The organism is Vibrio sp. 10N.286.49.E11, from assembly GCF_041469505.1.
Lineage (GTDB): Bacteria > Pseudomonadota > Gammaproteobacteria > Enterobacterales > Vibrionaceae > Vibrio > Vibrio crassostreae_C.
The window spans coordinates 1-57,671 of sequence record NZ_JBFRKQ010000032.1 but is presented as its reverse complement, the minus strand read 5'-3'; the positions used below and the strand labels follow the sequence as shown (position 1 = coordinate 57,671).

General features: G+C 44.6%; 51 protein-coding genes and 1 pseudogene (1 of these 52 running past the window's edge). 23 read left to right on the top strand and 29 right to left on the bottom strand.

The window, feature by feature from the left end; translation table 11 throughout:
- From recC to recD, 3 genes are all read left to right on the top strand, one after another.
- Positions 1–302 carry the 3' portion of an exodeoxyribonuclease V subunit gamma gene (gene recC / locus AB4167_RS06500; protein WP_372136310.1) on the top strand. The gene continues 3,175 nt to the left of window position 1, outside the view, so 302 of the gene's 3,477 nt are visible here — the last part of the coding sequence; the start codon falls outside the window, past its left edge; the stop codon is at positions 300–302.
- A gap of 409 nt (positions 303–711) precedes the next feature.
- Entirely contained in the window at positions 712–4,386 is a 3,675-nt protein-coding gene (gene recB / locus AB4167_RS06495) for an exodeoxyribonuclease V subunit beta (RefSeq protein WP_372136309.1), read from the top strand.
- Positions 4,386–6,611, top strand: a complete 2,226-nt coding sequence (gene recD, locus AB4167_RS06490; protein ID WP_372136308.1) for an exodeoxyribonuclease V subunit alpha — start codon at positions 4,386–4,388, stop codon at positions 6,609–6,611. Before recB ends, recD begins: the two co-directional genes overlap by 1 nt.
- An 81-nt stretch (positions 6,612–6,692) precedes the next feature.
- Here recD and AB4167_RS06485 read toward each other — a convergent pair whose 3' ends face one another.
- Both AB4167_RS06485 and argA read right to left on the bottom strand, forming a co-directional pair.
- Complete coding sequence (locus AB4167_RS06485; RefSeq protein WP_004735192.1) at positions 6,693–6,884, bottom strand: hypothetical protein; 192 nt, start codon at positions 6,882–6,884, stop codon at positions 6,693–6,695.
- Positions 6,885–7,168: 284 nt separating this feature from the next.
- Complete coding sequence (argA, locus tag AB4167_RS06480) at positions 7,169–8,506, bottom strand: amino-acid N-acetyltransferase (protein WP_102394083.1); 1,338 nt, start codon at positions 8,504–8,506, stop codon at positions 7,169–7,171.
- A gap of 161 nt (positions 8,507–8,667) precedes the next feature.
- On the opposite strand from argA, the gene AB4167_RS06475 reads away from it, so the two are divergent.
- From AB4167_RS06475 to csdE, 4 genes are all read left to right on the top strand, one after another.
- Positions 8,668–9,141, top strand: a complete 474-nt coding sequence (locus AB4167_RS06475) for a DUF2850 domain-containing protein (protein ID WP_017064193.1) — start codon at positions 8,668–8,670, stop codon at positions 9,139–9,141.
- 81 nt (positions 9,142–9,222) lie between these two features.
- Positions 9,223–10,335, top strand: coding sequence for a murein transglycosylase A (mltA, locus tag AB4167_RS06470; protein WP_372136307.1), 1,113 nt, complete (start codon positions 9,223–9,225; stop codon positions 10,333–10,335).
- A gap of 113 nt (positions 10,336–10,448) precedes the next feature.
- Positions 10,449–11,258: a tRNA cyclic N6-threonylcarbamoyladenosine(37) synthase TcdA gene (gene tcdA, locus AB4167_RS06465; RefSeq protein ID WP_017059899.1), complete on the top strand. Its 810-nt coding sequence runs from the start codon at positions 10,449–10,451 to the stop codon at positions 11,256–11,258.
- A gap of 37 nt (positions 11,259–11,295) precedes the next feature.
- Positions 11,296–11,724, top strand: a complete 429-nt coding sequence (gene csdE / locus AB4167_RS06460) for a cysteine desulfurase sulfur acceptor subunit CsdE (protein ID WP_017059900.1) — start codon at positions 11,296–11,298, stop codon at positions 11,722–11,724.
- Between the two features lie 69 nt (positions 11,725–11,793).
- On the opposite strand, the gene csdA is transcribed toward csdE, so the two are convergent.
- The 3 genes from csdA to AB4167_RS06445 form a co-directional block, all read right to left on the bottom strand.
- On the bottom strand, positions 11,794–13,005 hold the full coding sequence (gene csdA, locus AB4167_RS06455; RefSeq protein WP_372136306.1) for a cysteine desulfurase CsdA: 1,212 nt from the start codon (positions 13,003–13,005) through the stop codon (positions 11,794–11,796).
- 59 nt (positions 13,006–13,064) lie between these two features.
- Positions 13,065–13,985, bottom strand: coding sequence for a 2-dehydropantoate 2-reductase (gene panE / locus AB4167_RS06450; protein WP_372136305.1), 921 nt, complete (start codon positions 13,983–13,985; stop codon positions 13,065–13,067).
- A gap of 110 nt (positions 13,986–14,095) precedes the next feature.
- The gene (locus AB4167_RS06445) at positions 14,096–14,920 is read right to left on the bottom strand and encodes an outer membrane protein OmpK (protein WP_372131416.1); all 825 of its coding nucleotides are present in this window, start codon (positions 14,918–14,920) and stop codon (positions 14,096–14,098) included.
- Between the two features lie 360 nt (positions 14,921–15,280).
- Here AB4167_RS06445 and AB4167_RS06440 point away from each other — a divergent pair.
- A pseudogene (locus AB4167_RS06440) lies at positions 15,281–15,500 on the top strand (2-dehydropantoate 2-reductase); the annotation flags it as partial.
- Positions 15,501–15,562: 62 nt separating this feature from the next.
- Here the strand turns inward: AB4167_RS06440 and AB4167_RS06435 are convergent.
- The 4 genes from AB4167_RS06435 to AB4167_RS06420 all read right to left on the bottom strand — a co-directional run bounded on the left by AB4167_RS06435 (position 15,563) and on the right by AB4167_RS06420 (position 19,310).
- Positions 15,563–16,921, bottom strand: coding sequence for an AmpG family muropeptide MFS transporter (locus tag AB4167_RS06435; RefSeq protein ID WP_372136304.1), 1,359 nt, complete (start codon positions 16,919–16,921; stop codon positions 15,563–15,565).
- Positions 16,922–16,974: 53 nt separating this feature from the next.
- Positions 16,975–17,523: a peptidylprolyl isomerase gene (locus AB4167_RS06430; RefSeq protein ID WP_372084249.1), complete on the bottom strand. Its 549-nt coding sequence runs from the start codon at positions 17,521–17,523 to the stop codon at positions 16,975–16,977.
- Positions 17,523–18,092, bottom strand: a complete 570-nt coding sequence (locus tag AB4167_RS06425) for a YajG family lipoprotein (protein ID WP_017059907.1) — start codon at positions 18,090–18,092, stop codon at positions 17,523–17,525. The genes AB4167_RS06430 and AB4167_RS06425 overlap by 1 nt, the downstream gene beginning before the upstream one ends.
- Positions 18,093–18,158: 66 nt before the next feature.
- Entirely contained in the window at positions 18,159–19,310 is a 1,152-nt protein-coding gene (locus AB4167_RS06420; RefSeq protein ID WP_372084251.1) for a methyltransferase, read from the bottom strand.
- A gap of 174 nt (positions 19,311–19,484) precedes the next feature.
- Between AB4167_RS06420 and bolA the strand changes: the two genes are divergently transcribed.
- The 9 genes from bolA to nqrM all read left to right on the top strand — a co-directional run bounded on the left by bolA (position 19,485) and on the right by nqrM (position 27,602).
- Positions 19,485–19,793: a transcriptional regulator BolA gene (gene bolA, locus AB4167_RS06415; protein WP_017059909.1), complete on the top strand. Its 309-nt coding sequence runs from the start codon at positions 19,485–19,487 to the stop codon at positions 19,791–19,793.
- A 519-nt stretch (positions 19,794–20,312) separates the two neighbouring features.
- On the top strand, positions 20,313–21,653 hold the full coding sequence (locus tag AB4167_RS06410) for a Na(+)-translocating NADH-quinone reductase subunit A (protein WP_017080319.1): 1,341 nt from the start codon (positions 20,313–20,315) through the stop codon (positions 21,651–21,653).
- 5 nt (positions 21,654–21,658) lie between these two features.
- Positions 21,659–22,903, top strand: a complete 1,245-nt coding sequence (locus AB4167_RS06405; RefSeq protein ID WP_010439046.1) for an NADH:ubiquinone reductase (Na(+)-transporting) subunit B — start codon at positions 21,659–21,661, stop codon at positions 22,901–22,903.
- Positions 22,893–23,660 carry a Na(+)-translocating NADH-quinone reductase subunit C gene (locus AB4167_RS06400; protein ID WP_017059911.1) on the top strand — a complete coding sequence of 256 codons (768 nt, stop codon included), beginning with the start codon at positions 22,893–22,895 and terminating at the stop codon, positions 23,658–23,660. Before AB4167_RS06405 ends, AB4167_RS06400 begins: the two co-directional genes overlap by 11 nt.
- Entirely contained in the window at positions 23,660–24,292 is a 633-nt protein-coding gene (locus tag AB4167_RS06395) for an NADH:ubiquinone reductase (Na(+)-transporting) subunit D (RefSeq protein ID WP_008223083.1), read from the top strand. The genes AB4167_RS06400 and AB4167_RS06395 overlap by 1 nt, the downstream gene beginning before the upstream one ends.
- A 7-nt stretch (positions 24,293–24,299) precedes the next feature.
- Positions 24,300–24,896, top strand: coding sequence for an NADH:ubiquinone reductase (Na(+)-transporting) subunit E (gene nqrE, locus AB4167_RS06390; RefSeq protein ID WP_009848375.1), 597 nt, complete (start codon positions 24,300–24,302; stop codon positions 24,894–24,896).
- 29 nt (positions 24,897–24,925) lie between these two features.
- The gene (gene nqrF, locus AB4167_RS06385) at positions 24,926–26,152 is read left to right on the top strand and encodes an NADH:ubiquinone reductase (Na(+)-transporting) subunit F (protein ID WP_017059912.1); all 1,227 of its coding nucleotides are present in this window, start codon (positions 24,926–24,928) and stop codon (positions 26,150–26,152) included.
- A gap of 174 nt (positions 26,153–26,326) precedes the next feature.
- On the top strand, positions 26,327–27,331 hold the full coding sequence (locus tag AB4167_RS06380; RefSeq protein WP_017059913.1) for an FAD:protein FMN transferase: 1,005 nt from the start codon (positions 26,327–26,329) through the stop codon (positions 27,329–27,331).
- A 16-nt stretch (positions 27,332–27,347) separates the two neighbouring features.
- On the top strand, positions 27,348–27,602 hold the full coding sequence (gene nqrM, locus AB4167_RS06375) for a (Na+)-NQR maturation NqrM (protein WP_009848378.1): 255 nt from the start codon (positions 27,348–27,350) through the stop codon (positions 27,600–27,602).
- 135 nt (positions 27,603–27,737) lie between these two features.
- Here the strand turns inward: nqrM and AB4167_RS06370 are convergent, their stop codons facing one another.
- On the bottom strand, positions 27,738–28,976 hold the full coding sequence (locus AB4167_RS06370) for a response regulator (protein ID WP_017059914.1): 1,239 nt from the start codon (positions 28,974–28,976) through the stop codon (positions 27,738–27,740).
- 162 nt (positions 28,977–29,138) lie between these two features.
- On the opposite strand from AB4167_RS06370, the gene dinB reads away from it, so the two are divergent.
- On the top strand, positions 29,139–30,215 hold the full coding sequence (gene dinB / locus AB4167_RS06365; RefSeq protein ID WP_372136303.1) for a DNA polymerase IV: 1,077 nt from the start codon (positions 29,139–29,141) through the stop codon (positions 30,213–30,215).
- 64 nt (positions 30,216–30,279) lie between these two features.
- On the opposite strand, the gene AB4167_RS06360 is transcribed toward dinB, so the two are convergent.
- Complete coding sequence (locus AB4167_RS06360) at positions 30,280–32,214, bottom strand: ATP-dependent DNA helicase RecQ (RefSeq protein ID WP_017059916.1); 1,935 nt, start codon at positions 32,212–32,214, stop codon at positions 30,280–30,282.
- A 145-nt stretch (positions 32,215–32,359) separates the two neighbouring features.
- On the opposite strand from AB4167_RS06360, the gene AB4167_RS06355 reads away from it, so the two are divergent.
- The 3 genes from AB4167_RS06355 to AB4167_RS06345 all read left to right on the top strand — a co-directional run bounded on the left by AB4167_RS06355 (position 32,360) and on the right by AB4167_RS06345 (position 35,349).
- The gene (locus AB4167_RS06355; RefSeq protein ID WP_017059917.1) at positions 32,360–32,833 is read left to right on the top strand and encodes a GreA/GreB family elongation factor; all 474 of its coding nucleotides are present in this window, start codon (positions 32,360–32,362) and stop codon (positions 32,831–32,833) included.
- A gap of 88 nt (positions 32,834–32,921) precedes the next feature.
- Positions 32,922–33,698: a YggN family protein gene (locus tag AB4167_RS06350; RefSeq protein WP_372136302.1), complete on the top strand. Its 777-nt coding sequence runs from the start codon at positions 32,922–32,924 to the stop codon at positions 33,696–33,698.
- A gap of 289 nt (positions 33,699–33,987) precedes the next feature.
- Entirely contained in the window at positions 33,988–35,349 is a 1,362-nt protein-coding gene (locus tag AB4167_RS06345; protein WP_017059919.1) for a sodium-dependent transporter, read from the top strand.
- Positions 35,350–35,553: 204 nt separating this feature from the next.
- On the opposite strand, the gene lipA is transcribed toward AB4167_RS06345, so the two are convergent.
- The 12 genes from lipA to leuS form a co-directional block, all read right to left on the bottom strand.
- A complete protein-coding gene (gene lipA, locus AB4167_RS06340) occupies positions 35,554–36,519 on the bottom strand; it encodes a lipoyl synthase (protein WP_017064177.1) in 966 nt (321 codons plus the stop codon).
- 4 nt (positions 36,520–36,523) lie between these two features.
- Positions 36,524–37,183 carry a lipoyl(octanoyl) transferase LipB gene (lipB, locus tag AB4167_RS06335; protein ID WP_017068510.1) on the bottom strand — a complete coding sequence of 220 codons (660 nt, stop codon included), beginning with the start codon at positions 37,181–37,183 and terminating at the stop codon, positions 36,524–36,526.
- 195 nt (positions 37,184–37,378) lie between these two features.
- Positions 37,379–37,657, bottom strand: a complete 279-nt coding sequence (ybeD, locus tag AB4167_RS06330; RefSeq protein WP_026084358.1) for a DUF493 family protein YbeD — start codon at positions 37,655–37,657, stop codon at positions 37,379–37,381.
- A 232-nt stretch (positions 37,658–37,889) separates the two neighbouring features.
- Entirely contained in the window at positions 37,890–39,071 is a 1,182-nt protein-coding gene (locus AB4167_RS06325) for a serine hydrolase (RefSeq protein ID WP_017068508.1), read from the bottom strand.
- A 93-nt stretch (positions 39,072–39,164) separates the two neighbouring features.
- Positions 39,165–40,004 carry a septal ring lytic transglycosylase RlpA family protein gene (locus tag AB4167_RS06320; protein ID WP_136974115.1) on the bottom strand — a complete coding sequence of 280 codons (840 nt, stop codon included), beginning with the start codon at positions 40,002–40,004 and terminating at the stop codon, positions 39,165–39,167.
- Between the two features lie 3 nt (positions 40,005–40,007).
- A complete protein-coding gene (rodA, locus tag AB4167_RS06315) occupies positions 40,008–41,129 on the bottom strand; it encodes a rod shape-determining protein RodA (RefSeq protein ID WP_372136301.1) in 1,122 nt (373 codons plus the stop codon).
- The gene (gene mrdA, locus AB4167_RS06310; RefSeq protein WP_017068507.1) at positions 41,129–43,021 is read right to left on the bottom strand and encodes a penicillin-binding protein 2; all 1,893 of its coding nucleotides are present in this window, start codon (positions 43,019–43,021) and stop codon (positions 41,129–41,131) included. The genes rodA and mrdA overlap by 1 nt, the downstream gene beginning before the upstream one ends.
- 6 nt (positions 43,022–43,027) lie before the next feature.
- Positions 43,028–43,498 carry a 23S rRNA (pseudouridine(1915)-N(3))-methyltransferase RlmH gene (gene rlmH, locus AB4167_RS06305; protein ID WP_017068506.1) on the bottom strand — a complete coding sequence of 157 codons (471 nt, stop codon included), beginning with the start codon at positions 43,496–43,498 and terminating at the stop codon, positions 43,028–43,030.
- Positions 43,499–43,501: 3 nt separating this feature from the next.
- The gene (rsfS, locus tag AB4167_RS06300) at positions 43,502–43,819 is read right to left on the bottom strand and encodes a ribosome silencing factor (RefSeq protein WP_004735247.1); all 318 of its coding nucleotides are present in this window, start codon (positions 43,817–43,819) and stop codon (positions 43,502–43,504) included.
- A 66-nt stretch (positions 43,820–43,885) separates the two neighbouring features.
- Complete coding sequence (gene holA, locus AB4167_RS06295) at positions 43,886–44,911, bottom strand: DNA polymerase III subunit delta (RefSeq protein ID WP_372050900.1); 1,026 nt, start codon at positions 44,909–44,911, stop codon at positions 43,886–43,888.
- Positions 44,912–44,923: 12 nt separating this feature from the next.
- Positions 44,924–45,577 carry an LPS assembly lipoprotein LptE gene (lptE, locus tag AB4167_RS06290; RefSeq protein WP_372136300.1) on the bottom strand — a complete coding sequence of 218 codons (654 nt, stop codon included), beginning with the start codon at positions 45,575–45,577 and terminating at the stop codon, positions 44,924–44,926.
- 179 nt (positions 45,578–45,756) lie between these two features.
- On the bottom strand, positions 45,757–48,333 hold the full coding sequence (gene leuS / locus AB4167_RS06285; protein ID WP_372136299.1) for a leucine--tRNA ligase: 2,577 nt from the start codon (positions 48,331–48,333) through the stop codon (positions 45,757–45,759).
- Between the two features lie 263 nt (positions 48,334–48,596).
- Here leuS and AB4167_RS06280 point away from each other — a divergent pair, with 263 nt between their 5' ends.
- Positions 48,597–49,067, top strand: a complete 471-nt coding sequence (locus tag AB4167_RS06280) for a zinc ribbon-containing protein (RefSeq protein WP_372136298.1) — start codon at positions 48,597–48,599, stop codon at positions 49,065–49,067.
- A gap of 96 nt (positions 49,068–49,163) precedes the next feature.
- On the opposite strand, the gene lnt is transcribed toward AB4167_RS06280, so the two are convergent.
- From lnt to miaB, 5 genes are all read right to left on the bottom strand, one after another.
- Positions 49,164–50,681: an apolipoprotein N-acyltransferase gene (lnt, locus tag AB4167_RS06275; protein WP_371714456.1), complete on the bottom strand. Its 1,518-nt coding sequence runs from the start codon at positions 50,679–50,681 to the stop codon at positions 49,164–49,166.
- A gap of 32 nt (positions 50,682–50,713) precedes the next feature.
- Positions 50,714–51,604 (bottom strand): CNNM family magnesium/cobalt transport protein CorC, encoded by an 891-nt coding sequence (corC, locus tag AB4167_RS06270; RefSeq protein ID WP_012603382.1) that lies wholly within the window; start codon positions 51,602–51,604, stop codon positions 50,714–50,716.
- Positions 51,605–51,724: 120 nt separating this feature from the next.
- Positions 51,725–52,186 carry an rRNA maturation RNase YbeY gene (gene ybeY / locus AB4167_RS06265; protein WP_102432279.1) on the bottom strand — a complete coding sequence of 154 codons (462 nt, stop codon included), beginning with the start codon at positions 52,184–52,186 and terminating at the stop codon, positions 51,725–51,727.
- Positions 52,187–53,308 (bottom strand): PhoH family protein, encoded by a 1,122-nt coding sequence (locus tag AB4167_RS06260; protein ID WP_048663673.1) that lies wholly within the window; start codon positions 53,306–53,308, stop codon positions 52,187–52,189.
- A gap of 163 nt (positions 53,309–53,471) precedes the next feature.
- Positions 53,472–54,896 (bottom strand): tRNA (N6-isopentenyl adenosine(37)-C2)-methylthiotransferase MiaB, encoded by a 1,425-nt coding sequence (gene miaB, locus AB4167_RS06255; protein ID WP_012603385.1) that lies wholly within the window; start codon positions 54,894–54,896, stop codon positions 53,472–53,474.
- A gap of 308 nt (positions 54,897–55,204) precedes the next feature.
- On the opposite strand from miaB, the gene AB4167_RS06250 reads away from it, so the two are divergent.
- A complete protein-coding gene (locus AB4167_RS06250; protein WP_372118003.1) occupies positions 55,205–56,380 on the top strand; it encodes a 2-octaprenyl-3-methyl-6-methoxy-1,4-benzoquinol hydroxylase in 1,176 nt (391 codons plus the stop codon).
- A gap of 68 nt (positions 56,381–56,448) precedes the next feature.
- Here AB4167_RS06250 and AB4167_RS06245 read toward each other — a convergent pair whose 3' ends face one another.
- Positions 56,449–57,495, bottom strand: a complete 1,047-nt coding sequence (locus AB4167_RS06245) for a lactonase family protein (RefSeq protein WP_136982345.1) — start codon at positions 57,493–57,495, stop codon at positions 56,449–56,451.
- Between the last annotated feature and the right edge of the window lie 176 nt (positions 57,496–57,671).

Here is a 57,671-nt window from a genome sequence, read left to right as displayed (position 1 = left end):
TAGTACGACTGTTTTATCAAGGTATGACTGCACCATTGCCATACTTCCCGAAAACGGCATTAGCTGGTGTTGAAGCGGGCTTTAGCCGTGGTAAGTGGGTCGATGATGAAGAAAAGTCACTCAAGAAAATGGCCGATACTTTTAATGACAGCTTCGCTTTCACTGGCGAGGGGCGAGATACCTACATCTCACGAATCTGGTCTAAATGGGACGATGAATTGGCTACTGAGTCGCGTATGTATTCAACGCTTGTGCTACAGGCGGCAAGGTTGGCTACTGCCGATCTGGAAGATCAGGAGTAGGTGGCTGTGATCGACAAGATCAATAGCGAGTGCGCTGAATTAATGAAAGACAAAAGAGAGTCGCTGGTAAGCGTTTGGTACGCTTGCTTTCAAGATGAAGGGAATCAAGGTGAATAGAAGCAAGGTACAGGAAATAAAGTGGCCGCCAGTAAATCATTATTAGTGTAGGGCGTTCGCTGTACGGCCACAGGTCAGAGGGACCATTATTCTGTGGTTCAAAGTAACGCCGTAAAGTACAAAACTCGTACGTGCTCCTGAACTCGTGGGCGCATAGTAGCGAGGCGATCCGAATTGATCCGTGAGAGAGATCGCACTAACTATTAACAAATTAGCGTAGGACGTAAATTGAATGACGTTTTCCACGCTAGGTCACATTTGTAACAACACATTTATCAGAAGGCAGTAAGGCATGACGACCACAAGCAGTGTTCAGGTAATCGCTCCACAGACACTCAATACCATGACGTTTCCACTTCATGGCGCGCGTTTAATTGAAGCATCGGCGGGTACTGGTAAAACATTTACTATCGCTGGCTTGTACTTACGCTTACTGCTCGGACACGGCACGGCAGCACCAACAGGAGAGCTTACAGAAGCTACCCGACACCATGAGCCGCTAACCGTAGACCAAATTCTGGTGGTGACCTTTACTGAAGCAGCTACGGCTGAGCTGCGAGATCGTATTCGTGCTCGTATTCATGATGCACGCATTGCGTTTGCACGTGGGCAAAGTGACGACCCAGTGATTGCGCCTTTGTTACAAGCCATCGATGATCATGCTGGCGCTGCGAAAACACTGCTCAATGCCGAAAGGCAAATGGATGAAGCGGCGGTCTACACCATTCACGGCTTCTGTCAGCGTATGTTGACTCAAAATGCCTTCGAGTCTGGAAGCCGCTTTGATAATGAATTTGTGACCGATGAAAGTCACCTAAAAGCGCAAGTGGTTGCTGACTACTGGCGTAAGCAGTTTTACCCGCTGCCGACTCAACTGGCTGGTGAGGTTCGTAATATTTGGGGTTCACCGGCTGCGTTATTAGCAGACGTAAATCGTTATCTGACAGGATCTCCGCTGAAATTGACGGTAGATGCGATGTCGGGCGACCTGCAAACTCTGCACAACCAAAACCTAGATAAAGTGAAGCAACTTAAAGCGCTATGGTGTGAATCTGAAGCGGACTTTTTGGCTTTGATCTCTGCTTCGGATGTGAACAAACGTAGCTACACCAAGAAGTCTCTGCCGACATGGTTAGAAGCGGTGACAGCATGGGCGCAGAGCGACACTCATGATTACCAGTTTCCAGATAAACTAGAGAAGTTCTCACAAGCAACGTTAATTGAAAAAACACCAAAAGGCACCGCGCCTCAGCACGCGGTGTTTGAGGCTATTGAGAATTTCTTAAATTCTCCTGTAGATCTAAAAGCTCCATTGCTGGCGCATGCGATTACTCATTGTCGAATCATGTTAGCTAAGGCTAAACAGCAGAAGCAGTGGTTATCGTTTGATGACCTACTGACCCAGTTATCTGCGTCGATCGATGTCGATGAGCAGTCACTGCTGGTGGAGAGAATTCGTACCTTATACCCGGTGGCGATGATCGATGAATTCCAAGATACCGATCCGCTGCAATACAGTATTTTTAGCCGAATCTACCTCGATAATCCGCAGTGCGGCTTGTTTATGATCGGTGACCCGAAGCAGGCTATCTATGGTTTCCGCGGTGCAGATATCTTTACCTACATTAAGGCAAGAAACCAAGTTAGTGCTCACTATACGTTAGGCACTAACTGGCGTTCGAGTGCTGATATGGTCAGCGCGGTAAACCAAGTGTTTATGAATTCGGATAGTCCGTTTATCTACGATCAAGACATTCCATTTTTGCCCGTTGCTGCCAGTCCATCTGCTGACAAACGCCAATGGGTGATGAACGGAGAAACTCAGCACGCACTGACCTTTTGGCTGCAAGAGGCTGAAGATAAGCCATTGCCGAAAGGTGAATATCACAAGGCAATGGCAGAAGCGACAGCGAGTCAAATTCAAACTATTCTGACCGCTTCTCAAAATCAACAAGCCTATTTTGATAACGGAAAAAAACAACACGCCGTGAATGCGGGTGATATTGCTGTCTTGGTTCGAACCGGCAGTGAAGGTCGTCTGATTAAGAACGCGTTGTCGGAACAAGGCATTGCGAGCGTGTATTTATCCAACCGAGACAGTGTGTTCACCAGCTTGGTCGCACAAGATATTCAACGTTTGTTGCAGGCGGTGCTGACACCTGAAAATGACCGAGCATTACGCGCCAGTTTAGCGTCGGAGTTGTTTGCTCTGGATGCCGCATCATTGGATGAACTCAACAACGATGAAGTGGTGTGGGAAAACGTCGTTAACGAGTTTAGAGAATATCGTAAGTTGTGGCTTCAGCGCGGCGTGTTGCCAATGCTTCGCAGCGTGATCAGTAAACGACATCTCGCGGAACGCTTACTGGAAGAAGAAAATGGTGAGCGCTCACTCACTGATTTAATGCACATTGGCGAATTGTTGCAACAAGCAAGACAAGAACTCGACAGTGACTATGGCTTGTTGCGTTGGCTGGCTGAAGCAATCTCAGATGCACAAAATGGTTTAGGTGGCAGTGACGACGACATTCAACGCCTTGAATCAGAAAGAAACTTGGTTCAAATCGTTACCATTCATAAATCGAAAGGCTTGGAATATGACTTAGTATTTTTGCCGTTCGTTGCAAGCTATCGTGAAGCGAGTGAAGGTAAGTTCTACGACCATGACTCAGATACCACGGTACTTGATATTACGGGTAGCGATAGTGCCTTAGCTCAAGCCGACAAAGAGCGATTGGCGGAAGACTTACGTTTGATTTACGTGGCGCTGACTCGTGCTGTTTATGGATGTTTTATTGGCATGGCACCGCTACGTAAAGGGCGTTCAACCAAAGAGCCGACCGGCGTTCACTTGAGTGCCATGGGCTATTTGGTTCAAAACGGACAAGAGCAAGGCATCGCCGAGTTGCATCAAGCTCTATCGGCTATTGAGGGTAAGAATTCCAGTGTGCTGTTAGCCGAAACACCTACCGCTCACGAACAAATTTTTGTGCAAACAGAGCAAGTGAGTGACGACTTACAGGCCAGTGAACTTAAGGCTTCAATCGACCGAGCTTGGCGTATCACCAGTTACTCGGGGCTTGTCAAACAGGGCAGTCACGGTGCGAGTCATGACGCGACCATTGAGGTGTCTGGTTTTGATATTGACTCGGCTGATGAGCAGGATGAGTCTGAGTTGATTGAGCCTGAACGCTCTATCTTTACGTTCCCTCGTGGTGCTCGCCCAGGTACTTTCTTACACACCTTGTTTGAGGAGGTTGAATTTACCGAGCCAGCAACCAGTGAACATAACACGCAAGTAATCACTCACTTATTAGAATCAGAGCAATATGAATTAGAGTGGCTACCTGTGCTTCAGCAACTGGTCGATACAGTGCTGAACACCGCATTAGACGGCAAGAACTTAAAGCTAAGCGAGAAAGACTCGACGCAACGTTTAGTTGAGATGGAATTCTTACTGCCGATCGAAGTATTGGCTGCATCTGAACTGAATCAAACCATTCAATATCACGATCCATTGTCAGCCAAAGCGGGCGATCTAGGTTTCCAAACCGTGCAAGGTATGTTGAAAGGCTTCATCGATTTGGTGTTTGAGCACCAAGGTAAATACTATGTACTCGACTGGAAATCGAATCACTTAGGAGATGATGTTGCTGTCTACCATGGCGAGGCATTGAAATCGGCGATGGCTGACCATCGCTATGATTTGCAATATCAAATCTATGCATTGGCGTTGCACCGTTTCTTACGCAGCCGCGTTGCCAATTACAGCTACGAACAACATTTTGGTGGCGTGTACTACTTGTTCTTACGAGGAATGGACGGCCAATCTCAGCAAGGTATTTTCTCAGCCAAACCAACACTGGCTTTACTTGATGAAATGGATCAATTGATTGACGGTAAAGTGATAGACAGACGTTCGGCACAATTGAATGACGATGAAACTGGACAGATGGGGCTTTTATAATGACAACAACGACCACTAATACCGGCATAGATACTGCGAACACAGTAAAGCCAGTTTCACTTATTCCTGAGCAACTGATGGATGTACTCCAGTTTCTTGCGGATAAGGGTTCTATTCGTCAGTTGGATTATCAATTTGCCCGTTTTCTTGCTCAGCAAGCCACGAGCTACCCTCAAGAGATCGGCTTTCTCGCGGGGGTAGTGAGCCATGAATTAGGCAAAGGACACATTTGTACTCAGCTTATACAGCAGCATACGACAGGCCCTGAACTAGCGGCAGATCTTGCTCAGTTACTTGGGTTATACGGTGAAACTGCACTGCAATTGAACCAAAAACTGTTGGGTATTGATTGGGTGGCTGTGCTTCAATCGTCAAACCTAGTAGGTACAACCAATGACTGTGTTAAGCCGCTGATGTTTGATGGACAGCGTGTCTACTTACAGCGTTATTGGAACTACGAAGTTGTGTTGGCTGAGACCTTAAACCGTTTAAGTAAGCCAGTAGAGTTCAACTCTGAGCAGAAAAAAGCGCTAACCGAAACGTTGAATCAGTTATTCGCACGCAGTTACCATTTTCTGTTTAATGCCTTAGCCAAGGCTGAAGCAAACCAACAAACGTCTCAGGTATTACGCCAACAACTGGTGTGTGACCATCTAGATATTGTCGACGAACATGTTTTGGATTGGGGTGCGATAGACCAAGTGATTGTCCAAGCCAAGCAAGTGACAGATTTAGATGCGCTGGATAGCCTCGTGCCGTTATCTGTTTGTTTGAATTGGCAAAAAGTTGCGGCAGCGGTGGCGTTAAGTCGACGTTTTGCGGTTATTTCTGGCGGACCGGGCACCGGTAAAACGACCACGGTAACTAAGTTGCTTTCGGCTATGGTCGAGCAATCGCTCAGCCAAGGTAAAACACCGACGATCAAGCTAGTGGCTCCGACAGGTAAAGCGGCGGCGCGTTTAACTGAGTCGATTGGTAAAGCGATAGAACAACTGCCTTTAGTACCTGAAGTGAAGTACAACATACCGACTGAATCCAGTACCTTGCACAGATTGCTCGGCGCGATTCCTAATCGTGCAGAGTTTAGACACAACCGACGCAATCCACTTCATCTTGATATTTTGGTGGTGGATGAAGCATCGATGGTTGATCTGTCGATGATGTATAAGCTGGTGGATGCACTTCCTGAGCATGCAAGGCTCATCTTATTGGGTGATAAAGACCAACTTGCTTCAGTAGAGGCAGGTGCTGTGCTCGGTGATATCTGTTCATTCAACTCTGTTGGTTACAGCAGTGCGCAAGGCAACTTGATTGCGGAGATGACAGGCTTTGATGCGATAGCTAAACCAAGACAAGACAAAGCTGGATCGGTGAATCCGCCTGCGATTGCAGATAGCTTGTGTATGCTGCAGAAGAGTTACCGCTTCGACGCGCGTTCAGGTATCGGCCAACTGGCTAAAGCAATCAATAATGGTTCTGCGAGTCAGGTGGATCAAGTCTTTGCTAAAGGATTTGGCGATATCGAAAATCATCCCCTGTCGAGTGACAGCTATAATTTGATGCTGCGTACCTTGGTTAACGAGTATGGTGCGTATCTCAACCGAATGAATGTGCCGCTTGAAGAGCTAGAAACCCAAGAAGCGCGAGCGAAGTCGGTGCTCGATTTGTTCAGTCAATGTCGACTATTGTGTTCTATTCGTGAAGGGGATTTTGGTGTTAAAGGCCTCAACCACAGAATCGAAAGGGCGCTTGCCGCAAGACGTTTGGTGAATCCGCACAACGATGAATTGTGGTATCACGGGCGACCAGTCATGGTGACGCGTAATGATCATGGTTTAGGTTTGTACAATGGTGATATTGGTATCTGTATGCTCGAAGCCGATTCAACGACTTTAGAGTCAAATAGTGCGAATTCCACACCTAGACTGAAGGTGTATTTTGAGTTGCCAGATGGCAGCGTGAAAGCCGTACTACCAAGCCGAGTACCCGATCATGAGACCGCTTATGCGATGACCATACACAAATCTCAAGGCAGTGAGTTTGATCTGACCTTAATGATCTTGCCACCTGATTTCAGCCCTATTTTAACGCGGGAGCTTATCTATACTGGTATTACACGTGCGAAGAAACGACTGATGATGTTCAGCGATACCAACGTGTTGAAGCGTGGGATTAAGGTGAAAACAGAGCGAGTGAGTGGTTTAGGCAGTCGCTTAACGAATTAGTCGTCAATGGCCGCTAGAAAAGGGCTTGAACTTAGAGCTAGATAAACACAAAGCAACCATCCCTGGTTGCTTTGAACGTTATTAAGACTCTTTGCTTAAAAACGCTCGAGTAAACGATATATGGTTTATCTTGTACTTTGCTTGGCAATTCAAAATAAACTCTTTTAGATTCTCGCTAACAGGGAACACGCAGTGTACGTCTAGCCCTTCTAAGAATTGGTTATCAGCCATATCCCAAAAACTTTGCAGCGAGTTACAAACAATGGTTCTCATATCAATGTTGCTCTTTTTGCTGTTTATATTAACGAGCAGAGCTAATGGTTAGTATGCTGACCGTCAACGGGTATAGCAATCCGTGCAGTGACCATCTCAATGAGTTCGATATGACTATCGAGATGGCAATTCCAATAAAAACATTTGTTAAGATTATTAAAGCGTCTAAATTCTATACAATTATACGTGTGAGTGAAAGTGCATAGTTAATAAATCTCATATAGAAAACGATTACATTTGCAATTATTTTTCTGTCGAAGTGAGATTGTGCTCCAAAACTTTATTTATACGTTGAGCGCCAAGATCTTTGAGTTTCTCTGATAGTTGTATAACCCTTGTTTTTCCATCGGTAATTCATCAACCGCTATCTCGTAAAAACCCTGTTCACGGAACCAGTGAAGGCTGTGCGTAGTAAGGACAAAAATCTGGTCGATATCACGAGATTTTGATTGGTGACGCATGTAATCCAGTAATATTTGCCCGCGGTTGCCATCACGATAATCAGGATGAATAGCCACGCACGCCATCTCCGCCATATGATCTTCCGGGTATGCGTAAAGCGCTGCGCAACCGATAATCAGCCCGTCTTTTTCAATAATGGTAAATCGGTGGATTTCTTGCTCTAGCTGTTCTCGAGAGCGGCGCACTAAGATGCCTTGTTCTTCAAGAGGGCGAATAAGGTCAAAGATGCCGCCAATATCGTCGATCTGAGCTTGTCTTACTTGCTCGGCACTAGCCATGACCACTTGGGTTCCAATACCGTCAAAAGAGAACAACTCTTGGATTAATGCGCCATCTACCTTGTAGCTGATTAGATGACAACGAGGCACACCAGCTCGACAAGCGGAGATCGCTCCTTTCAAGAAGCGCAGTGTTCCTGTGCTCATGTCTTCGGCAGGATTTTGAGATTCCGTTAATCGTTCTAGAATTTGCTTGGCATCTTTAGGGAAGAGTTCGGCGAGCACGTTACCGCGTTCATCTGTTACCCCTTGTTCGGAGCAGAAGCCAATCAGCTTGTCGGCCTTTAGACGAATAGCAACTTGGGTAGCGACCTCTTCAGAAAGTAGGTTAAAGCTTTCGCCTGTCACGGAGCTGGCAATAGGGCCAAGCAGTACAATTGAACCTTGGTCAAGCGTGCGATTGATCCCTTCGATATCGATTCGACGAATACGCCCGCTGTGGCAATAATCCGTACCGTCATCCACGCCAAGCGGTTGAGCCGTAATGAAGTTACCACTCATAACATTGAGTTGAGTGCCTGCCATCGGCGTGTTGTTTAAGCTCATTGAGAGGCGTGCGGTGATGGCAAGTTGAAGCTGTCCAGCAGCCTGCATAGCGACGCCCAAAGAATATTCATCAGTGACCCTAATATTCTTGTGATAAGGCGTATGGCAATCTTGCTTGGCGAGCAATTGGTTGATCTGCGGTCTTGCCCCGTGAACGAGAACAATCTTTACTCCAAGGCTGTGGAGCAAGGCTATATCACTAATAATGTTACCAAAGTTCCTGTCGGCAACGGCTTCGCCTCCCAGCATAATGACCATGGTTTTGCCACGGTGAGCATTTACGTAAGGGGTTGATTGTCTGAAACCTTTTACTAGCGCTGTACTTCTTAATTTCACAGAACAAGTCCATTTTGTTTATTTATTCGATAATTTAGCATTTAAATTCAAATGTAAACAACACCTTTTTGGAATAAAGCGCAAACTATTCTTATCTAGGCTTCAATATATAAACTGTCTCAGTGTAGAATGCGCATAGCATCCTTATGAGTAGTCACCGAATGCAACAAGCTCCAGCAACAAAGAACAAAATCGATGAGATAACCAAAGGTCTCTACAGCGAAGCTGATCAGCGCAATCAATCTAAGTTGAAGCGTAAGATCATTGAACGTTGTTTAATGGTTCTAGCCTTAGTGGGTTCGTTTGCGGTGGTTTCTTTGTTCGGCGATGTGCTTTCCCGAGTGCAAAATGCGGCGACGCCCGACAATCTGATATACGGCACTTGGATAGAGCAAGATGTTGCACATTATGCGACCGATGAGTTTGTTCTGAATGCTAATGGTGTGTCAGTTCGTGGGTCTGTTGTTTCGACGAGCTTTGACTTTGATGGAAACTACTTTGAATACAAGGCGGGTGATAAAACCTATCGCTTCCGCATGACCAATTCTGACAATACAGAAATGGTGCTCGATTCTGACAGTCACTACAATCCCATCTTCCGCCTTAAGGGCCATATCGATAACTCCGTCCGATAGGTTATCTTCTTGTAAACTCTTACAATCTAAGATTGTGTTATCTGACTGTTTTTGTCATCCTCGATGCATAGAATTTTTAGGATGACTCTTGTGATTAAAAAATGGCTTCCCCTTGTCGCTGCCTCTTTGTTATTTGGCTGTGCTCAACCCACTGATCTTGCTCAGCAACACCTTGATGACGAATTTCCTCGCACCTTGAATAAGGTCGATCAGGTTGAATCCAATAAACCAAGAGACTACACCGCATTTGCAGAACAAGCTGAGATGGTGGTTTCTAAATCCCCTTCGATGGCTAAAATCTATGAGCCGCTTTATCAACAACTCAATGAGTGGGCGATGCTGAGTGGAGATCCAAACGAGCTAGCGAATTTTGGCGTTCAAACCGCTCAACTAGGTGGTGGTGATAAACAAGGCAATGTTTTGTTCACGGGCTACTTTTCTCCTGTGATGGAGCTGCGCCACGAAGCGAATGAAGAATATCGTTACCCTGTTTACGGGCTTCCTGAGTGTGGTAAAGAGTGTCCAACACGCCAAGAGATTTACAACGGCGCACTAGAAGGTCAGGGCCTTGAGTTAGGTTACTCAGCAAACCGTATCGACCCATTTATGATGGAAGTACAGGGCAGTGGATTTGTACACTTCGGTGATGATGACACGCTGCAGTATTTCGCCTACGCGGGTAAGAACAATAAAGCTTATGTGAGCATTGGCCGTGTTCTGATTGAACGAGGCTTAGTTCCACGCGAAAAAATGTCGCTAAAAGCAATCAAAGAGTGGGTATTGGCAAACGATCCTGAAGTGGTCAAAGAGCTGCTTGAGCAAAACCCATCTTTCGTGTTTTTTGAAGCGAGAGACGACCTATCTGTGATGGGTAGCGCGGGCATTCCTCTATTACCTATGGCGGCGGTTGCGGGCGATCGCTCTATCTTGCCTATGGGGACGCCGATTCTTGCTGAGGTTCCACTACTGAATGCTGATGGTACTTGGAGCGGCGCTCATCAACTAAGACTGCTATTGGTTTTGGATACGGGCGGCGCGGTTAAGCAAAACCATTTGGACCTTTACCACGGCATGGGCCCTCGAGCGGGTACAGAAGCGGGCCATTACAAGCATTTTGGTCGTGTGTGGAAGCTCGGTTTAGATGGCAGCGCAACTGAAGCGCCTTGGGCTTTGCCTCCTGAAAAGGTTGAGTAAGCTACAATAAAATAGGGCATTGAAAGCGAATCGCTAATCCCCTAGACTTTTTATTCAAGAGTGCGTATAAAACGCACTCTTTTCTTTTTCTCAGAAATAAATTGGCGGCAACAATGCGTGAATTGACCACTCCAGCTTCAGAAAACTATGACCAACGATTTGGTGGCACCCGTCGCCTATATGGCAATAGTGAAGTCGACATACTTAGAGCAGCACACGTGTGTGTGATCGGTATTGGCGGTGTAGGTTCATGGGCGGTTGAAGCGCTTGCTCGTACTGGTTTAGGTGAGCTGACTTTGATCGATATGGATGATGTGTGTGTGACCAACATCAACCGTCAGATCCACGCAATGTCGGGTACCGTTGGTAAAAGCAAAATTGAAGTGATGGCAGAGCGCGTTAAGCTGATTAACCCTGAGTGTAAAGTTAACCTGATTGACGACTTCATCGGCCCAGACAATCAGGCTGAATACCTGTCGAAAGAGTTCGACTTTGTATTAGATGCGATTGACAGCATGAAAGCTAAGGCTTCACTGTTGGCATATTGTCGTAGCAACAAAATTAAGGTGATCACCACTGGTGGTGCGGGTGGTCAAATCGATCCGACTCAAATCAAAGTGGCTGATCTGACGAAGACGATTCAAGATCCGCTCGCGAAGAAGCTAAAAGATACCCTTCGTCGTCATCATAATTTCCCTAAGAATCCAGCACGTAAGTTTGGTATCGATTGTGTGTTCTCAACTGAACAGCTGAAATACCCTCAAGCTGACGGCAGTGTCTGTGCTGCGAAAGCGACAGCAGAAGGTCCAAAACGTATGGATTGTGCGACGGGTTTTGGTGCGGCAACAGTTGTAACGGCGACGTTTGGTTTTGTAGCTGTTTCGCGTATCGTTGAAAAGCTGATTCAAAAGCACGCTAAGTAACGTCTTTTACTCAATTAACAATCGACTGGATATTAAAATGACCACATTCCCAAGCTCTCCATTCGGCACTGAAATTACCAGTGATGATATCGTCGCGAAGATGCAGACATTCAGCGGCTGGGAAGACCGTTATCGCCAAGTGATTCAATGGGGTAAGAAACTGCCAACGATGCCTGATGAACTGAAAAGTGAGCAGGTGATTGTCTCTGGCTGTGAAAGCCAAGTGTGGTTGGTTTCTCAGAATATCGATGGTGTTTGGCACTTTTGTGCTGATTCTGATGCGCGTATCGTTCGCGGTCTGATTGCTTTGGTGATGGCTGCGTATGATGGAAAAACATCAGAGCAGGTTCAAGCGTTCGATATTGATGGTTACTTTGAACAAATCGGTCTAATTACCCACCTTAGCCCATCTCGCGGTAATGGATTAAAAGCGATTGTTGCTCAAATCCAAGAGCTAAGTGCTTAATATCTCCTTGATACACAGAAGCAAAAAGGGTTGACGTTAAACGCCAACCCTAAGTAATTTCGCTACTCCCTAAAGCATATCAACGGCTTTTTCTATCGCCGCTACGAGCTTTTCAACATCATCCATGTTGTTGTAAATACCAAATGAAATTCGAACCGTTCCTTTCACATTAAGTGCATCCATTAATGGGTGAGCACAATGATGTCCTGCACGTACTGCGATACCTTGCTGATCCAGTAGAGTCGCTATATCTTGATGGTGAACACCATCCATCACAAAAGTAATCACACTTGCGTTAGGTTGATACCCTAAAATCTGAATGTCATCCAGTTTACTGAGCGCAAGATAAGTCTCGTGTTGTAGTTGGTGGATATGATTTTCGACATCTTGTTGTACAAAACCACTTAACCATTCTATTGCGGTGCTTAGTGCTATGGCCCCTGCCACATTTGGCGTGCCCGCTTCGAATTTGCCAGGCAGTTCTGAAAAAGTAGTGCCAGAGAAAGAGACGCGCTCGACCATTTTGCCACCACCATGCCAAGGTGGCATCGCTTCTAACAATTCAAGCTTGCCGTAAAGCACACCGATGCCCGCAGGGGCATAGAGCTTGTGTCCAGAGAATACGTAGAAATCCGCACCTAAAGATGAAACATCTACGGGCTCATGAACAATACCTTGCGCGCCATCGACCACAACAATCGCATCCATCTTATGGGCTTTCTCGATCACTTGTTCAATCGGTTGGCGAGAGCCAGTGACATTGGTGATCTGAGCTAAGGCAACAATCTTGGTCTTATCATTAAGAAGATGATCAAAAGCTTGTAGATCAAATTCGCAATCAGATGTCATTGGTACTTTAACTACTTTAGCCCCGGTTTGTTCTGCCACAATTTGCCAAGGCACTATGTTGGCGTGATGTTCCATCTCACTCACTAAGATCTCATCACCAGGTTGAAGCGTGCTTCTTGCATACGTTTGAGCAATTAGGTTAAGTGCTTCCGTGGCACCACGAGTCCAGATGACCTCTTTTGAAGAGCTTGCACCAATAAACTGAGCAATCTTATCTCTTGCCGCTTCAAATTGACTGGTCGCGTTCGCCGTTAAGCTATGACTACCACGGTGCACATTGGCATTCTGCTTCGAGTAATATTGGCTAATGGCATCAATAACCACCTGAGGCTTCTGTGTCGTCGCCGCGCTGTCTAAGTAAATCAACGGTTGTTGATTGATGGTTTGGGATAGCGCAGGAAACTGCTCTCGGATGTGATTGATATCAAACATCTGTTCTTACCTAAATCTTGAAAGTGGGTGCTAGCATTATGCTGAGCGGTCTTGTTATTTTATCGCGACTTGTTAAGCGTTGCTGACGAATATTCATGATCCCAGCGCTTTTCTTGCTCTTTGACTTGAGCAAACAGCTTTTGGTTAACAGGAACCTTTATGCCGTGCTTAAGTGCTGTCTTGATTAGATGGCCGCTAATGAAGTCGATCTCTGTCTTACGTTGGTAAAACATATCTTGCTTCATAGATGAATTGTTCTGTGCCGTTGCTTGGATAACCTGTTTGACGCTTGCTTCCAATTCATCGAATGAACAAACGATCCTTTCGGCTTGCATAACCTGCGTGAGCTCTTTAACGATAGAACTCAAAATATCCTCAAACCTTTTATCTGCGAGTTCGCCATTCTTGATCTGTTCAAGGCCCGTGAGCGGGTTGATCGCACAATTGATGGCGAGCTTAGTCCAAAGCGCGGTTTCTATTTGTGGGTTCCAACTCACAGCGGGGAGAGCATCATCCAATACATCAACCAAAAACGTGCACTGTTGACCCGTTTGGTTAAAAGCACCCAACTGGGTTTGTCCTATTCCTGTATGAGATACACTATTACGATCAGGTTTGAATGCTGCTTGGGTCGTGGTAGCCAATACTATCGGGTGAGCATTAATTTGAGTGGCAATGTTGTCGACCGCGCCCATTCCGTTATGCATGAACATGAGAATGGTGTCAGAGTCGAGATATTGAAGTAACGGAGTGGTGGCTTCTTCTACTTGCCAAGCCTTGACTGTGAAGACAACCAAATCACTCGCGGCTAATCGTTCGATATTGTTGTTACTGAAGTGAAGTGAAGTTTGCTCATCAAGTGATAGGTCAATTGAGGTTTCAGGGGAGCGGCTCCACAAAGAGACATTATGACCCGCTTTAAGCAGTTTTATTGCCCATAAAGAGCCAATTGCTCCAGGTCCAACAATCGTGATGTTCACAGCAATACCAAGATAAGAAAGTGATGCTGCAAGGATAGCGAGGCATTAAATGAAAGCAATAAAAAATGGCACCCGAGGGTGCCATTTGGGAAACTTTCTTAGAAGTTCGATTAGAACTTGTAAGTTACTGCGAAGTAATGACCTACACCAGAAGAGTCAGCTTTCGTTGTGTTTCCTGGGTATAAAGTGCTTGGAACTTCACCATCAGCGAAACCATATACATCGTTGAATAATTTCAGACCGTAACCTACTGCAAAACGCTCTGAGTGCCAGTAGATACCGTTGTACATTGCTCCACCAGTTGAAGAACGACCAGCAACACCATCATCCATACCAAATTGGTAATCTAGGTAACCTTGGTAAGAGATGAATGAACCATTGTCAAAGAAGTAGAAAGGTTTGAACCAGTTAGTAGAAAGTTGGAAACCATTCCAATCTTTGTCGCTCATCTCGTAAACACCGTAAAGGTTTAGGCCCATTTTACCAAACCATGGAACCATTACGTCAGAGCCAAGACCCCATTTCTGTTGACCTTCACCAGAACCACCGTAGAAGATCATTTCAGATGCAACGTAAACTTCTTGAACAGGACCGAAAGAAAGGTCTTTACCAGTTAGACCGTCAATAGACATACGTGGAGCTACTTTTGCGAATAGCTTGTCTTGACCTGCTTTGTCACTACTTGTATCGCCAGTAGGGTTAAAGAAATCAACGTAACCGTATAGATCGAAGATACCAGAGCGACCACCAAACTCCATTTCAATGTAATCGTGGCTAGATGCTTCACCTGGACCACGCTCATCAACTGCGTACATGTAGTTAAACTGCATCCAGCTAAAGTCATTTTTGTGAGTATCGCCGTCAGAATAATCTGCTGCCATTACTGGAGCAGAAGTTGCTGCAAGTAGGCCAAGAGTTAAAAGTGATTTACGCATAATGGAACTCTCTATGTTTAAAATAAGTAACCCGCTAATCCGTGCGTGTTTATGATGTCCGAATGCCGAGCATCATAGCGATTTTGTTCTCAAATAAAAGTGAGACAGAGTGAAAACTACAATTATTAATTTGAAGTTGATCACACTAATGATCTAAATGATGGAACTTTAAGGTGGCAATGCATCTTGATGCACCTTGGATTCTATTGATTTTGTGAAATCTGATTATTTTGTAGATAAATTGGTGAATTGATGCTCTAAGCAAACGATTATACTAAATAGAGTGATATTCATATCAAAATCAACAGTATTCGTTTCTAAGCGTTTTCTCTTAAAAAATGACAATTCAACCCGTCTTACAATCCAGTCTTTGATCTATCTTTGACCGAAAACGGTGGGTATTGCTGGCAGCACTCCGGCGCTAAGTGATGTGAAATTCAAAGATTATGAAAATGGCATTTATGTTGCGGCGGGGTCTTACTTTGTGACGATTACTGTAGCGGGTCAGCCTTTGGTTGTGGCGATTGATGATTCGATGGGAACAGGTTTTAATCTTATCGTGAGCGACACAACAGACTAGATCTGAAGACCGAACGTAAAAGAGGGAAGCTCAATGCTACCCTCTTATCATTTTTTTTGACTCTATTCTTGATTGTTTTTGGCTTTTTCTAATAAATCCGTGAAAAAGTGGCGTAACGAATAGAGCATGATCAAACTCGGTATCACCATGAGTGCAGTCAGTATAAAGAAGGTTGACCAGTCATTGAGGTAATCGACCAATTCACCACTAAATGAAGCCAGTGTTGTTCGACCGAAGTTACCCAAGGATGCGAGTAATGCATATTGGGTTGCAGAGAAGGCCTGCCCAGTTAATAACGTTAAGAAAGAGACAAACGCTACGGTTGAAAACGCAGTTGTAAAGTTATCGACAATGATGGTTGCCAAGAACAAGGTTTCACTCGGGCCAGTGTGAGCGATCCACGCAAACATTAGATTACTGGCCGCCATTGCCACACCGCCGATCATCAGTCCGCGTACAATACCGAATTTCACATTGAAGACACTGCCTACCAAAGTGAAGAATATCGTCGCGCCCCAGCCAATTAACTTGGAGTAATGACCGATCTGTTCATTACTGAAACCTATCTCTTTATAGAAGGTGATCGACATGCGACCTAGGAAGGCTTCACCTATCTTAAATAGGAACACAAACAGCAATAGAGTAATGGCAACTTGAACTCCGTTTCTTTTGAAGAAATCATAAAATGGTTCAATTACCGTCACACTGAACCAAGCGACAAGCTTTGAGCCGACCACTTTATTGTGTCGCTGTTGTGCTTGTTCTTGTAGGGCTTCACGTTGTGTATTTGGCTCTCCGACAAAAAGAGTAAACAGCATTAATACAACAACGACACCTGCCATTCCGTAATACACGCCATTCCAACCGATTGAGTCTGCATTAATAAAGGCAAGGTAGCCTGGTAGAGAATACCCCGTCCACCAACCAATTACGGCCATTGCAGAAGCTTGCGGCAGTTTTGATGCTTCGGATTTTGGGAAGGTATCAATACGAAATGCATCAATCGCGATGTCTTGCGTGGCTGAGGCAATGGCAATAGCGAGCGCCAACATTGAGGTAAACGCCAAATTCTCTGCGGGATTGACGCCTGCGATGAATAAGGTGCCGATTAAAACAATGGTTTGGCAGAAAAAGATCCAACTGCGGCGCTGGCCGAGTATTGCGTGAAGCACCGGCAGTTTTACTCGGTCTACCAATGGTGCCCATAGAAAGTTAATCGCATACACGGCAAACACACTGCCAAAGTAGCCGATGGCAGCACGCGTTAAACCTGCATCTTTTAGCCAACCAGACATATTGGATCCAATAAGAACCCATGGGAAGCCACTCGAACAGCCGAGCATAAACACCCAAAGTAGGCGTTTATCTAGGTAGCTGCGGAAAGTCTGCATCCAAGAAAGATAGGGAGTGCCTGATGACATAGGGCGTCCTTGTGTAGAAAAACGCCCTTAAGAAATAAGGGCGTTAGATTGGATTACTTAAGAATGGTCACTTTAGTGATGACGATTGGGTCAACTGGTATGTCTGACATGCGGCCCATTCGCTTGGTTGGAATCGTTGCCATCTTTTGAACAACATCAAAACCTTCAGTTACTTTGCCGAATACAGCGTAGCCTGGGTTGCTACCTTTTGCGTTCAAGAAGTCATTATCAGAGAAGTTAATGAAGAACTGACGAGTTGCAGAATCTGGCGCATTAGTACGAGCCATCGCGATTGTTGCTGTATCGTTCTTCAGGCCATTGCTGCCTTCATTCTTGATAGGAGCGTAAGTTGCTTGTTGATTCATCTCTTGATCGAAGCCGCCACCTTGAGCCATAAAGCCAGGAATAACACGGTGGAAGATAGTGCCTTCGTAGCTGCCGTCAGCAACGTATTTTAGGAAGTTCTCCGCACTAACCGGTGCTTGTTCTTGGTTAAGCTCAATAGTGAAGTCGCCTAATGTTGTTTCCACGTTTACTTTAGGACCAGCCCAAACGCTCACGCTCACTAGCATTAATGCGATAGAAGATAAAATACGACCCATTAGAAACGTTCCTTCATGTAAGTTTGTAGCTCTTGGTCGTTAGCGATCTCAGTAAGAACCAAGTTGATCACGTCATTAAGAACCATAGAGATGTCGTCGTTAGATGCACTCAATGCACCAGTGCGTGTTGCAGTGCCGTTGAATGTTTTAACTAGTTTGCCTTCAGGCGTTTCAGCGGTAACTTCAAGCGTTACTTTACCGTCCATTTTGTTTTCCATAATGGTGTGCTCTACGGTAACGAGTGCTTCTTGAATCTCTAAAACAATCGAGTTTTCACTGTTTACGCTCGCACGAAAACCTTGAGACTCTAACTGCTGTGCAACAGCATTTTCTAGAGAAATACGCATGTTTTGCTTAGCGTGAATTGGCTGAATGTTTGAACGGCCACTATCAACCAATGCAACATATTGAGCGGCACGAACATCTTTACTGGTTAGTGTGTATGTTTTGCCTTGTACAAGGTTGCTTGAGCTTAGTGAAGCTTCTGGCATTACATTGATCTGTTCTTGCTGAGGGGCTGAACATGCTGTCAAAGCCATAATAGAAGCAGCCAAAATCAGTTTTTTCATTCCTTTATCCTTTCTAAATTCACACCAGAAGCTCGGTATCTTAAATTCTTGTGAAGTCGTTTCTGCTTATTTATTAAAATTCGCAGGTTCTCTTGTTGCTTGTAATATCTCAAATTTTTGGTTTAGTTCAAGCGTTTCAACGTTAGCTTCACCAAATAGTCTTGCTAGTTTGACATCGTATCCGAGGTGTCGGTTGCCAATAACAATTAATTTGCCTCCATTGCTTAGAACATGCTTTGCATCACAGAACATTTGCCACGCAATGTGATCCGTAATCGCTTGTTGCTGATGGAATGGAGGATTACACATCACTAAGTAGGTGCTGTTTTTCTTGAAGCCATCTAAACAGTTGTTGGCGATGAACTGGAAGTTGCCTTCTTCACCAAGGTTATCTTTGACGTTTTGGCGCGCCGATTCCACCGCCATAAAGCTTTCATCCACACAGGTGATACGGGCTTGTGGGTTCAATTGCCCTGCTTTTACACTCAATACACCGTTGCCACAACCAAGATCGATGATATGACGTAGCTCAGGATCTTGAGGAATGTGCTCTAGCATATAGCGAGCGCCTTGATCGAGTGCTTCCCCTGAGTAAACATTTGGTAAATTTTTCAGGCGGATATCTTCACCGTCTACATCCCATTCAACAAAAGGCTCTACAGTTTGAATTGGCTGGCAGTTTGGAGATGAGAAGACTAAGCGGTGTTTTTTCTTCGCTAGTGATGTTTTGGTTTCGCCTAGGTATTTTTCGAACAGGTTAAGCGTAGAGGTGTGAATCTCTTTTACCTTGTTGACGCCGATCACTTGGCAGCCTTCAGGCAATGCTTGGCGTAGCTGACTCAATTGCCAGATTAGGTGACGATTTGTTTTTGGCAGCTGCATGATCACAAGATCGATACCGTGTGGGATATCATCCATCGTGTTCAAGAAGTTCACTCGGTTACTTTGATTGCGCTGCAAGTTTTTCAGGGCACCACGGTGAGAGATAAATGAGTCGCTCATCATAGTGACATCATGATCTTTCGAGAACCAAGCGGATAGGGCACCGAAGCTGTCGTTCATGATCAGGATGTGTTTACCAGGTTCAAGGTTCATCTCTTCAACATGGCTAATAATGTATTCGTCGCCCGCATCCCAAGCTTGAAGGGTTTCATTTGAACGTTTCGGGAAACGATGTAAGGTTAAAGTTCTATCGTGAAGGGTAAGTTCGGTTTTCATTGCTTGAGATACTTATGTAAGAAATAACAAAGATATTGTCTCAAATGCAGGCTGAACAAGATAGAAAAAACTCAACCAAACCTATGCCATTTGCTATGAAATACTCAGACACTCGACCTGTTAGGGTTTATACTTAGCCCACGGATAATGCCAATACGTTATTAAGGAATCACAATGATCCAAGAAGTTATCGAAACAAAATTGCACAATGAGTTTTCACCAAGTCATTTAAACGTGGTCAATGAGAGCTATATGCACAATGTTCCGGCTGGTTCTGAGAGTCATTTCAAAGTGATTGTTGTCAGCGATGTGTTTGAAGGTTTGCGTCTTATTGCTCGTCATCGAGCGGTAAATAAGGCACTTTCAGAAGAGTTAGCCAATAATATCCACGCACTGTCTATTCACACTTATACAAAAGATGAATGGATGAAGCAGCTAGATAGCGTGCCAGACAGTCCAATGTGTATGGGTGGCGGAAAGTAAGAAGGCCTATATACAGAGAAAAGCGCCATGGCGCTTTTTTTGTCGTCAAACGTATGTATTTTTCGTTCTTATATCACCCAAACTGATGTCAAATTGAACGAGCTCAAATACCTACAATGAGTAATGTTTTTATTAACAGTGTTTCAACATAACTAGTAAAATATTAGTTTGTGACAGAGTATTAATCTCTTGTTTAAAACACGATTCAAAAGCCATTTTATCTGTGCGGCTCGTCAAATTTATACATATTTGAGAGGCCATATGCTTCAAATCTCACCAAATAAAGGCTGTATTCAAGTTATTGGTCATGGCATCGAGTTGTCAAAAAATGCTAGAATATCGCACCTGATAAATCTCACATGATTCGTGTGGTGATTTTATTATGAAAATGTTGCGATTTTGGTATCTCAAATTTACCAAAACCGGACACTGTAATGTCGTGTCTAAGGGCGATTTTAAAACGTCCTGAATTTACGCAATTAAAAGAATCTTTTTCCCGATAAAGTAGTGCAAGTGCGTATGATTACAATAAAGAAGGGTTTGGATCTTCCTATCGCAGGAACTCCATCCCAGGTGATTAATGATGGTAAGTCCATCACTAAAGTCGCCTTGCTTGGCGAAGAGTACGTTGGTATGCGTCCTACGATGCATGCTCGCGTTGGTGATGAAGTGAAGAAAGGCCAAGTTCTTTTTGCAGATAAAAAGAACCCAGGTGTTGTATTTACTTCTCCAGCAAGCGGTAAAGTTATTGAAGTGAACCGTGGTGCTAAGCGTGTTCTTCAATCAGTAGTGATTGAAGTAGCAGGCAATGAGCAAATCACGTTCAATAGCTATGAAGCTAACCAACTAGTAGGCCTTGACCGTGAAACGGTTAAAGCTCAGTTAGTTGAGTCTGGCGCATGGACCGCTTTGCGAACTCGTCCGTTCAGCAAGGTTCCAGCAGTTGATTCTGAAACTCAGGCTATTTTCGTTACTGCTATGGATACTAATCCGCTAGCAGCTGAGCCAGAATTAATCATTAACGAGCAGTCTGATGCTTTCGTTGCTGGTTTAGATCTTCTTTCAACTCTGACTAACGGTAAAGTGTACGTTTGTAAAAAAGGTACTAGCTTACCTCGTTCAGCTCAGTCTAACGTTGAAGAACATGTTTTTGATGGCCCACACCCTGCAGGTCTTGCAGGCACGCATATGCATTACCTATATCCGGTAAATGCACAAAATGTAGCGTGGAGCATTAACTACCAAGACGTTATCGCATTCGGTAAGTTGTTCCTTACTGGTGAGATTTACTCTGAGCGTGTTGTTTCTCTGGCTGGTCCAGTAGTTAATAACCCACGCCTAGTTCGTACTCAAATTGGTGCTAGCCTTGAAGAGTTGACGGACAGCGAGTTGATGCCAGGTGAAGTTCGCCTGATCTCAGGTTCAGTATTATCTGGTGTTCACGCTTCAGGTCCACATGCTTACCTTGGCCGTTACCATCAACAGGTTTCGGTTCTTCGTGAAGGTCGTGATAAAGAGCTATTTGGCTGGGCTATGCCTGGTAAGAACAAGTTCTCTGTTACTCGTTCATTCCTTGGTCACGTGTTTAAAGGTCAGTTGTTCAACATGACAACGACAACAAACGGTAGTGATCGCTCTATGGTTCCAATTGGTAACTACGAGAAAGTAATGCCATTAGATATGGAGCCTACTTTGCTGCTTCGCGATCTATGTGCTGGCGACGTTGATAGTGCACAAGCACTTGGTGCGCTAGAGCTAGATGAAGAAGATTTAGCACTGTGTACCTTTGTATGTCCTGGTAAGTACGAGTACGGTCAGTTACTTCGTGAATGCCTAGATACAATTGTGAAGGAAGGGTAATTTTCATGGGCCTTAAAAAGTTTATTGAAGACATCGAGCATCATTTTGAACCAGGTGGTAAACACGAAACGTGGTTTGCGCTTTACGAAGCTGCAGCAACACTTTTCTACACACCAGGTACAGTTACAAAGAAAAGCTCGCATGTCCGTGATAGCGTTGACTTAAAACGTATCATGATCATGGTTTGGCTTGCGGTATTCCCAGCAATGTTCTGGGGTATGTACAACGCAGGTGGTCAAGCTATTGCAGCACTAAACCACATGTATTCAGGTGCAGAACTAGTTTCTATCATTGATGGTAACTGGCACTACTGGCTAACCGAAATGCTTGGAGCCTCCTTAGGAGCCGATGCAGGTTGGGGCAGTAAGATGCTCTTGGGTGCGACTTACTTCTTACCTATCTACGCGACGGTCTTTATCGTTGGTGGTTTCTGGGAAGTACTGTTCTGTATGGTGCGTAAGCACGAAGTTAACGAAGGTTTCTTTGTTACTTCTATCTTGTTCGCGCTTATTGTTCCGCCAACACTTCCTCTATGGCAAGCTGCACTAGGTATTACCTTCGGTGTTGTTGTTGCTAAAGAGATTTTTGGTGGTACGGGTCGTAACTTCCTAAACCCTGCACTTGCTGGCCGTGCGTTCCTATTCTTTGCATACCCTGCTCAGATTTCTGGTGACGTAGTTTGGACTGCAGCTGATGGTTTCTCTGGTGCAACAGCGCTTAGCCAATGGGCTCAAGGCGGTGGTAGCGCGCTAATGAACACGGTATCTGGTGAGACGATCACTTGGATGGACGCATTCATTGGTAACATTCCAGGTTCTATCGGTGAAGTATCAACGCTTGCACTTATGATCGGTGCTGCAATGATCGTATACATGGGCATTGCTTCATGGCGCATCATTGCTGGTGTTATGATCGGTATGATTGCTGTATCAACATTGTTTAATGTGATCGGTTCTGACACTAACGCAATGTTCAGCATGCCTTGGCACTGGCACCTAGTTCTAGGTGGCTTCGCATTTGGTATGTTCTTCATGGCAACAGACCCTGTATCAGCGTCATTTACCAATGGTGGTAAGTGGTGGTACGGCATCCTAATCGGCGCAATGTGTGTAATGATTCGTGTAGTTAACCCTGCATACCCAGAAGGCATGATGCTTGCGATTCTATTCGCAAACCTATTTGCTCCTCTGTTTGACCACGTTGTAATCGAGAAGAACATTAAGCGGAGACTAGCGCGCTATGGCAAGTAATAACGATAGCATTAAAAAGACGCTGTTTGTTGTTATCGCATTGAGCCTAGTGTGCTCAATCATCGTTTCAACAGCTGCAGTTGTTCTTAAACCTAAGCAACAAGCTAACGCGGTTCTAGATCAGCAAACTAAGATCCTTGAAGTTGCGGGCATTGAACTTGCGGGTAATATCCCTGAACTGTACGCAGAGAACATTGAACCTCGTCTAGTTGATTTCGCTACTGGCGATTTCGTTGACGGCGATGCTGCTGCATACGACCAACGTAAAGCGGCAAAAGATCCAGCTCAGTCAATCAAGCTTTCAGCTGAAGATGACATCGCTAAGATCCTTCGTCGTGCTAACACGGGTACTGTATACCTTGTGAAAGATGGCGCTGAAACTTCTAAAGTTATCATCCCTGTTCACGGTAACGGTCTATGGTCAATGATGTACGCATTCGTTGCGGTAGAAACTGATGGCAACACAGTTTCTGGTATCACTTACTACGAGCAAGGTGAAACTCCTGGACTTGGTGGTGAAGTTGAGAACCCATCTTGGCGCGCTCAATTCGTTGGTAAGAAATTATTCGACGAAAACCACAAACCTGCTATTCAGGTTGTTAAAGGTGGCGCTCCTCAAGGTTCTGAGCACGGTGTAGATGGCCTTTCTGGTGCAACACTGACTAGCGTTGGTGTTCAACATACATTTGACTTCTGGTTAGGTGATATGGGCTTTGGTCCGTTCCTAGCAAAAGTTCGTGACGGAGGTCTGAACTAATGTCTAGTGCAAAAGAAATTAAAAAGAGCATCTTAGCGCCGGTGTTGGACAACAACCCAATCGCGCTACAGGTTCTTGGTGTGTGTTCTGCTCTTGCGGTAACCACTAAGCTAGAAACAGCATTTGTTATGACTATCGCGGTAATGTTCGTTACTGCTCTGTCTAACTTCTTCGTTTCTTTGATCCGTAACCACATTCCTAACAGTGTGCGTATCATCGTTCAGATGGCAATTATCGCATCACTAGTAATCGTGGTAGACCAAGTGCTTAAAGCATACCTATACGATATCTCTAAGCAGCTATCTGTATTCGTAGGCCTAATCATTACTAACTGTATTGTAATGGGTCGTGCTGAAGCATTCGCAATGAAGTCTGCGCCAATCCCATCTCTAATCGATGGTCTTGGTAACGGTCTTGGTTACGGTTTCGTTCTTATCACTGTTGGTTTCTTCCGTGAGCTTCTAGGCTCTGGCAAACTATTTGGTATGGAAGTACTACCTCTAGTGAGCAACGGTGGTTGGTATCAGCCAAACGGCTTGATGCTTCTAGCACCTTCTGCATTCTTCCTAATTGGTTTCTTGATTTGGGCAATTCGTGTGTTCAAACCAGAACAAGTAGAAGCGAAGGGGTAAGGTAGTCATGGAACATTATATTAGTCTGCTAGTTAAATCGATTTTCATCGAAAACATGGCGCTTTCTTTCTTCCTAGGTATGTGTACATTCCTAGCGGTATCTAAGAAAGTTAAAACTTCTTTTGGTCTTGGTGTTGCGGTAGTTGTAGTACTTACAATCGCTGTTCCTGTAAACAACCTTGTTTACACACACATCCTGAAAGAAAACGCGCTTGTTGAAGGTGTAGATTTAAGTTTCCTTAACTTCATCGCATTCATCGGTGTTATCGCGGCACTTGTACAAATCCTAGAGATGGTTCTAGACCGTTTCTTCCCACCTTTGTACAACGCACTAGGTATCTTCCTTCCACTGATCACAGTTAACTGTGCAATCTTTGGTGGTGTATCTTTCATGGTAACTCGTGACTACAACTTTGCTGAATCTGTTGTTTACGGCTTCGGTTCTGGTGTGGGTTGGATGTTAGCTATCGTTGCTCTTGCGGGTATCCGTGAGAAGATGAAGTACTCTGACGTACCTCCAGGTCTTCGTGGCCTTGGTATCACGTTCATTACTGTTGGTCTGATGGCGTTAGGCTTTATGTCTTTCTCTGGTGTTCAACTGTAGGGTAAGCACCCAGTAATAAGGAATAACAAATGTTTAGTATTATTCTTGGCGTAGCGATGTTTACCATTATTGTACTGGCTCTAGTACTAGTGATTCTTTTCGCTAAGTCTAAGTTAGTACCATCAGGTGACATCACTATTTCAGTAAACGGCGACCCTGAAAAGGCGATCGTTACTCAACCTGGTAGCAAGCTACTTGGTGCCCTGGCTGGCGCTGGTATCTTCGTATCTTCTGCTTGTGGTGGCGGTGGCTCTTGTGGTCAGTGTCGTGTAAAAGTTAAGTCTGGTGGTGGCGACATCCTTCCAACTGAACTTGATCACATCACAAAAGGTGAAGCTCGCGAAGGCGAACGTCTTGCATGTCAAGTTGCTATGAAAACTGACATGGAGATTGAACTAGACGAAGATATCTTTGGTGTTAAAAAGTGGGAATGTACTGTTATCTCGAATAACAACGAAGCTACTTTCATCAAAGAACTTGCTCTAGCGATCCCTGAAGGTGAAGAAGTTCCGTTCCGCGCGGGTGGTTACATTCAGATTGAAGCTGAACCACATCACGTGAAATACGCAGATTACGATATTCCTGAGGAATACCGTGGTGACTGGGATAAGTTCAACTTGTTCCGTTATGAGTCTATCGTTAAAGAGCATTCGATCCGTGCTTACTCTATGGCTTCATACCCAGAAGAGAAAGGCATCATCAAGCTTAACGTGCGTATCGCAACTCCGCCGCCAAACAACCCTGACGTAGCTCCTGGTGTTATGTCTTCATACATCTGGTCTCTTAAAGAAGGCGACAAATGTACTATTTCTGGTCCATTTGGTGAGTTCTTTGCTAAAGACACAGACAACGAAATGGTATTCATCGGTGGTGGTGCAGGTATGGCGCCTATGCGTTCTCATATCTTCGACCAACTTAAGCGTCTTAAGTCTACTCGTAAGATGTCTTACTGGTATGGCGCGCGTTCTAAGCGTGAGATGTTCTACATTGAAGATTTCGATGGCCTAGCGGCTGCAAACGAAAACTTCGTGTGGCACTGTGCACTGTCTGATCCTCAACCAGAGGACAACTGGGACGGTTACACTGGTTTCATCCACAACGTACTTTACGAAAACTACCTGAAGGATCACGAAGCTCCTGAAGATTGTGAGTACTACATGTGTGGTCCACCGATGATGAACGCTGCTGTTATCGGCATGCTGAAAGATCTTGGTGTAGAAGATGAAAACATCCTACTAGATGACTTCGGTGGTTAATCCACTTAAGTGATTGATATTATGGCTGACTCCTACGAGTCAGCCATTTGTTTTTCTAAGACAGCTTTTGACAACATACTGGCTTATATAAGAAAGAGTAAGGCATTCAAAATACCTATTTTTTACTCTTATTTTTCCTTATATGAATCCTCAACATTAGACAGGAGTAAGCAAGTGAGAATTTGGCTTGTTGCATTAACTTCTTTGATTTTTCTTGCGGGCTGTGAGCAGTCAAGAGAGCAAGTGCATTTGAGTGGCCCAACGATGGGCACGAGTTACAATATTAAATACATCAATGGTGATGAATTTCCTGAGTCTAATGAAGTTCATACAGAGATCGATCGTCTACTTGAAGAAGTAAACGACCAGATGTCGACTTACCGTGAAGATTCCGAATTAAGCCGTTTCAACCAGCATAAAGGTGCGGATGCGTTCGAAGTATCTGAGCAAACAGCGACGGTTGTGAAAGAAGCGATTCGTTTGAACGGTCTTACTGAAGGAGCTCTGGATGTAACGGTTGGTCCGTTAGTTAACTTATGGGGTTTTGGTCCTGAAGCTCGTCCTGAAGTTGTGCCATCAGATGAAGAGCTGGCGGCTCGCAAGGCTAAGATTGGTATCCATCATCTTAGTGTTGAAGGCAACATGTTGAAGAAAGACCTACCTAACCTGTATGTCGATCTATCCACGATTGCAAAAGGTTGGGGTGTTGACGTCGTCGCTGACTACCTTGATTCTATCGGTATTCACAACTACATGGTTGAAGTCGGTGGCGAAATTCGTCTGAAAGGTTTAAACCGTGAGAACGTGGGCTGGCGTATCGCGATTGAGAAACCAAGCGTTGATGAGCGTAATATCCAAGAGATCATCGAGCCGGGTGATATGGCTATCGCAACCTCTGGTGATTACCGTAACTATTTTGAACGTGATGGTGTTCGTTACTCACACATCATCAACCCTGAAACAGGAAAGCCTCTTCACCATAAAGTGGTTTCTGTGACTGTTTTAAACCCGTCTTCAATGACTGCAGACGGCTTATCTACGGGCCTTATGGTCTTAGGTGAGGAAAAAGGAATGGAAGTCGCAAACCAACATAACATCCCAGTGTTCATGGTGGTAAAAACAGCAGATGGCTTTAAAGAAATTGCTTCTGAAGCATTTAAGCCATACTTAGGTAAATAAGGTAAGCGAGATAATTATGAATACATTTCTGATTACATTTGGTGTTTTTCTTGCAGTAATCGCAGCGATGTCAATTGGCTACATTATCCAAAAGAAAGTTGTGAAAGGTAGCTGTGGCGGTTTGGGTGCTGTTGGTATTGATAAAGTATGTAACTGCCCTGAACCTTGTGACGCGCGTAAGAAGCGTGAAGCACGTGAAGCTTACCGTGAAGAGAAGCTGGCTGAGCGTCAACAAAAAGAAGCGGCTTGGAGTAAAGACCGTATCGCTTAATTGGTGACAGTCATAGGGGATAGAGTTATCTATGCCCTCAAATTGAAAAGCTCAAGATTATCGTCTTGAGCTTTTTTAGTTTTGAGGTCTAGCAATTAATCTTGGTATACCAAAAATGGAAACAGAGGCGAATGACTATTGTTCGATTTGCATGCTGTTACGCGCAAACACTAGTTGGTTTCTACCTTGCTCTTTTGCCGTATAAAGAAGCTCATCAGCGGCTTTGATCTGCTCATCTAGCTTCGCGTCTAAATCGGTTACGCCGATACTGATACTGACCTTGATTCTTTGAGAGTCATGCTCAACAACATGGCTTTCAATGGCTTCTCTCATGGACTCTAAGTTGTCAACAAAGCTTTCAAATGCGCCGCACGACTGAATACAAAACTCTTCGCCACCAAAGCGCACAGCGACATCGTCTTTGAAATGATCTTTGATTATTTTCCCTACATCGATCAGCACGGCATCACCACCATCGTGTCCAAAGGTATCATTCACTTTCTTAAAGAAGTCGATGTCCATCATCGCGATGTTTCGTTGATCGCAGCCTTTACAAGGATGATTGAACAGGTAGCGACGATTCCATAAGCCAGTAAGAGCATCCTCGTTGGCATGTCGAAATAGCTCATTAGCCGCTTCTTTCATATCAAGCAGCTGATGGATACGGCAGAAAAACTCTTCTTGGTTAAAAGGTTTGTAAAGGAAATCGTTGGCACCCGCTTTAAGGAATCGCGCTGTCATAGTGCGATCATCACTCCCGGATAATCCTAGAATGGCCAACTGGTTTCTGTCGTGATCGCGTCGAATCTCACGGATCATCGCTATACCGTCTTTCTTCGGCATATCATGGTCTGTAACAACGAATGTAATATCAGGGTCGTTATGAAGAAGCTTTAATGCTTGTTCGCCATCTTCGGCTTGGATTGTTTGGATATATTGGTGTTCTAGAAGTTGAACTATGTAACGGCGAACGACCGCTGAATCATCGACAACCAGTGCTTTGTGGTGGCGATTATTCGAAATTCTTTGAACTAGAGGGAGTAGGTAGCTTACTGACGACATACTGTCTTTAAGTATGTAATCGATAACGCCTTTGGCTAGGACTTGCTCTCGCAGTTGATTGTCGAACATCCCGGTCAGGACAATGATTTTCTGTTGATAGCCTAAGACGAGATCAATGATCTCGCCGTCTTGGCCGTCAGGTAAACAGTAGTCGAGGACTGCACACAAGAAATCCGTTTCTTGCTCTAAGATCGCTTTGGCTTCTTCTACAGATTCCGCCAACGCAACTTCATAGCCATCGTTCTTAAATTGTTGGTAAAGATAGTTTCTGAATGCGCGACTATCCTCTACCACTAGTATTTTTTCACTCAAAAGCTATCCCTACTTATAGACTAAATACTCCTAACAATACTATCAGAATAGTGGGCGGCGAATGAAGTGAAACCTGTTGAGCTGGACTCCAGATCATTTTAAATCTGAGAATAATTGATTATACTGTTCATAGATACAGTTGTAAGGTTGAGTTATTTCCAAATGTGCAGTTCGGACCAAGAGAAAGTCAGAAAAATAATCCATGTCGATATGGATTGTTTTTACGCGGCTGTAGAAATGCGTGATAACCCTGCTTACCGAAATCGCCCGTTAGCTGTTGGTGGGCATGAAAAGCAACGCGGCGTTTTGAGCACCTGTAATTATGAAGCCCGCAAGTTTGGTGTTCGCTCTGCAATGCCTACCGGAAAGGCCCTACAGCTTTGTCCTAATCTATTGGTTGTGCCGGGAAGAATGTCGGTCTATGTCGAGATATCTAAAAAGATCCGTGAAATCTTCTCTCGATACACATCAATCATTGAACCACTTTCCTTGGATGAAGCTTTCCTTGATGTCACCGATTCTAAGCGGTGTCACGGTTCAGCAACACTTATTGCCGAGTCTATTCGCCGTGATATTTGGAACGAACTGAACCTGACAGCTTCTGCTGGTATTGCACCGATTAAATTCTTGGCGAAAGTGGCCTCGGATCTGAATAAGCCCAATGGTCAGTTTGTTATACCTCCACAGGACGTTCAATCAGTGATTGATGAGCTGCCACTTGAAAAGATTTCTGGTGTCGGCAAGGTGAGCATTGAAAAGCTGCATCAAGCGGGTTTCTTTACTTGTAAGGATATCAAAGAGTCTGACTATCGAGACCTCCTACTCAAGTTTGGCCGTCAAGGTGCATCACTCTGGAAGCGCAGTCATGGCATTGATGATCGAGAAGTTATCATCGAGCGCGAGCGAAAATCGGTAGGCGTAGAGCGCACCTTCACTCAAAATATTTCAACTTACGCTGAATGTTGGCAGGTAATCGAAGACAAGCTATTTCCTGAACTCGAGACTCGCTTAGAAAAGGCTAGTCCAAGCAAAGCGATCATCAAGCAGGGCATTAAGCTCAAGTTCGCCGACTTTCAACAAACCACGATTGAACACATCCATGCCTCTCTCGATCGTGAACACTTCAAAGAGCTGCTTAGTGAAATACTGAAAAGACAACAGGGGCGAGAAATACGCCTGCTTGGTTTAAGCGTAATGCTGCAACCTAAAGACCAAATGCGTCAGTTGAGCTTCTTTTAAAGATAATGAGTGAGATGAATACCGACTACGCTTCATAGCCTAGTCGGTTTTTTATAAGTAAGAATTACCTAGGAAGTTGTTTTACTCGCGCTAAGGTATCACTGAACGGTTGCTGCTCTAGCTTGCCATAACCGACCATTTTACTGGCTTTGAGTTTGGTTGAAAGCGGGGTGGCGATTCCACATAAGAAGCGAGTAATTGCCTCGTCGGTAATCAGTTGTTGGCTAGCCGAAATAAACTCATGTATCCATGTCATCACCGTCTCATCATCGATAGGTTCAACATCAACGGTTGGTAAGATTGCCACTTCTCCTCGACATACAGAGCAGTGACCGCAGTTTGTTGGTGCTTTATCATCGGCAAAATAACTCGCAAGGCGTGAGCTTAGGCAAGTATCTGCCTCAAAGAAATTCAGCATTTGGTTAAGGCGGTTTATCTCGCTGTTTTCTTTTGCTTTAAACAACTCAGTTAGACGCTCTGACAGTTGCATCATATCTTCAGAAGTATTGTGGATCGCGTAGACATCGGTGATCTGCTTGCTTTCTAGTTCAATCCAACCTTGTTCATTGAAGTAGTCGATAGCCGCAATCACACGCTGACGATCGGCTTGGAAGTGTGTCCAAAGCGCATCGAAGTCGACTTGGCACCACACTCTTGCTTGAGGAGAGCATTGGAAAATCGCTTCGACAAATTGACGACGTTCACTTTGAAATTGCTCTGTGATCTGCTGTTTCGGACGAATGAACTTAAATTTGTAGTCTGCGAAGTAGCTGTACTTGGGCTCAATCACACCTTCAATTTCGAGATACACCAGTAGTGTTTTTAGCGGTAACTGACGAATGTTGGATTCACGTGATAGTTGATTAAGCATGATCTCCCATTGATTCGAGCCAGAAGCGCCAATGTTTTGATTTTCGTAGATCTCTTTTAATACCGCTTGGATCGATATGTTGTCTGGCGTATCACCAAAAACGAAGTTCTCGAGTGTGCTTAAACCGTGTTTGTTAGCCAGTAAAATACATTCAGACGCTTGCCCATCTCGACCAGCTCTGCCGATCTCTTGTGAGTAGTTTTCGATCGATTTTGGTAAGTCAAAGTGAATCACTCGGCGAATGTTGGACTTATCCACGCCCATACCAAACGCGATAGTTGCGACGATACAGCTCACGTCATCATTCATGAATTGGTGTTGAATAGCATCTCTATTTTCAGGCTTAAGACCCGCATGGTAAGCCACTGCATTAACGCCAGCATTGCGAAGCTGCTGAGCCACCATCTCTGCCGTTTGTTGAAGGGTGACATAAACAATAGTCGGAGCGAGAGAAGCTTGGTTAACCACATTGCACAAGGTTTCTAGCTTACTGGTTTGTTCACAAGGTTGAATCGACAGATCGAGATTTTGACGATAGAAACCCGTAACCACAACGCGCTCCTCATCAATTTCAAACTTTGACTTCATATCTTGGATAACCGCTGTAGTCGCAGTGGCTGTCAGTAGTAGAACCTGAGGAATATTGAGCTGTTTTTGGTATTGAGGAAGCTTCAGGTAGTCGGGTCTGAAGTTGTGTCCCCATTCTGAAATACAGTGCGCTTCATCGACCACAAGCAGTGAGATCGACACTTGGGAGATAAACTGACGAAAGCGTTCGTTCTTCAAGCGCTCGACGGAGATCATGAGGATCTTGGTGTCACCGTTACGCACTGACTGCATAACCTGTTGTGTGGTTTGTCGGTCTTGGCTTGATTCGATTGCCGCTGCGCTAATGCCTTTACTGTGCAGGAAAGCGAGTTGGTCTTTCATCAAGGCTAACAGTGGCGATATCACCAAGGTTAAGTGCGGTAACTCTAATGCTGGTAATTGATAGCACAGCGATTTACCTGAGCCTGTCGGGAATATCGCGGCAGTCGAGTGACCAGATAGAACGTTATCAATGACTTGCTTTTGCCCATTGCGCAGTGAGTCGAATCCGAATACTTGTTTTAGCTTCTGCTCAATCATTTATGTTCTACCTGAGTTATTAAGTGTCGTATTGATGCTAAAGCGGGCGCCTATTCATGATAGCGTCGCTTGATGAATCAAATGTCTTGCACCTGATTGTACCTAATTCTATTCTGTAGCTCCTATAGAAAAGCACCCCAATAGTATGAATAAGTCTGAGCTTCGCCAAATAATCATAGAGCAACTCGAATCCCGATTACGTATCGCACAATCTGCGACTCAGCGTGCGATTGATGCTGCGACCGATGAAGAGACTGTGCCTGAACATAAGTACGATACATTGGCATTAGAAGCTTCGTATCTCGCCCATGGTCAAGCGGTGAGGGTACAAGAGTGTGAAGACGATATTCAGTGTTATCGTAACTTAGTGTTGCGTGATAGCGAGAAGGTTACGGTGAGCAGTTACGTTGTGGTCATTGACGAGCATGATCAATATAAACACTTTTTTATGGGGCCGAGAGTCGGCGGACTTTCTGTCACGTGGAATGAGAATGAGATTGCCATCGTGACGGCAAATGCACCTTTTGGCCAGGCTCTAATGGGTAAAGAAGTTGGTGATGAGATTGAGTTTAAGGTCGCAGATAAACAGTTTTGCTACGAAGTTATCTCTATCGACTAACTAACTGACTAATAGATATAAAACGTTTCTCTGACAAAGGAGCATATACCAAGGGTATAGTAATCTGTCAGATTGATGAGAGGATGTTATGAAAAACAATGTATTTATGAAAAACAGTGTATTAATTGCATCACTAACAGCGGTTATCGCTGTTGTGAGCTTGCCAACGTTTGCTGCTCAGTGTCGAGTTGATTTGAAGAATGAACTACGAATTGATGACCAAAAAGTCGAAATCCATCAAGTGAATGGTGATACGGCCGTTTTTGATGATAACAACGACCTCTATATTCATGGTGAGAAGGTTGAGCTTGATGCCGACCAACAAGCGGCGATTGAGAAATATCGCGAAAACATGAGTGAGTACTTACCTCGAGCGAAACAAATGGCCAACGATAGCTTAGCGTTAGCCAATGACGTGATTGATGATATCGCGGCTAGCCTGGATTCACCTGAGTCATTTGATAATGTAAAAGAATCAATGAAAACCTACTTTGCAGAACTGGAAGCGCGTTATTACAAAGATGGCGAATTAGTGTTGCCTGCAGAAAGCTTTGATTCGATGGCCAATGGCTGGTCTGAAGATTTCGAGAAGGCGAAAGAAATCTTTAACCAAGAATTTATCTCTAGCGCTTTTAATGCGATGTCAGAAAAAATGAAACAAGATGGTGGCCTAAACCTGACTGAATTGGCTGACAGTATGGCTGAATTAAAGCTGAAAGTTGAAGAGCGAATGAAAGAACACTCTCAACAAGTGAAAGAGGAAGCGAATGAGTTCTGTGATTCTCTTGATGAGATGGCGGAACAAGAGCAAGAGCTGCATGAAATCATTCCGAATCTAAAGGACTATCAAGTATTCACGATCTAATCTGAATTAACTGATGAATCACAAGAGCACCGTTTGGTGCTCTTTTTGTTTGTATAAATGGAACCATACGGCGAGTATTTATCTCTATTTAATCCATTTCCTTCTCAAGCCTTCCATTTCGCTTTGTTGTTTCTAATTGAACGATAAGACTGGTTTTTTGTTAATTTTGTTGTTCTAAATAGCGCATTGATTGTAAAAATCAGAGAATTGTTCATTTATTGGTTGTGCCTATCATTGCTTTTTATTACTGTACTTCTCAACTAGTTCACTGATTTTTAATGCGGGCGATATGGACCAACAATCTTCCTCTTCAAGAGAGCACTTTAGCTCTCGTTTAGGCTTTATTTTAGCAGCGGCTGGTGCAGCGGTTGGCTTGGGTAATATTTGGGGTTTCCCGACTCAAGTTGCCAGCAACGGTGGCGGTGCTTTCCTTTTGGTCTATTTGATCATGATCTTCGTGGTTGCTTTCCCTATGCTGGTGGTTGAGATGGCTATAGGCCGTCACGGCCAAGCAAACCCAGTTGATAGCATGCGATCTTTGACGACAAACCCTTTGGGTAAGAAAGTCGGTGAGTTTGTCGGTTGGGTTGGACTGAGTGTACCAAGCGCAGTGTTGGCGTTTTACAGTATTGTTGGTGGCTGGTTGATCTGTTTCCTAATTGGTGCGGTCGCGGATCTTATCGGCCTAGAAGCGATTGCGGATTGGTTTAAGGGCTTCAGTGTTGAGCGCAACGTATTTGGTACCGTCGCGTTCTATGTACTGACTATCTTGATTGTGCAGGGCGGTGTTAAGCAAGGCATCGAGAAATGGTCGACTCGTTTGATGCCTGCGCTGTTTGTTTTATTTGGCTTATTGTTTGTTTACATCATGACGCAATCTGGCGCGATGGAAGGCCTAAAACATTACCTTATTCCAGACTTTGAGAAAGTGTGGGATAGAAAACTGATTCTGGCGGCAATGGGACAGGGGTTCTTCTCACTCACTATTGGCGGTTGCTCGATGTTGGTTTATGGCTCTTACTTAAGCAAGAAAGAGAACCTACCAAAAATGGCGATGAACGTAACTCTGGTGGATACTGCTGTCGCTTTTATTGCTGGATTAGTGGTGATGCCAGCAATGTTTGTTGCGATGCAAAAAGGCGTTCAAATCTACGCTGAAGACGGCTCACTATTAAGCTCTGACACTCTAGTATTCACGGTTTTGCCGTTGATGTTTGATAGTTTAGGTGTGCTTGGACAGATCTTTGCGATTGTGTTCTTTTTACTACTAACGATTGCTGCACTGACTTCTTCGATTTCGATGCTTGAAGGCCCGGTTGCGCTAGTGAGTGAGCGTTTCAATACTAGACGAACGCCAACAAGCTGGGTGATTGGTGGTGCTATCGCGCTGTTTAGTGTGGTGATTGTTTACAACTTTGCTGCGATGTTTGGCATGGTAGCGATGATTGCAACTCAGTATCTTCAACCAGTCGCTGCACTGATGTTCTGTGTGTTTGGTGGTTGGGTATGGAGCCGAGCTTCAAAAGTGAAAGAGCTTGAACAAGGCAGTCCTGATTTTCAACTTGGTTGGTTTGGTAAGGTTTGGCCAATGTATGTGAAGTTTGTGTGCCCAATTTTGGTAGCAACGGTTATCTGGGCATCTTTCGGTTAATGCAGAACCCTATCTGGGCTTTTTGAAATTACCTCCTCTGAACTTGAAATATTAAGCACAAAGCCACTCATAAAGAGTGGCTTTGTTGTTTTTATATAAAGCTTAGTGGCACGAAATATAAAGCTATAGCGGCACGAACAAGATAGAAAAAAGGCGCTGAACATAATATTCAGCGCCTTTGCATTGTTCGCTAAGCAATCGTGATTACTTAATTTCCATACCTTGAGCTTGCAAGTCCGCATGGTAAGAAGAACGTACAAACGGGCCACACGCTGCGTGAGTAAAGCCTAGCTCTAGAGCAATCTCTTTCAGCTCATCGAACTCAGAAGGCGGCACGTAGCGTTCTACTGGTAAGTGGTGACGGCTTGGTGCTAGGTATTGACCTAGTGTCAGCATAGTCACACCATGTTCGCGAAGGTCTTTCAGTACTTGAACGATCTCTTCTTTTGTCTCGCCAAGACCCATCATCACACCTGATTTTGTTGGGATATCAGGGTGCTGCTCTTTGAATTTCTTCAGTAGATCAAGAGACCACTTGTAGTTCGCACCTGGACGCGCTTTACGGTATAGACGTGGCGCTGTCTCTAGGTTGTGGTTGAAAACATCTGGCGGGTTGTCTTTCATTAGGTCAAGCGCAACGTCCATACGACCGCGGAAGTCTGGAACCAGTGTTTCGATACGAATATTTGGGTTGAGTTCGCGAATCTCACGGTTACAGTCAGCAAAGTGCTGAGCACCGCCGTCACGCAAGTCATCACGGTCAACTGAAGTGATTACAACGTACTTCAGTTTCATGTCTTGAATTGTTTTAGCCAGTTTCTTCGGCTCTTCAGCTTCAGGAGCAACAGGACGACCATGGGCAACATCACAGAACGGGCAGCGACGAGTACAGATAGCGCCAAGAATCATAAACGTTGCCGTACCGTGGTTGAAACACTCGGCTAGGTTAGGGCAAGACGCTTCTTCACAAACTGAGTGCAGGTTGTTTTTACGCATTGCTGATTTGATTTCTTGAATACGATGGCTGTCTGAAGGAAGTTTAATCTTCATCCATTCAGGCTTACGTAGAACTTCTTTCTGTTCAGCAGGCATATTCTTTACGGGAATTAATGCCATTTTGTCAGCGTCACGATATTTAACGCCTTTTTCCATTTGGATTGGTTTGCTCATGATTTTATGCTTCTGCTGTAATGTTACTGGTGGCTTGAATGTCTACTTGGTCATAGCCGAGTAGCTCTACGAGCTCTTGTATTAACTGTTGCTCAACGTTTTCTAGTTCACTTGGTCCGCCGAGTTGGCTTACCTGCGCCATTTCCATACCTTGGTAACCACATGGGTTAATACGTAGGAATGGAGACAGGTCCATATCGACGTTGAGTGCTAACCCGTGGAACGAGCAGCCACGTCGAATACGTAATCCAAGTGAACAGATTTTCTTGCCATCGACATAAACACCAGGAGCGTCAGGTCGGGCAGCTGAATCTATATTGTAAGCTTTCAGAGTATTGATTACGAGGTTCTCGATATGAGTAACCAAATCACGTACTCCGAATTTCTTGCGGCGGATGTTAATCAGAAAGTAAGCCACTAATTGGCCTGGGCCGTGGTAAGTCACTTGGCCACCGCGATCGCTTTGTATTACAGGGATATCACCGGCATTTAATACATGCTCAGCTTTGCCTGCTTGTCCTTGAGTGAAGACAGGGTTGTGTTCAACCAACCAAACTTGGTCTAGGTCTTCTTCCGTGCGTTCGTCTGTGAACTTATGCATGGCTTTCCATACAGGTTCGTAATCCTGACGGCCTAATTTTTTTACGATTAGCTTATTTTGCAAAGCTGCACTCCCTCAAGGATTAATAAAGTGAACGCATTATAAACGCGAAACATGATTCTAACTACAGACGGACTGCAAGGTTTTTCAACTTTCTTTGTATTTATTGAAAATTAAGTTGAATGAATTTGAGCTAGATAGGGTGCTTTAAACAAAAACAGCGGCAATAAGCCGCTGTTTTTCATGTGTAATCGGAGATTACAGAACCATACGAACGATTTCGATCTCGCCCAGTTCTTTATAAAGAGTTTCTACTTGCTCAATTGAAGTCGCAGTAATATTGATAGAAACAGAGTGGTAGTTACCTTTCGCACTTGGTTTTAGCGTTGGGCTGTAGTCACCAGGAGCATGACGCTGGATCACTTCTAGTACTAGCTCAGTCAGTTCTGGCTTAGCGTGGCCCATTACTTTGTAAGTGAATGAACAAGGGAACTCTAAGAGGTCTTTTAGTTTTGCATCAGAATTGATGTTCATGATTAGCTCCAAAAGGCTAGACTCTCGCAAATTGGCGAAATGTCGATAAAAAGCGTGTTCGGTCAACAGACACGAGTAATAATGCGGAATATTACGTGTAAATATCGCCGAACTCAAGATCAACAAAAGCCGCACATGGCGGCTTTTGGTTCGCTAATGAGTAAATCATGAACTTACTCATTAGGTTAACTATACAACAAGCTTAGGTTTTACCTAGAACAAACCTTTGGCTTGTTTAGAATAAACCCTTGAACAGAAGAACTAGGTAGTCCCATAGACGGCTGAATAGGCTGCCTTGGTCTACATCTTCAAGTGCTAGTAGTGGGTATTCAGCAACGTCTTCACCGTCTACTTGGTAGAATAGTTTACCAACCACATCGCCTTTGCTGATTGGCGCTTCTAGCTCTTTCTCAAGAACGAAGCTTGCCTTCAGGTTCTTAGCTTGACCACGAGGTAGCGTTACGAAAGTATCTTCGTCGACACCCAGTGCAACTGTGTCCTTGCTACCCATCCAGATCTTCTCTTCTACGAAGGTTTCACCGGCTGTGTGTGGTGCCACTGTTTCAAAGAAGCGGAAGCCGTAGCTAAGCAGTTTTTTGCTTTCTGTTTTACGAGCATTCGCATTCTTGGTGCCCATAACTACAGCCACTAGGCGCATTTTGCCTTCTGTCGCTGAGCTTACTAGGCTGTAACCTGCATTGCTTGTGTGGCCCGTTTTGATGCCATCAACGTTCATGCTCTTATCCCATAACAGACCGTTACGGTTGTATTGGGTGATGCCGTTGTATGTGAATTTCTTCTCTGAGTAGATACGGTACTCGTCTGGTACGTCGCGAATCAGCGCCTGACCAAGTAGCGCCATATCGTAAGGCGTTGAGTATAGGTTCGGGTTGTCTAGACCGTGCACGTTAGCAAAGTGCGTGTCTTTCATGCCGATAGAGCTTGCCCAAGCGTTCATTAGGTCAACGAATGCATCTTCAGAGCCAGCGATGTGTTCAGCCATAGCAACACATGCGTCGTTACCTGATTGAATGATGATACCGCGGTTTAATTCTTCAACTTTAACCGTAGTGCCTACTTCAACGAACATCTTAGATGAATCTGGGAAGTTTTTAGCCCAAGCATTTTCACTGATTACAACATCGTCGTTTAGGTTGATGTTGCCACGGTCGAGCTCTTGGCCGATCACGTAGCTCGTCATCATCTTGGTTAAACTTGCTGGAGAAAGCTGAGTATTCATCTCTTTCTCTGCTAGTACTTTGCCTGAATGGTAATCCATCAGAACAAAACCTTTAGCGGCGATTTGAGGTGCATCAGGAACAACAATAGGAGCGGCGAATGACGATGTAGCTATCGTTGCAGAAAGAGCAACAGAAGTAGCAAAAATCGATTTAACAAGTTTATTAGATTTAATCATTTTGAATGCAATTATTTGGTGAACTATTCATATATTAACAGAATCACTCTGTCACACCAGAGCGCTGATTACCAGAAGTAACTGTTAGATTAATTAGCGAGTTAGGGTGTGTTTTTTTATATAAGCTGACGGGTAACCCATTAACTTAACTTGTTCTAATTTCTCTTGAGTCAGAGCATAGTCATGAAATGGCCCAATCATCAGACGGTAGTTGTCATCATTTGGCTGCAAGAACGTTGCTACTTCTAGCTTTTCGGCTAGATCTTTCGCTAACTTCTCTGTTCTATCTTCATGTGGAGATGTTGCGACTTGAATAATAAATTGCGGTAAAGCAGCCTTTTTATTTGCGTCGGTTGGCATAGCCACAGTAATGACTTCAATCTCAACATTTGCCGTGCCGGTTCTCAACACATCGAGCTTGTAAGCTGCCGCATAACTAAGGTCAATGATTCGGCCTTCATGGAATGGGCCGCGGTCATTGATACGAACAATCGTCGTTTTGTTATTGTCGGTATTCGTCACTTTTACATAGCTTGGAATTGGCAATGTTTTGTGCGCCGCAGACATCGAATACATGTCATAGATCTCGCCGTTAGACGTTAAGTGACCATGAAATTTCTTACCGTACCAAGAGGCTTTGCCTTTCTCAGTAAACCCTTCGGTCTTCTTTACGATCTTGTAGTCTTCGCCACGTAAAGTGTAATCCGTGTTACCACCTAAACTATAAGGTTCATACTGAGGGTGAGCATCCTCGAGATGCTCTACTGAGATAGGTGCGTCTGGTGCAATATCTGAATCAATATCGTAGCGCCCTGTTGGCTGCTTTGAAGAACAACCATTGATTAAAATCGCTAGCCCTAAGATAGAGGCTATTTTTTTGATTGGCAGCTCATCAACCAAGGATGCTTTTTTTGGAAACGTTGTAATAGACATCGATTAGGTCGCCTTTGAGAATGCTTTTCTGTGTGTATGGATCGACATTAAAATACCAAAACCAGCCATAAGGGTAACCATTGAAGTACCACCATAACTGACTAAAGGAAGAGGAACACCAACCACAGGTAGAATGCCACTTACCATGCCAATGTTTACAAAAATATAAACGAAGAAGCTCAGTACAATACTGCCGCCCATCATTCGACCGAATGCGGTTTGAGCTTGGCTCGCAAGCACTAAGCCACGTCCAATAATAAACAGGTAGATAGCAAGCAAGAACAAGATACCAATCATGCCCCCCTCTTCGGCGATGACCGCAAAAATGAAGTCGGTGTGGCGCTCTGGAATGAATTCTAATTGAGATTGAGTGCCTTGCAGCCAACCTTTTCCTGATATACCACCCGAACCTATCGCAATCTTACTTTGAATGATGTGGTAACCCGCACCTAATGGATCTGATTCAGGATCAAAAAGGGTTCTAACACGCACTTTTTGATATTCACGCATCAAGAAGAACCATAGGATTGGGATAAATGCCCCTAATGCGATTGCGGCGCTAGCAATGATTTTCCAACTGATACCAGCCAGGAATATCACGAAGATACCAGATGCGGCGATAAGGATAGATGTACCTAGGTCAGGCTGCTTTGCGATTAGAATCGTCGGTACAAACACCATCACTAGCGAGATCGCTAATGTTTGGAATGTTGGTGGAAGTGAGCGCTTACCGATAAATCGTGCCAGCATCAAAGGCACCGCGAGCTTTAATAGCTCTGACGGTTGGAATCGAACAAAGCCGAAGTTTAACCAACGCTGGGCGCCTTTAGAGGCTTCACCAAAGAACAACACGCCCAATAGCAAGATGACACCACCTACAAATAGCAGTGGTGCCAAGGTTTCATAAGTACGAGGTGAGATTTGCGCTAGGAAGATCATCACACCTAAAGACAGAGCCATGCGCATCGCCTGGCGGTCCATCATCGCAAGGCTTTGTCCGCTTGCGCTGTACATGATCAGCAGGGCAAAGCCCATTAAAACCAGAATGCCGAGCAATAGCGGCAGGTCGATATGCAGCCTTTCGAATAGGGCTCTATTTCGTCCAGTTGAAGGATCAAGTTTCATTATTTAATTGGCTCACTTTGATAATCTTCTGCAAGGATAATATGGTCTAAAATCCTTCTTACTACTGGGCCGCCGTTAGAAGAACCGCCACCTGCGTTCTCTAGAACGATAGTCACGACGGCTTCAGGATCTTCAAAAGGCGCGTAACCCGTAAAGAGGGCGTGATCGCGTAAGTGCTCTGCGATTTCATCCGCGTTGTACTCTTCATCTTCTTTTAAGCCGAATACCTGCGCGGTACCCGATTTACCAGCGGTTTGGTAAGACATTTTCTGGAATGAACGTCTTGCCGTGCCTTTTTTACCGTGGTTAGCCAGCCTCATACCTTCCTGAGCGATATCCCAATACTTCTTCTTAACCCCGGTTAGCGGTGGGTAAGTTTCAATGTCCGACATGATTTGTTCATCGAATGGACGACCGTTATCAATGGTTGAACGAAGTAGGTGAGGTGCGGTTACTTCACCTTCATTGACCAAAACTGATGTGGCTTTTGCAATCTGCATAGGTGTTGCAGTCCAGTAGCCCTGTCCAATACCAACTGGAATAGTATCACCTTGATACCAAGGCACACGGTGTCTGGCCATCTTCCAATCACGAGTTGGCATATTGGCTTTGCTTTCTTCGTAGATATCGATGCCAGTATAATCACCAAAGCCGAACATCATCATCCATTTGGATATGCGATCAATGCCGAGATCATAAGCAATTTGGTAAAAGAAGGTATCCACCGACTCTTCAATCGCTTTTTCTATATCCACGACACCGTGTCCCCAACGCAACCAGTCACGGAATGGTCTCGTTTTTGAGTTTGGTATCTTCCAATAGCCTGGGTCATTGCGCGTAGTGTTTGGTGTAATAACACCTTCTTGCAGAGCAGCAACAGCAATGAAGGGTTTGATCGTCGATGCTGGTGGGTAAATCCCTAGCGTGGCACGGTTAACCAAAGGGCGGTTTTTGTCTTGAAGTAGCGCGTTATAGCCTTTAGACGAGATACCATGCACGAATGCGTTTGGGTCGTAGCTTGGGCTCGATACCATGGCTAACACGCCATTGTCTTTCGGATCGAGAACGATAGCTGAACCACGGCGGCCATCAAGTAACTTATGTACGTATAGCTGTAGCTTGATATCTAAGTTAAGTACGATATCTTTGCCTGGAACCGAAGGGACAAATTTGAGGGTACGAATCACTCGTCCACGACTGTTAACTTCGACTTCTTGGTAGCCAGCTGTACCGTGCAACATATCTTCGTAATAACGCTCAATACCCAACTTACCGATATCACGTGTAGCTTGGTAATTGGCGTCTTTTTCTTCTCGCATCAAGCGCTGCATATCACGGTCATTGATGCGCGATACATAGCCTATTACGTGAGTGAGCACATCACCGTAAGGGTAGAAACGCTTCAAAGTTCCCGTAACTTCAACACCTGGGAATTTGTGTTGGTTTACAGAGAAGACGGCAACTTGTTCTTCAGACAGTTGATTAAGAATAGGTACTGATTTAAAGCGTCGTGAATTACGACGATCACGATTAAAGCGCTCGATACGCTCTGGCGGGATCTCAATTAATGCTTGCAGACGAGCAAGCGTGTCATCCATATCTTTAATTTTTTCGGGTATGATTTCTAGATTGAAAACAGGACGGTTTTCGGCAAGAAGTATACCGTTGCGATCGTAAATCAAACCACGGTTAGGGGCGATCGGAACGACCTTGATACGGTTGTCGTTAGAACGAGTTTTATAGTCTTGGTATTGATTGACCTGAATGTTGTACAGGTTAACAACCAACATCGACATCATGACTATGATCCCCGCAAACGCAACAAAAGCACGGCTAGTAAATAGTCGTGCTTCTGCTTTGTAATCGCGGATTTGGCTACGTTTACGTAACATTAACGCTTATTCTCGATGATAAGGGTGGTTAGCAGTGATGCTCCAAGCTCGATACAAGCTTTCAGCCATGATAACGCGTACTAATGGGTGAGGGAGAGTAAGCGCAGACAGAGACCAACTTTGGTCTGCGGCCGCTTTACATGCAGGTGCTAATCCTTCAGGCCCGCCAATTAGGATAGATACGTCACGTCCATCCAGCTTCCAACTTTCTAATTGCTCAGCAAGTTGAGGTGTATCCCACTTTCTACCTGGGATATCGAGCGTGACAATACGGTTGCCTTTTGGAACTGCAGCCAGCATCGCTTCACCTTCTTTTTGAAGAATGCGTGCAATATCTGCATTTTTACCGCGCTTTCCTGCAGTAATTTCAATGAGCTCTAATGGCATATCGTGAGGGAAGCGGCGTTTGTATTCTTGAAACCCTTCTTCAACCCACTTTGGCATTTTTGTGCCAACTGCGATTAACTGGATCTTCAAAGCTTAGCCCCAAAGTTTTTCTAGTTGGTACAGCTCACGATGCTCTTCTTGCATAACGTGAAGCATGCTTGTGCCCATATCTAGAACAACCCATTCACCTTCTTGTTGGCCGTCCATACCTAGAGGTTGCATACCCGCTTTACGCACTTCATCAGCAACATGCTGTGCAATAGAGGCAACATGGCGTTTAGAGGTGCCAGTACAAACAATCATGTAATCAGTAACGCTTGATTTGCCTTCTACATCGATAGTTACAATCGATTCTGCTTTCATGTCGTCGGCTTTGTCTGCAAGAAAATCTTTTAGTTCTTCACGTAACACTGGGTGTTCCTTTAATCTGAATTTAGCTTTGTTTAGGGCTTGTTGACCCTAGAATATAACACGCTTTTATGCGTGGAATGGTATTGAAGCTGAAGGGATACAAAACTCTACGCTTAACTGATGAATTAGTGGCCAAGGCGACTGCTCATATTGAGTTTTTGTCATCAATTCAGCTTGAGTGAGCAACGCGAACAAAGAGTGTAATTGAGAAATCGAAACTCTTGTTAGCGCGGCGTTATAAAGAGGCTTTTTAGATTGCCAGATACGGTGTTTTTCGAAGACCTGACCAATCGGCATCTGTTTCATTTGTTGCTGCATTTGTAATAGCAGAGCAAGCTCTCGTTGTATGCTACGTAATAAAATGACGGGTTCGACACCTTCAGCTTCTAGCTGACGCAGGATTCGTTGTGCTCGGTTACCTTTGCCTGCCAATAACGCATCACTCCAATGGAATGGAGTAAAATGGTTGTGTCGACTCAGCGATTCTTCTAAGCGTACTAATGTGAGCTTGCCATCTGGGTATTGGAGAGCCAGTTTTTCTAGGCTTTGGGTCAGCGCAAACAGATTACCCTCATGCCATTGCGCCAGCATTTGAATAGCTTCAGGGTCTGGCGTTAAACCGATTTGACGGCAACGCGCTTGGACAAACTGAGGTAACCGACTGACATCTGGCGTTATGCAACTGACCCAGTGACCCTGATTCGAAAGAGCCTTAAACCACTTAGCGCTTTCTTGAGCTTTGGTGAGCTTAGTGCCCACCAAGATTAACAAGATATCACTGTGGATATGCTCGGAGATTGCGAGTAGCTCTTTCGCTATTGCGGCATTGACGCCTGACTCTGGCAGTTCAAGCTCGATGACCTGACGGCTAGAGAATAGGCTCAGTGCTTGAGTGCAGTCGTAGACTTGATTCCAGTCGAGACTGCTATCAATCGCAAAGCGGTGACGTTCTTCAAAGCCTTGCTGTTTTGCAGCCTTTTGAATCGCTTCTCGGCTCTCTTGCAACAGTAGCGGTTCGTTACCAAAAATTAGGTAAACATTACTCAACTGTTTAATAAGTTGCTCTGATAAGCGGTCAGCAAAAATACGCATCAAATAAACCTATTACTCAGCCGAATCGCTAAGTGTTGGTTGTTCTTCTGAAGCTGGTACGATCTCAACGTCGTCAATTTCAACATTCTTGATGTTGTATTGCTTTTCAAGCTCTTTCACTTGAACGTGTTCTAGTGCATCTAGATCCATGCTATCAGCTGCAATGTTCGCTTTTAGTCGAGCCATCTGACGAAGGATTTGGCTTGTTGCCAACTTACGCATCTCATCTTCGATCATGTCTCGCTCAACCGACTTCGCAAGTGCAGTTAGCGGGTTATCTAGGTAACTACGGGTTACGCTGGTTGAGAATGTCTTTGAGCCTAGATCCGGGACAGTTACGCGGTATGAAGCGCGGAATGTCAGTTCTTTCTCTGCTGCACGAGTGTTTTGGTATAGAGACAGAGTTCGCTCACCTACGCTCTCACTAATAATATGCAGGTTAGGTGTATTCTCAGCCGGTAGCACAATTTCTACATCATTCATACGCAGTTGACCTTTCATCATACGTGTAAACGTACTGTATTGGTCGTAACTGGTTACGGAGATCTTGTTGAGTTCTTCTGGTACGGAGTAATCACCACGTAGGTGGAAACCACACGCACTTAATAGGCTGACGGTTAAAACAACAACAGTAACTTTCAATGAAGATAGTGAAATCAGGCGCATTATTTGATGGCTCTCATGAAGGTAGAATACTTATTTAAAGGCTTTAGTTCGTTTGAGTGGTTAGGCTCAAGTCTAAAGCGCTTAAATAAGTAGACAGGGCAATTAGCTACCCTGTCTACAGACTGCTTTTGATGAATTAAGTTCGTTAATTCTTTAGCAATTGCATTGTGCTAACGAAATTAGTTAGCAACGATGTTTAGAAGCTTACCTGGTACGAAGATAACTTTACGGATAGTTAAGCCATCTAGGAACTTCTTAGCGTTCTCATCGTTTAGACCAAGCTCACGAACTTGCTCTTCTGTTGCATCAGTAGCAACGGTTAGTTTCGCACGTAGCTTACCGTTGATCATAACAACGATAGTTTTCTCGTCTTCAACTAGCGCTTTCTCATCGAAAGTTGGCCATGTTGCTGAGTCTACGTTTGATTCACCAAGTGCAATCCACATTTCGTAAGAGATGTGTGGCGTCATTGGGTAAAGCATGCGTACTACCGCTTTTAGCGCTTCGTCAAGGATTGCACGGTCTTGTGCAGATTCTTGAGGTGCTTTCGCCAGCTTGTTCATCAGTTCCATGATTGCAGCGATTGCCGTGTTGAACGTTTGGCGACGGCCAATATCGTCCGTTACTTTCGCGATAGTTTTATGGATATCACGACGAAGTGCTTTTTGGTCGCCAGATAGCGCAGAAGCATCAACAGATTCAGCAGCACCCTTAGAAGAGTGAGCGTGAACCAATTTCCAAACACGTTTAAGGAAGCGGTTAGCCCCTTCAACGCCAGACTCTTGCCACTCAAGCGTCATGTCTGCAGGTGATGCAAACATCATGAATAGACGTACTGTATCAGCGCCGTACTTGTCTACCATCTCTTGTGGGTCGATACCGTTGTTCTTAGACTTAGACATTTTGATCATGCCTGAGTGTTCAACTTCACGACCTTGATCGTCGACTGCTTTTTCGATGCGACCTTTACCGTCACGTTCAACCGTTACGTCAGTCGGTGCAATCCACTCTTTGGTGCCTTTTTCGTTTTCGTGATAGAACGCGTCAGCCAGAACCATGCCTTGACATAGTAGTTGCTTGAACGGTTCATCAGACGTCACGTAGCCAGCATCACGTAGAAGCTTATGGAAGAAACGAGAGTAAAGCAGGTGCATACAAGCGTGCTCGATACCACCAACGTATTGGTCAACTGGTAGCCAGTAGTTTGCTTTCTCTGGATCTAGAATGTCGTCTGCTTGCGGTGAACAGTAACGTGCGTAGTACCAAGAAGACTCCATAAACGTATCGAACGTGTCAGTCTCACGTAGAGCGGGTTCGCCGTTGAATGTTGTTTCAGCCCAAGACTTGTCAGCCTTGATTGGGCTCGTTACGCCATCCATTACTACATCTTCAGGAAGAATGACTGGCAGTTGGTCTGCTGGTACTGGGTGAACTTCACCGTCTTCAGTGGTTACCATTGGGATTGGAGCGCCCCAGTAACGTTGACGAGATACACCCCAGTCACGTAGACGGAAGTTTACTGTCTTCTTACCTTTGCCTTCAGCTTCAAGCTTCGCAGCAATTGCATCGAATGCTTCTTGGAACGCAAGACCATCGAATTCACCAGAATCAAACAGTACACCTTTTTCAGTGTAAGCCGCTTCAGACACGTCTAGTTCAGAACCATCTTCAGGTTTGATTACTGGGATGATATCGATGCCGTACTTAGTTGCGAACTCGTAGTCACGTTGATCGTGAGCAGGAACCGCCATTACCGCACCTGTGCCGTAATCCATAAGTACGAAGTTTGCTACGTATACAGGAACAACACGACCGTTAAGAGGGTGGATAGCCGTTAGGCCAGTATCCATACCTTTCTTTTCCATCGTTGCGAGTTCAGCTTCAGCAACTTTAGTGTTACGACACTCTTCAACGAATGCAGCAAGCTCTGGGTTGTTCTTCGATGCTTTCTCTGCAAGAGGGTGACCTGCAGCGATACCAACGTAAGAAACACCCATTAGTGTGTCTGGACGAGTTGTGTACACTTCCAGTGGCGCTTCTTCACCGTTAACAGCGAAAGATAGCTCAACACCTTCAGAGCGGCCGATCCAGTTGCGCTGCATGGTCTTAACCATTTCAGGCCAACCTTCAAGGTTGTCTAGATCGTCTAGTAGCTCTTGAGCGTACTCAGTGATTTTAATAAACCACTGTGGAATTTTCTTTTGCTCTACTGGAGTGTCACAACGCCAGCAACAACCGTCTTCTACTTGCTCATTTGCCAGTACTGTTTGGTCGTTTGGACACCAGTTCACTGAAGATGTCTTCTTGTAAACCAGGCCTTTTTCGTAAAGCTTAGTGAAGAACTCTTGTTCCCAACGGTAGTACTCTGGAGTACACGTTGCGAATTCACGGTTCCAGTCGTAACCAAAGCCTAGAAGCTTAAGCTGGTTCTTCATGTACTCAATGTTTTCGTAAGTCCATGGTGCAGGTGCTGTATTGTTTTTAACAGCGGCGTTTTCTGCAGGTAGGCCGAATGCATCCCAACCAATTGGCTGCATTACGTTTTTGCCTTGTAGACGTTGGAAACGAGATACCACATCACCGATGGTGTAGTTACGCACGTGACCCATGTGCAGTCGGCCACTTGGGTAAGGGAACATAGAAAGACAGTAGAATTTTTCTTTGTTTGGGTCTTCACTTACAACGAAAGTCTCGCTGTTATCCCAGTGTTGTTGAACCTTTTGTTCAATCTCTTGCGGGTTATATTGTTCTTGCATCGATGGTATCCGGTTATCTTGGAATTTGTGAGTTCGGTTAGAACAGAATCTTACAGATCGTCATAGAATACCTAAAGGAGCTGAGTACAACAATAGTTATACCCTTCATACTTGCAGTTGCCGCTTAGTAGATTGTGTAAATTTCACTGAATTTCGCAGGGCAACTATACTTAAGAGTATGAATTGCATTTGTTTGTAAGCGGGAGTGCATTGCAGCGCATCCGTTTGCTCACTAAAAGGTTGGTTATCTTAAGGAGGTTGTTATGCCGAAGAAAAAAGCGCTCTATGAAGAAGTCGTCGAAGAGGTGATTGAAACGCTGAAGCATAGCCCTGAAGAGCTCAACAACAAAATCGAAACGTCGGGCAAGTTTGCGAAAGCAGCTAATGATATGACTAAAGATGAGCTTTCATTGATCTCTGCCTACGTGAAGTCGGACTTAAAAGAGTTTTCCGAAAGCTATGAAGAGAGTAAAAGCGGTCCATTCTATTTGATGATTGCGGACTCTATTTGGCAAGGGCTGTTGGATATTACTGATCGTACTAAGGTGGAATGGGTTGAACTGTTCCAAGACTTAGAACACCAAGGCTTGTATCAAGCGGGTGAAGTCATAGGCTTAGGAACCTTGGTATGTGACGAGTGTGGTTACCAAACTGAATATAACCACCCAACCAATATCATTCCATGTATTAAATGTGGCTCTAAAGGGTTTAGTCGTAAGGCCCTCAAGCCGTAAGCTCCTGAACCGTACAGTATCAATGCAAAACCACAGTAATAAAAAGGGTTGACTCAATCAGTCAACCCTCCAATCACCTTTCGTCGAATCTCGAATCTAGCTTTTGGGCTTTCTTATTAGCCAACCAATCACCAAGCTGAGCATCGCCCATATATACAGCGGCCAAGTACCTACTGTGTGATAAGGCGTTTGACCATCCGTTGAAATGAGTTCAGCTTTTAATACGGCCGTTTCAAACTGAGGCACTTGTTTGATGATGTTGCCTTTGTAATCTGTCACCGCCGTCACACCATTGTTGGTAGAGCGAATAAGCGGCTTACCAAGCTCCAGAGCCCGCATTTGTGCGATTTCCATATGTTGCAATGGCCCAATCGAACGACCAAACCACGCATCGTTGGAGAGTGTGAGGATAAAGTCAGTCTCATCAGTCACATTCTGCCTAACTTGATCATTAAAGATGATCTCGTAACACAACGCAGGCGCAAGATGACGACCGTTGGCCACGATGTTTGGTTGGATGAAATCACCACGACTGAACGAAGACATTGGCAAGTTAAAGAATGGTGCCAATGGGCGCAATATGTCCTCAAACGGTACAAACTCACCAAATGGCAGTAGGTGATGTTTATGATAGCGCTCGTCTGGATCGTAGCTGTATTCACCGTATGGGTTTACACCAAGTGAGAGAACGCTGTTGTAGTACTTCTTGTCTTCAGACTGATTCAGTACACCTGTGATGATTGAGCTGTTATTCATCTTAGCAGCGCTGTCTATGTTGCGCAGAAAAGAGGGTATCTCGACTTCAAAAGCAGGAATAGCGGCTTCAGGCCAGATGATGATATCCGCATCCCAGTTTTCTCTGCTGAGGTCGGTGTATTTCATCATGGTCGGCCAGCGATGACTTGGTAGCCATTTACTGTCTTGATCGACGTTGCCTTGTATTAAAACGACTGACGTAGTTTTTTCCGGGTTCGGCGTGACCCAATCGATATTTCGAATACCAAAACCTGCACTAAATACGACGGCGGGAATGATAGCGATACTCCAAGCCCTGTTAACAATCGCATAAGCGAATGCAGAGGCTGAAACAATGATCGCTAGAGTTACTAGCTCTACGCCGCCAATCGGTGCAAATGAACCTAATGGCGAATCGATTTGGCTGTAGCCCAACCAAAGCCAAGGGAAGCCCGTCATTACCCAGCCACGTAGCCAATCACTGACTAACCACAATGCTGGAGCAGCGAGGAAACAGCGGCTTAGATTATTAACAGGGAAGAACTTGTTCAAACTCCAGGTAAACAGACCTGAATAAACAGCTAGGTAGCCAACGAGCAATGCCATCAAAAATAGATTAGCCGCCAGTGGCATGCCACCAAAACCATCAATGCTGACGTATACCCAGCTGATACCTGTCGTGAATTGGCCTAAACCCCATGCGTAGCCAATCCAAAGCGCGCTTTTAGGAGAGCGGTTGTGGATCAGTAACAGCAACAAAGCTGGGCTGAGAATAGCAAGAGGCCATATGGAGTATGGAGCGAATGAAAGGGTGGTTATAGCGCCAACAAAAACGGCCGCAAGCGGCCGTAATAGGCGATGAATAAAGGTCTTAGTCATCTAATTTCTGTCATCTCTTTAGAGAGAAGTTGTTATTCTTCGATAGTCGGAAGAGGCTGTTCGTCAGGAATGGTTACCTGTAGCTGAATTACACGACGGTTATCTGCTGATGTTATCTTGAAATGGTAGTTTTCAATTTCTACAATTTCGCCACGAACCGGCAGGTGACCGAGTGCTGTCATAACCATGCCGCCTACTGTATCTACTTCATCATCACTAAAGGCAGTGTTAAACGTATCGTTGAACTCTTCAATAGTGGTTAAAGCTTTTACAGAAAAGGTATGCTTACTCAGCTTACGAATATCTAACTCTTCTTCATCGTCGAACTCGTCTTCAATTTCACCAACGATTTCTTCGAGGATATCTTCAATGGTTACTAGGCCAGAAACTCCGCCAAACTCATCGACAACGATAGACATGTGGTAACGCTCTTCTTGGAACTCCTTAAGCAGGCGATCAACTCGCTTACTTTCAGGAACAACTACGACAGGGCGAATCACTTGTTCGATATCAAATGGGGCACTTTCTGAACCCAAATACTTAAGTAGGTCCTTCGCTAATAGAATGCCTTCAACATGGTCTTTATCTTCACTGATCACTGGGTAGCGAGAGTGTTGAGCATCAGTAATAAGCGCAATCAATGTATCTAAATCATCGGTGCGTTCAACTGTAACCATTTGAGAGCGAGGCAGCATGATATCGCGTACTCGCATCTCTGAAATTTCCATTACACCCTCGAGCATGTCGCGCGTGTCGTGGTCAATTAGGTCATTAATTTCTGAGTCGCGGATTACATCCACGAGCTCTTGGCGATCTTTTACTTCACCTTGAAATAGTTGGCCTAGGCGTTCAAAGAAGGACTTTCTACTCGGACCTTCAGATTTTTTACTTCCCTCAGAAGTGGGGGGGTTACCTTCGTTCATGATTTCTCAAAAAATAACGCTATCAGAAGTGTGATAGCACACGTTACAACTCAGATTCCTGCGGAAATCACAGGTTCGATGAGTTATTGTTTCTCTGCAACCTACTTTACTAGAATCAATTTACTTTTCTAGAATATACGGGTCTTCAAACCCCATAGTTTGCATGATTTCTGTCTCGAGTGATTCCATCTCTTCAGCTTCATCATCTTCGATATGATCATAACCTAGCAGATGCAGACTGCCATGTACAACCATATGAGCCCAGTGTGCTAGCAGAGGCTTACTTTGCTCTTCTGCTTCTTTTTCGACAACTTGACGGCAGATAATGAGGTCGCCTAGCAGATCTAGCTCGATCCCTGGAGGTGCCTCGAATGGAAAAGACAGCACGTTAGTTGGCTTGTCTTTGCCACGGTATTCATGATTGAGCTGGTGGCTTTCTTGCATATCAACGATACGAACCGTCAACTCAGCGTTCTCTTGAAACTGAGGAATTGTCTTGTCCAACCAAAGCTGAATATCTTGCTCAGTTGGAAGACCTTGCTCATTTTCGACTGCTATTTGCAGGTCTAGTTCAATAGACATCTATTTATCACCTTGTTCTGTAATCACAGAACTATTTTGTGTTGCTAATTGTGTCGTAACTGCCTGCTGAGCCTCAAGAAGTTTGGCTTCGCGCTCTTCACGTTTACGCTTTTCAAACTCTTTGCGCTCTTTCTGGTCTTTCGCTTCCCATTTCTCGTAGGCGTTGACGATACGAGCAACAACAGGGTGACGAACCACATCTTCAGACATGAAGAAATTAAAGCTGATGTCATCCACTTCACTCAGCACTTCAGTTGCATGACGAAGACCAGACTTCGCTCCACGAGGTAAATCGATTTGCGTAATGTCACCTGTGATAACTGCACGCGAATTAAAACCGATACGGGTTAAGAACATTTTCATCTGTTCTACCGTGGTGTTTTGGCTCTCATCAAGAATGATAAATGCATCATTTAGTGTACGTCCACGCATGTAAGCCAGTGGAGCGACTTCAATCACGTTACGTTCAATTAGCTTTTCAACACGTTCAAAACCGAGCATCTCAAACAGTGCATCGTAAAGTGGGCGCAAATATGGGTCGACTTTCTGGCTTAAATCACCCGGTAGGAACCCAAGCTTCTCACCGGCTTCTACAGCAGGGCGAGTCAGTAGGATCCGGCGAACCTCTTGGCGTTCAAGTGCATCAACTGCTGCTGCAACGGCTAAATAGGTTTTACCTGTACCTGCTGGCCCAATACCAAAGGTGATGTCATGGGTGACCATGTTCATTAGGTACTGTGCTTGGTTTGGCGTACGAGGTTTGATGACGCCTTTTTTAGTCTTAATGGTCACTTCTTTGCCGTAGTCGATTTCAGACTCGACGTGTTGTTCCAAAATGCCAGATTCGGTGACCGCCAGATGCACTTGCTCTGGTTCGATATCGATTATGTTGCCTTTAACTGGAGCCGTTTCAACATAGAGGTGTTTGATGATGTCTAAAGCAGCGGCTGCTGTGTGAGGCTTACCAACGATGGTGAAGAAGTTGCTTCGGTAATTAATCTCAACGCCAAGACGACGCTCAAGGTGTTTGATGTTGTCGTCGAATGGTCCGCATAAGCTAGCCAAGCGCTTGTTGTCGGCTGGCTCTAGATTTATCTCTAAGGTAACGATTTTATTGCTCAAATTAGCCTCTCATTTTGTGCCACTCGCTCTTAAATAAAACAAAGAGCAAAAAGCCCGATTTAGACCGGGCTTTTGATTGTGATATCCCTATTTCTAAGATGGTCACTTAGTTAGGTAATTTCAAGCTTTGTGTTTGCGCTTTGTGCTCAAACAGTTGTATTGCCTACGGTGTAAATGTCGCTACACCTAGCTCGTCTTCACGTTTTGTTTTTTCCATCATTTCTGCTGGAGTCATAACAACGCGTAGACCCATGTCTTTTTCTGTGCGAACTAGCTCACCACGTAGTGAGTTGGTGTAAACCTCAGTGATCTTCACATCTACGAACTGGCCGATTAGGTCTGCAGAACCTTCGAAGTTCACAACACGGCTGTTTTCTGTACGGCCGCGAAGTTCCATTAGGTTCTTTCTTGATGGACCTTCAACAAGGATACGTTGCTCTGTGCCTAGCATTAGACGAGAGAAGCGCATAGCTTGTGTGTTTACCGTTTGTTGCAGTTCGTATAGACGATCTTTCTTCTCTTGTGCTGGTACGTCACATGGGTAATCTGCCGCTGGCGTACCCGGACGAGGAGAGAAAACAAAGCTGAAGCTCATATCGAAATCAACTTCTTTAATTAACTTCATTGTATCTTGGAAGTCTTGTTTAGACTCACCAGGGAAACCAACGATAAAGTCAGAACTGATTTGAATATCAGGACGAGCTTTACGCAGTTTACGGATAATAGACTTGTACTCGATAGCCGTGTGTGGACGCTTCATCATCGTAAGAATACGGTCACTACCACTTTGTACTGGCAGGTGAAGGAAGCTCACTAGTTCAGGAGTATCTTTGTAAACTTCAATGATGTCGTCACCAAACTCAAGCGGGTGGCTAGTTGTGAAACGAATACGGTCGATACCATCGATAGAAGCAACAAGACGAAGCAGTTCTGCGAATGAACAGATATCGCCTTCGTGTGTTGGACCGCGGTATGCGTTTACGTTCTGACCTAGTAGGTTAACTTCACGTACGCCTTGCTCTGCAAGTTGAGCCACTTCGAACAGTACATCATCCATTGGACGGCTAACTTCTTCACCACGTGTGTATGGTACAACGCAGTAAGTACAGTATTTAGAACAACCTTCCATGATAGAAACGAATGCCGTCGCACCTTCAGCTTTTGGCTCAGGCAGGTTATCGAACTTTTCGATCTCTGGGAAAGAGATGTCCATTACTGGCTTTTCGTTAGACAGTGATGATTTAATCATCTCTGGCAGACGGTGCAGTGTTTGTGGGCCAAAGATAACGTCTACGTAAGGTGCACGTTGACGAATGTGATCACCCTCTTGAGTCGCTACACAGCCACCCACACCGATCACCACACCTTCTTTCTTATCTTTAAGCGTTTTCCAACGACCAAGCTGGTGGAATACTTTTTCTTGTGCTTTTTCGCGGATAGAACAAGTATTCAATAGTAGTACGTCTGCTTCCTCAGGTACTTCAGTTAGCTCATAGCCATTTGCAGCGTTAAGCAGGTCGGCCATTTTTGATGAATCATATTCATTCATCTGACAGCCCCAAGTTTTAATTAGCAGTTTCTTACTCATTATATGTTCGCTCGATCGTTAGTTTAATTTAAGGGAGCAAATCGCCCATTATTCATCCGCTAGCCCCGTTTGTCATAATTCGGTATTTAATTTTATGACAGGCTCTAGCGGCAAGCGGCGTATTGTACTGGTTTCAAAACCGACTGACTAGTAGTCTGAACAAATCTCTTATGTAGTGGTTTTTATTATCGTTAACGCCATATGCCATAAGGGATAACCCTTTTTTCGAATAAGGTTTTTGGTTACAAGTTAGTTATGAAAAAGTACAATCAAAAACAGTCAAAGAATCAAACTGATAAGTACGAAATATGAACAGTTACGATATTGTAGTAGTCGGTGGCGGCATGGTTGGCGCAGCAACAGCAATCGGTTTTGCAAAGCAAGGTCTGAGTGTTGCGGTGATCGAAGGTTTTGCCCCACAAGCTTTTGATGAATCGCAAGCGATGGACATTCGTGTGTCAGCGATTTCTCAAGCATCGGTCGATTTGCTTGAAAATCTTGGTGCATGGCAAAGTATTGCAGCAATGCGAGTGTGTTCTTATAAACGTTTAGAGACGTGGGAGCACCCAGAGTGTCGTACTCGATTTGATGCTGCCTCACTAGACCTTCCTCGTTTGGGCTATATCGTTGAGAACAGACTCATTCAATTAGGTTTATGGTCTCAATTTGATGCCTACGACAATCTCGAACTGTTATGCCCAGAAAAGCTCGATGTGATTGAGTTTGGTGAAATCAATATCGTAAAGCTTCAATCAGGGGCTGAGTTGTCTGCGAAGTGGGTGGTTGGTGCTGATGGTGCGAATTCAGCCGTTCGCCAACAAGCTGGAATTGGCATCACGGCTTGGGATTATCGACAACACTGTATGCTTATCAATGTAGAAACAGAACAACCTCAGCAAGATATTACTTGGCAGCAATTTCTACCAAGTGGCCCTCGTTCATTTTTGCCTTTGTGTTCTCTAACCTCTGACGGTCAAGAAGTTGGGCTGGGCTCGTTAGTTTGGTATGATTCTCCGCTGCGTATTAAGCAACTGTCAGCAATGACCCCTGAAAAACTACGTAACGAAGTACTTACTCACTTTCCTAAAGAGTTAGGTGATATCAAAGTCTTGAATTCGGGTTCTTTTCCTCTGACACGACGTCATGCTCAATCATACTCGAAGAATAACTGTATTTTGGTCGGAGACTCTGCGCATACCATCAACCCTTTGGCTGGGCAGGGTGTTAACTTAGGCTTCAAAGATGTATCAGTACTGCTGGATGTCACCAAAGAAAAGGGTGAATTGAACCAGTCTGTAGCAAGACGCTACGAGGTGATGAGAAGAGGTGACAACCTAGTGATGCAAAGCGGTATGGATTTCTTCTATAAGACATTCAGCAACGACATTGGTCCACTTAAGTTTGTGCGTAATGCTGCACTCAAGCTAGCAGAGAACTCAGGGCCGATTAAAGCTCAAGTGTTGAAGTATGCCCTGGGCCTTTAATTGAGTATTACAGACACTTTATAAAGAGAAGGAGAGCGAATGCTCTCCTTTTTTGTATTCGATGATGTCTATCGTTGCTGTGTCACACAAACTGGCGCATCTAGCTCTAATGAGTAGCCTGTGTAAACCAGAGAGCCGTCTTCTGTATTTCGCTTGAATGACGTGATGTTATTAGTGTGCTGGTTTGTGGCGATAAGCCATTCACCATCATGAGTAATATGAAAATCACGAGGGAACTTGCCTTCAGAACTATAACTATCAATAAAAATAGGCACTTTTGTTGTCGATTCGATTCTGAAGCTACTGATTCTTGATTGGTGTCGACATGACACATAAAGGAATTGCTCATCAGGCGATAGCTTAATCGCAGCTGCGGCTTCTCCCTTCTCCATATTAGGCAATGCATCAATCTCTTCCACTACATTCCAAATGCCTAAAACCTTTTCCAAAGTCAGCAACGTTTCAGAGAGTTCACAGACCACATAGGCTCTGTCTTCAGCTTTGTTAAAGATTAAATGGCGAGGTCCATTGCCGGCGGGCACCTTAATAGACTGCATTGGCTCATCAAGGAACTCTTCTTGCTCTTCATTAAAGCAATAGAAGTTGATGCGATCGGTGCCGAGATCGACAGTCACAAACTGTGGTGAGTTTTGTAAGAACAGGCATTGATGGGCGTGTGGGCTAGTTTGTCTCTCTTTGTTTGGCCCGGAACCAACCATCTGGATTGTTTTGAGTCGTTTATCGATGCTGCCGTTGATACTTAAGCTAAAAATATCGAATGTGCCTGATGAGTATTGCGACGTGATAGCAAACTTATTGTGTGGATCTATCGCGACGTGACAAGGGTGATCTCCCGAGATGAGGCTTGTATTGTGTGTTAGCTGTGAATCAACATTAGGTATATGAATGAGCTGGGGCTGTTTTTGCTGGTCCACTTCCGATGCAGTATAGATCCCAGTCTTTGTTACAGTAATAAAAGAGGGGTTAGTACATTTGATGATCAGCTCTAGAGGTAATAGTTTTCCTGTTTCTAGATCTAACTGAGTTTGATAAACACCTTGGCTTTTACTTGGTGTATCTGTGTAGCAACCGATCGTTAAGGGGAGGGGTTTCATAGGCTAGTCATACTCAATTAGAAAATGGAGCTGACATTGTCTTATAAAATCGTATTAAAAGTGAGGTTATAGAAGAGAATACTTGGTGACTTGGCTAGCAGATTTGCATATTCCAGATAAAAAAAACCCAGCTAAAAAGCTGGGTTCTATTTAATGATGGTGCGGTCGGAGAGACT

Bases quoted from the DNA above. Each gene is read 5' to 3' on its own strand.
- lptE (WP_372136300.1), bottom strand. From the start codon at position 45,577: ATGCGCCTGATTTCACTATCTTCATTGAAAGTTACTGTTGTTGTTTTA.
- lnt (WP_371714456.1), bottom strand. From the start codon at position 50,681: ATGACTAAGACCTTTATTCATCGCCTATTACGGCCGCTTGCGGCCGTT.
- mrdA (WP_017068507.1), bottom strand. From the start codon at position 43,021: ATGTTACGTAAACGTAGCCAAATCCGCGATTACAAAGCAGAAGCACGA.
- AB4167_RS06345 (WP_017059919.1), top strand. From the start codon at position 33,988: ATGGACCAACAATCTTCCTCTTCAAGAGAGCACTTTAGCTCTCGTTTA.
- csdA (WP_372136306.1), bottom strand. From the start codon at position 13,005: ATGTTTGATATCAATCACATCCGAGAGCAGTTTCCTGCGCTATCCCAA.
- AB4167_RS06350 (WP_372136302.1), top strand. From the start codon at position 32,922: ATGAAAAACAATGTATTTATGAAAAACAGTGTATTAATTGCATCACTA.
- mltA (WP_372136307.1), top strand. From the start codon at position 9,223: ATGACTCTTGTGATTAAAAAATGGCTTCCCCTTGTCGCTGCCTCTTTG.
- AB4167_RS06425 (WP_017059907.1), bottom strand. From the start codon at position 18,092: ATGAAAAAACTGATTTTGGCTGCTTCTATTATGGCTTTGACAGCATGT.
- AB4167_RS06360 (WP_017059916.1), bottom strand. From the start codon at position 32,214: ATGATTGAGCAGAAGCTAAAACAAGTATTCGGATTCGACTCACTGCGC.
- AB4167_RS06400 (WP_017059911.1), top strand. From the start codon at position 22,893: ATGGCAAGTAATAACGATAGCATTAAAAAGACGCTGTTTGTTGTTATC.
- lipA (WP_017064177.1), bottom strand. From the start codon at position 36,519: ATGAGCAAACCAATCCAAATGGAAAAAGGCGTTAAATATCGTGACGCT.
- AB4167_RS06430 (WP_372084249.1), bottom strand. From the start codon at position 17,523: ATGGGTCGTATTTTATCTTCTATCGCATTAATGCTAGTGAGCGTGAGC.
- AB4167_RS06280 (WP_372136298.1), top strand. From the start codon at position 48,597: ATGCCGAAGAAAAAAGCGCTCTATGAAGAAGTCGTCGAAGAGGTGATT.
- AB4167_RS06245 (WP_136982345.1), bottom strand. From the start codon at position 57,495: ATGAAACCCCTCCCCTTAACGATCGGTTGCTACACAGATACACCAAGT.
- dinB (WP_372136303.1), top strand. From the start codon at position 29,139: ATGTGCAGTTCGGACCAAGAGAAAGTCAGAAAAATAATCCATGTCGAT.
- miaB (WP_012603385.1), bottom strand. From the start codon at position 54,896: ATGAGTAAGAAACTGCTAATTAAAACTTGGGGCTGTCAGATGAATGAA.
- leuS (WP_372136299.1), bottom strand. From the start codon at position 48,333: ATGCAAGAACAATATAACCCGCAAGAGATTGAACAAAAGGTTCAACAA.
- tcdA (WP_017059899.1), top strand. From the start codon at position 10,449: ATGCGTGAATTGACCACTCCAGCTTCAGAAAACTATGACCAACGATTT.
- AB4167_RS06320 (WP_136974115.1), bottom strand. From the start codon at position 40,004: ATGTCTATTACAACGTTTCCAAAAAAAGCATCCTTGGTTGATGAGCTG.
- rodA (WP_372136301.1), bottom strand. From the start codon at position 41,129: ATGAAACTTGATCCTTCAACTGGACGAAATAGAGCCCTATTCGAAAGG.
- AB4167_RS06405 (WP_010439046.1), top strand. From the start codon at position 21,659: ATGGGCCTTAAAAAGTTTATTGAAGACATCGAGCATCATTTTGAACCA.
- AB4167_RS06410 (WP_017080319.1), top strand. From the start codon at position 20,313: ATGATTACAATAAAGAAGGGTTTGGATCTTCCTATCGCAGGAACTCCA.
- AB4167_RS06250 (WP_372118003.1), top strand. From the start codon at position 55,205: ATGAACAGTTACGATATTGTAGTAGTCGGTGGCGGCATGGTTGGCGCA.
- recD (WP_372136308.1), top strand. From the start codon at position 4,386: ATGACAACAACGACCACTAATACCGGCATAGATACTGCGAACACAGTA.
- nqrF (WP_017059912.1), top strand. From the start codon at position 24,926: ATGTTTAGTATTATTCTTGGCGTAGCGATGTTTACCATTATTGTACTG.
- ybeY (WP_102432279.1), bottom strand. From the start codon at position 52,186: ATGTCTATTGAACTAGACCTGCAAATAGCAGTCGAAAATGAGCAAGGT.
- AB4167_RS06420 (WP_372084251.1), bottom strand. From the start codon at position 19,310: ATGAAAACCGAACTTACCCTTCACGATAGAACTTTAACCTTACATCGT.
- recB (WP_372136309.1), top strand. From the start codon at position 712: ATGACGACCACAAGCAGTGTTCAGGTAATCGCTCCACAGACACTCAAT.
- holA (WP_372050900.1), bottom strand. From the start codon at position 44,911: ATGCGTATTTTTGCTGACCGCTTATCAGAGCAACTTATTAAACAGTTG.
- AB4167_RS06355 (WP_017059917.1), top strand. From the start codon at position 32,360: ATGAATAAGTCTGAGCTTCGCCAAATAATCATAGAGCAACTCGAATCC.
- bolA (WP_017059909.1), top strand. From the start codon at position 19,485: ATGATCCAAGAAGTTATCGAAACAAAATTGCACAATGAGTTTTCACCA.
- nqrM (WP_009848378.1), top strand. From the start codon at position 27,348: ATGAATACATTTCTGATTACATTTGGTGTTTTTCTTGCAGTAATCGCA.
- AB4167_RS06325 (WP_017068508.1), bottom strand. From the start codon at position 39,071: ATGATTAAATCTAATAAACTTGTTAAATCGATTTTTGCTACTTCTGTT.
- AB4167_RS06395 (WP_008223083.1), top strand. From the start codon at position 23,660: ATGTCTAGTGCAAAAGAAATTAAAAAGAGCATCTTAGCGCCGGTGTTG.
- AB4167_RS06435 (WP_372136304.1), bottom strand. From the start codon at position 16,921: ATGTCATCAGGCACTCCCTATCTTTCTTGGATGCAGACTTTCCGCAGC.
- corC (WP_012603382.1), bottom strand. From the start codon at position 51,604: ATGAACGAAGGTAACCCCCCCACTTCTGAGGGAAGTAAAAAATCTGAA.
- csdE (WP_017059900.1), top strand. From the start codon at position 11,296: ATGACCACATTCCCAAGCTCTCCATTCGGCACTGAAATTACCAGTGAT.
- nqrE (WP_009848375.1), top strand. From the start codon at position 24,300: ATGGAACATTATATTAGTCTGCTAGTTAAATCGATTTTCATCGAAAAC.
- AB4167_RS06475 (WP_017064193.1), top strand. From the start codon at position 8,668: ATGCAACAAGCTCCAGCAACAAAGAACAAAATCGATGAGATAACCAAA.
- AB4167_RS06445 (WP_372131416.1), bottom strand. From the start codon at position 14,920: ATGCGTAAATCACTTTTAACTCTTGGCCTACTTGCAGCAACTTCTGCT.
- AB4167_RS06485 (WP_004735192.1), bottom strand. From the start codon at position 6,884: ATGAGAACCATTGTTTGTAACTCGCTGCAAAGTTTTTGGGATATGGCT.